We start from the raw sequence: 57,671 nt of genomic DNA, 5'->3' as shown, positions 1-57,671 counted from the left end.
CCCTCTCCGACGAGAAGACCCGCCGGATCCTTGCTGCGCCGACTGGGGGATGCCTGCACGGAAGCTCCACCGACACTCGGCGTCGGTGTTCCGGGCGCTACCCCAGAACGTCGGCGATCGGTGCTCCCGCGGCGATCTTCGAACGCGCCTTCATGACCTTGCCCGGCATCCCGCCCCCGACGACGCCGACCACAGCGCCGTCGCGCTCGTAGTACGCCAGGAACTTGCGACCGTCGTCCTCGACGATGTGCACGGTATCGGTGGCCTCGGGCTCACCCAGACATTGGATCTTGACGTCGTACTGGTCGCTCCAGAAGTACGGGACCGACACGGCGGCGGGCGCATCCTGCCCGAGCAGGGCAGGCACCAGCGCCCGGGCCTGGTCGGCGACATTACTCCAATGTTCTACGCGCACTTGGCCTCCCACGGTGTCACGCCAGGACGCGACGTCCCCGATGGCCCAGACGTGGGGGGCACTCGCGCGGCCCGCGTCGTCACAGACCACGCCGTTGTCGACCGCGATCCCGCTGCCGTCGAGCCACTCGGTCGCCGGCCGGGAACCGATGCCGACGACCACGAGGTCGGCATCGAGTTCGGTGTTGTCTCCGAGGGTGACTTTCTGCACCCGACCCTCACCGGAGACCTCGGTGACACCCACGCCGCAGCGCACATCCACGCCCTCGGCCTGGTGCAGCCGGGTGACCAGGCCGCCGATCTGCTCGCCCAGCACCGACGCCAGTGGCGCCGGCTGCGGCTCTACCAGCACCACGTCCACTCCGAGGCCGCGCATGCTGGCGGCCACCTCGCAACCGATGAAACCCGCGCCGATCACCACCGCGCGGCGGGCCTCCCCCGCAGCCCGACGCAGTGCGAGGCTCTCGTCCATCGAACGCAAAACGAAGATGCCCTCGAGATCCGGAAACGACGAAATGCGTTTGGGCACCAGACCCGTCGCGATGATCAACTCGTCGTAGCCCAGCTCGCTGCCGTCGGCAAGGGTCAGGGTCTGGGCCGCGGTGTCCAGCGACCTGGCCCCGTTACCGAGCAACACCGTGATGTCTTTTTCGGTGTAGAACTCGGCCGGCTTCAGGGTGACGTCGTCGGTCTCCGAGCGCAGCACCTCTTTCGACAGCGGCGGCCGATCGTAGGGCAGATGCTCCTCATCGCTGACGATCGTGATGGCTCCGGCGTACTCGGAACGACGCAGTTGCTCGGCCGTGCGGGCAGCGGCCAGCCCACCGCCGACGATCACGATGCCTCCAGATGTGGTCACTTGGGTGTTCTACACGATCGAGTCGCACCGGTGTGCGCCACCCCACAGGTTCGGCGTCGTGGAACGGCCGTCAGCCAGGTGCCCGGTCGATGAGGTTGGACAGCACCACGATGCTCTCGCTGCGCTCGATGTCGGCGGAAGCGCGGATCCGTTCGAGGGCCTCCTCGAGGTGACGCATGTCGCGGGCGAGCACATGCAGCACCGCGTCAGACGTTCCGGTCACCGTGGCCGCACTCACCACCTCCGGGATGTCCTGCCACGCCGCACGCAGCTCATCAGGCGCGATCGTGCCGTGGCAGTACACCTGGACATAAGCCTCGGTCGTCCAGCCCAGCGCATTGCGATCGATGACGGTGGTGAATCCCCGGATCACGCCGCTGTCGAGCATCCTGTCCACCCGCCGCTTGACTGCTGGTGCCGACAGATTCACCCGCTGCCCGATCTCGGCGAACGTCGCCCGCGCATGCTCGGCCAATTCGGTCAGAATGCGCTCGTCGATCTCGTCCAGACGGTCCACGGTTCCTCCTGCGCAACAAACATACACAATCCGCTCTCTGGCACAATGAACAGTGGCTAGACACGCAATAGGTGTTGATTGATTGCGTCAAGAGCCATCCATATCGTTGATTCATGACACCAACCGATGTCGCGGCAGTCGTCAGGGCGCCCGTCACCGAGTCCGCCCACCGCCGGACGGCCCGACCGCGCCGGTACCTGATGACCCCGCCGGAGTACTTCACCGTCGAATACTCGATCAACCCGTGGATGGACACCTCCGCGCCGGTGGACACGGGGCGTGCGATGGATCAGTGGCGGGCGCTGCGTCGGACCTACACCGAGCTCGGCCACAGCGTTGACCTCGTGGATCCCGTGCCGGGGTTACCGGACATGGTCTATGCAGCCAACGGCGGGTTGATCGTCAACGGCAAAGCCGTGGTGGCCCGCTTCACCCACGCCGAGCGCCGCGGAGAATCCGTCGCGTACGCCGAGTGGATGGCGGGCCACGGTTACCCGGCCGCCGAGACCCGCCACGTCAACGAGGGCCAGGGGGATCTTCTGGTGGTCGGCCCGGTCATTCTGGCCGGCTACGGTTTTCGCACCGACCGGCGAGCCCACGAGGAGATCGCCGAACACGTCGGGATGCCGGTCGTCGGACTGGAACTCGTCGACCCACGCTTCTACCACCTCGACACCGCGCTGGCCGTCCTGGACGACAACACCATCGCCTACTACCCGCCGGCGTTCACCGAGCATTCCCGCGCGACGCTGTCCCGGCTGTTCCCCGACGCCATCGAAGTCGCCAGCGGCGACGCCTACGTTCTGGGCCTCAACGTCGTCTCCGACGGCCTCAACGTCGTATTACCTTCTGCTGCAACGGGCTTCGCCGAACAACTGCGGCAAGCGGGCTTCCGCCCCGTGGGGGTCGACCTGTCCGAGCTGCTCAAGGGCGGCGGATCGGTCAAATGCTGCACACTGGAGGTACACCCATGACGATCGCCGTCGCGGGCCGCGACAGTTCTACCGTGGAGACCATGACCACGGACGCCACCGACGCCACCATCGACCTGGACCACCGCCACGTCGCGCACAACTACTCGCCGCTGCCCGTGGTCGCCGCCGGCGCCGAGGGCGCCTGGATCACCGACCTGGAGGGACGTCGCTATCTCGATTGTCTGGCCGCGTACTCGGCGGTGAACTTCGGCCACCGCAACCCGGAGGTGACGGCGACCGCGCATGCACAACTCGACACCGTCACGCTGGTGAGCCGCGCATTCCACTCCGACCGGCTCGCGCCGTTCTGCGCCGCCCTGGCCGAATTGTGCGGCAAAGACATGGTGCTGCCGATGAACAGCGGCGCCGAGGCGGTGGAGAGCGGGATCAAGGTCGCCCGCAAGTGGGGCGTCGATGTCAAAGGCGTGAACACCGCCAACATTGTGGTGGCACGCAACAACTTCCACGGCCGCACTACCACGATCATCAGCTTCTCCGACGACGAGACGGCGCGCCGCGGCTTCGGCCCGTACGCCCCCGGGTTCCGTACCGTGCCGTTCGGCCCGGACGATCCGTACGCCGAGGCGATGGCCGCGGCGATCGACGACGACACCGTCGCCGTGCTGATCGAACCCATCCAGGGAGAAGCAGGCATCATCGTCCCACCCGATGACTACCTGCCGCGGGTACGCACCTTGTGCACGCAGCGCAACGTATTGCTGATCGCCGACGAGATCCAGTCCGGGCTGGCACGCACCGGGCGGACGTTCGCCTGCGACCACTGGGGCGTGGTGCCCGATGTGTACCTTCTGGGCAAGGCGCTCGGTGGGGGCGTCGTCCCACTGTCCGCAGTGGTTGCCGATCGAGACGTCCTCGGAGTGCTGCATCCCGGCGAGCACGGTTCGACGTTCGGCGGCAACCCGTTGGCAGCCGCGATCGGCAGCACCGTGGTCGACATGCTGCGCCGCGGCGAATTCCAAACCCGATCAACCGAACTCGGCGCTCACCTGCACGCCAGACTCCGCGGGCTGATCGGTCAGGGCGTGGTCGGGGTGCGCGGCAAGGGACTGTGGGCCGGCGTCGACATCGATCCGGTGCACGGCAGCGGCAAACAGATCAGCCTCAGGCTCGCCGACCGCGGAATCCTTGTGAAGGACACCCACGGATCGACGCTGCGGTTCGCGCCGCCACTGGTGATCACCGCAGACGAGATCGACTGGGCCGTCGGTCAGCTGGGCGAAATTCTCGCCGAAACCGCCTAGTACTTGGCGGTTCCGCGGTCGACGGCGATCTGGGAACCCGAGATGGTCGCCGACCCGTCACCGGCCAGCCAGGACACCACGTCCGAAACCTCTTCGGGCGTCATGAATTCCTTGAGGCCTTTCTTGCCCTGGTGATGCACGGGCTGATACGGCATCGGGGAGAAGCTGTGCAAGAAAGCCGGGTACTTCCCGAAGATCTCCATCATGGCGTCCGGCTCGACCATCGGCGTGTCGATCGAGTACGGGTGGATCGAATTGACCCGGATCCCGAACTCGCCCACCTCGATCGCCAACGCATTGGTGATCGCCACCAGACCGTGCTTGGAGGCCGAGTAGTGTCCGTTGCCCGGAGTGGCCTTGGTGCCCGCCGACGAACTGACGATGATGATGGAGCCACCGTTGCCCGCCTCGATCATCGCCGGAACCGCTGCCCGGATGGTGCGCCAGGTTCCGTTGAGGTTGACGTCGATGACGCTGTCCCACTGCTCCTCGGACATCTCGAACATCCGGCCCCAGCTGAGAATGCCGGCGTTCGCGACGACGATGTCCAGACGGCCGAACTGTTCGACGCCGTCGGCGACCACCTGCTGCAATGCGGCCAGGTCGCGGATGTCGACCTCGCGGGCGAGCACCTTGCGGCCGGTGGCTTCGACCAATCGCACCGTCTCGGCCAGATCCTCGGAGGTGGGCATCGGGTAGGTGACCGTCGGCGACACCGGACCACACACGTCGATCGCGATGATGTCGGCGCCGTCGTTGGCCAGCCGGACGGCATGCGCGCGTCCCTGACCACGCGCCGCTCCGGTGATGAAGGCGACGCGACCTTCCAGGGCTGCACCAGCTGACACGACCGCTCCCTTCGTTGCCCACGAGGCAGCATCAGGCTAACAGCAGAACTAGAACGCGTTCTACTAGAGTTCCGAGATGATCTCCCGGCGTTTGGCGGTGTACTCGTCCTCGGTGATCGCGCCGGTGGCCCGCAGCGTCTCGAGCTGCTCGAGGCGCTGGGACGGCGTGGCGTCTTCCGGCGCACTGTAGGAAGCACCGGTCGGCACCGGCGGAGGCGGCAGCGTCTGTTGCGCCGCCGCGTGCCGCACGATGGCTTGCACCTGTTGTCGCGCTGCCGGATTCGACCGTAGGTCGATCATCTGGTCCATACTGATGCCGTTCGCCTTGAGGACCTGCAGGATCTGCATCAGCGGCTCGGTCTGGCCGGTCAGATCGTAGGTCCGGCCGTCCAGCCCGTCCTGCTGCGAGACGCTGAACGTCGCCGGCATCAGCCCGGCCACCAAAGCGCTCCGCTGCCAATCGATCTGGTATTCGCTGGTGGCCGGATCCACCAGCGCGACCAATTTGCGGCTGGTGATCATCGGCAGTCGCGACACCGACGCGATCACCTGGTCCTGGGTGGCAAACGGCGTGATGCCGGGTCCGGAGATCTGCAGGTCGAGCTTGACCAGAGGCCGGTCGTTGATCCGGGTGTTGGTCTCGTGGATGCCGGTGACCTGAGCCAATGCCAGCACCCCGGACGCCTCCAGCTGCTGGGTCTTGGCAGCCGACCTGGAGCCGAACCCGGTGATCGCCAGCGCGATCAACACGTCGACGGCGGTGATCAGCAACCCTGTCCAGAACATCCACTCGAGCATCGGGTCGGCGCCCGCGACGAAATAGATGACCAGAAAGATCGGGCCGACGATGCCGCACAACAGGACCAGCAGCTGCACCCGGACATAGCGCCAGAATGTGGACATGCCCAGATTATCGCCAGAGACGGCGGCCCCAGCGAGCTAACCGGGCATCAACCGGCGGCGACCACCCGGGGATTGGCGATCTGGTTGTCGGTCGGCGCCGGACCGAGCAGCTGGTACAACGGCCGGGTCCACGAGGTGCCGGACGACGAGCGGGCGTAGCTGGTGTGCACATTCACCGCCGCGGACGGGACGTCTTCGGCGTCGGGATCGTAGTCGCAGACGGCGTCGCCGACGTCGCAGACGCTGATCGTGCGGCTGCCGATCGAGACGGGCAGCGGGGCCGGAGCGCGGGCCAGGATCGGCCAGTCCTGAGCGACGCCCTTACCGGCACCGGGGACTGCGGTGACCGTACCCAGGTTCAGGGTGGGATCCTGCGGCAGCCGGTCACCGTCGGCGATCAGCAACGCCGCGGCCAGGTTCGGGCTGGCGTCGAGCGCGTGCAGGTTGCGGTGCACCACCATCGCGCCCTGCGAGTAGCCGGCGAGCACCACCTTGGTGGTGGGGCACTGCGCGACGAACGCCGCGTACTGCTGGCCGAGCGCGGCAGCGCCGGTGTCGACGCTGCCCATGAAGCCGGCCCAGTCAAGGATGCCGCCGTCCAGCGGCACCGCGGTGGCCGGGTACTCGACGGCCTCGGCGGTGATCGTGCGACCGTCACGCGCCAGCAGCGTCTGCAGATCGTTGAAGGACTTGTGGACCACCCGGCCCATCCCGGCATCAGCCGCGAGAAGCGCACCGTCACGCTCACCGGAACCGGCGGCGCCGATCAGGTGGACGTCGGGGCAGGCGGGCTGCGCCTGCGCGGTGGCCATGGTCAGGGAAGCGAAGGCAGCGCCACCGATGACGGCGGCGCTGACCAACGATGCGAAACGACGAACCAAAATACCCTCGATCAATCGGCGGCCGACCCCTCTGCGGCCGTTGACCGGTACATCGGCGGACCGGTCGCGGCCGTTACAGCGTGTCGGCCGCACACGAAAGTGGCGCCCACCCTGTCGGGTGAGCGCCACTGTTCGTTGGCAGAGCCTAGATCACTTGATGATCTTGGTGACCCGGCCGGCGCCGACGGTACGGCCGCCCTCGCGAATCGCGAAGCGCAGACCCTCGTCCATGGCGACGGGCTGGATCAGCTTGACGGAGATGTCGGTGTTGTCACCCGGCATCACCATCTCGGTGCCCTCCGGCAGCGTCACCACACCGGTCACGTCGGTGGTGCGGAAGTAGAACTGCGGACGGTAGTTGTTGAAGAACGGCGTGTGACGGCCGCCCTCGTCCTTGGACAGGATGTAGACCTGGCCCTCGAACTCGGTGTGCGGGGTGGTGGTGCCCGGCTTGATGACGACCTGGCCGCGCTCCACGTCCTCGCGCTTGATGCCACGCAGCAGCAGCCCGACGTTGTCGCCGGCCTGGCCCTGGTCGAGCAGCTTGCGGAACATCTCCACACCAGTGACCGTGGTCTTGGTGCTGGTGGTCTTGATGCCGACGATCTCGACTTCCTCGTTCACGTTGACCACGCCGCGCTCGACACGACCGGTGACCACGGTGCCGCGGCCGGTGATCGTGAAGACGTCCTCGACGGGCATCAGGAACGGCTTCTCGGTGTCGCGGACCGGGTCCGGGATCGACGCGTCGACGGCCTCCATGAGCTCCTCGACCGACTTGACCCACTCCGGGTCGCCTTCGAGGGCCTTGAGCGCCGAGACGCGCACGACCGGGGCCTCCTCGTCGAAGTCCTGGGCGGCCAGCAGTTCGCGGACCTCCAGCTCGACGAGCTCGATGAGCTCCTCATCGTCGACGGCGTCGGCCTTGTTCAGCGCGACCAGGATGTAGGGCACGCCGACCTGACGCGCCAGCAGCACGTGCTCGCGGGTCTGGGGCATCGGACCGTCAGTGGCGGCGACCACCAGGATCGCTCCGTCCATCTGGGCGGCACCGGTGATCATGTTCTTGATGTAGTCAGCGTGACCGGGGGCGTCGACGTGCGCGTAGTGACGCTTGTCGGTCTGGTACTCCACGTGGGAGATGTTGATCGTGATGCCGCGCTGACGCTCTTCGGGCGCATTGTCGATCTGGTCGAATGCGCGCGACTCGTTCAACTCGGGGAACTTGTCGTGCAGAACCTTGGTGATTGCTGCAGTCAGCGTGGTCTTGCCGTGGTCAACGTGACCGATGGTCCCGATGTTGACGTGCGGCTTCGTCCGCTCGAACTTCGCCTTCGCCACTGTGGTGTCCTCCTGGACTGTGTTGGTGCTTCTTCTAAAGCAGTGTTGATTTTTTCAGTTGTGTGGTCCCGTCGGGCGACGGGGTCCGGTTTTACTGACCCGTCGCCTTCGCGATGATCTCCTTCGACACGTTCGCCGGAACTTCGGCGTACGAGTCGAACACCATGGAGTAGTTCGCCCGGCCCTGGGTCTTCGACCTGAGGTCTCCGACGTAGCCGAACATCTCCGACAGCGGCACATGCGCCTTGACGACGCGGGCACCACTGCGCTCCTCCATGGCCTGGATCTGACCACGGCGGGAGTTCAGGTCGCCGATCACTTCACCCATGTAGTCCTCGGGTGTGGTGACCTCGACAGCCATGATCGGCTCGAGGATGACGGGCTGCGCTTGCTGCGCAGCCTTTTTCAGTACCTGCGAGCCGGCCACCTTGAACGCCATCTCCGACGAGTCGACCTCGTGGAAAGCACCGTCGAGCAGCGTGACCTTGATGTTCACCAGCGGGTAGCCGGCCAGCACGCCGTACTGCATGGCGTCCTGAGCACCGGCGTCGACCGACGGGATGTACTCGCGCGGGACGCGGCCACCGGTGACCTTGTTCTCGAACTCGTAGGTCGCACCGTCCTCGCCGGTGAAGGGCTCGAGGGAGATCAGCACCTTGGCGAACTGGCCGGAGCCACCCGTCTGCTTCTTGTGGGTGAACTCGACCTTGTCGACCTTGCGCTTGATGGTCTCGCGGTAGGCGACCTGCGGCTTGCCGACGTTGGCCTCGACCTTGAACTCGCGGCGCATCCGGTCCACCAGGATATCCAGGTGCAGCTCGCCCATACCGCCGATGACGGTCTGGCCGGTGTCCTGGTCCAGGTGCACCTTGAAGGTCGGATCCTCCTCGGCCAGCTTCTGGATCGACAGGCTCAGCTTCTCCTGGTCACTCTTGGTCTTCGGCTCGATCGCCACCTCGATGACCGGATCCGGGAACGTCATCGACTCGAGGACGACCTGATCGTTCGCGTCGGACAGCGTGTCGCCGGTCGTGGTGTCCTTCAGGCCGATCACCGCGTAGATGTGACCCGCCGCTGCGGTCTCCACCGGGTTCTCTTTGTTGGAGTGCATCTGGAACAGCTTGCCCAGTCGCTCCTTCTTGCCCTTGGTGGCGTTGACCACCTGCGAGCCGGAGTCGACCTTGCCCGAGTACACCCGGACGTAGGTGAGCTTGCCGAAGAACGGGTGGGTGGCGACCTTGAACGCCAGCGCCGAGAACGGCTCGTCGGTCGACGGGTTACGGATGACCTCGACGTCCTCCTTGTTCGGCGCATGGCCGACCGCGGGCGGCACGTCCAGCGGCGAGGGCAGGTAGTCGATCACCGCGTCGAGCATGGGCTGCACACCCTTGTTCTTGAACGCGCTGCCGCACAGCACCAGATACGCCTCGGAGTTGATGGTGAGCTTGCGCAGCGCACCCTTGATCTCCTCGGTGGACAGCTGCTCGCCGCCGAAGTACTTCTCCAGCAGCGACTCGTCGGTCTCGGCGACCGCTTCGAGCAGCTTGGTGCGGTACTCGTCGGCCTTGTCCTGCAGATCGGCCGGAATGTCGACGACGTCGTACTTCTCGCCCAGCTTGGCCTCGGCGCTCCACACCTTGGCCTTCATCTCGACCAGGTCGACGACGCCGGCGAAATCGCCCTCGGCACCGATCGGCAGCTGGATCGGGATGACGTTGGCGCCGAGGCGCTCTTCCATGGTGCGCACCGAGAAGTAGAAGTCGGCGCCGATCTTGTCCATCTTGTTGACGAAACAAATGCGCGGGACGTCGTACTTGTCGGCTTGGCGCCAGACCTGCTCGGACTGCGGCTCGACACCTTCCTTGCCGTCGAAGACGGCCACGGCACCGTCGAGCACGCGCAGCGAACGCTCCACCTCGACGGTGAAGTCGACGTGACCAGGCGTGTCGATGATGTTGATCTGGTTGTCGTTCCAGAAGCAGGTCGTGGCGGCGGAGGTGATGGTGATCCCCCGCTCCTGTTCCTGCTCCATCCAGTCCATCGTGGCGGCGCCGTCGTGTACCTCACCGATCTTGTAGCTGATACCGGTGTAGTAGAGGATGCGCTCGGTCGTCGTCGTCTTACCGGCATCGATGTGCGCCATGATGCCGATGTTGCGGACCTTCGTGAGGTCGGTCAGCACGTCCTGTGCCACGGCTAAATTCCCACTCTTTCGCTTGCTAGATAGGTGTTCTGTGTGCTGCCCCGAGGGGCCGTGATCACCAGCGGTAGTGCGCGAAGGCCCGGTTCGCCTCGGCCATCTTGTGGGTGTCCTCGCGTCGCTTGACGGCGGCACCCAGGCCATTGCTGGCGTCCAGGATCTCGTTGGCGAGCCGCTCGACCATGGTCTTCTCGCGACGGTTCTTGGAGAAGGTGACCAGCCAGCGCAGCGCCAGCGTGGTCGACCGCTCCGGGCGGACCTCGACGGGCACCTGGTAGGTCGCGCCGCCGACACGGCGACTACGCACCTCGAGGGCGGGCTTGACGTTGTCCAACGCGCGCTTGAGGGTGACGACCGGATCGGTGCCGGTCTTGTCACGAGCCTGTTCGAGCGCACCGTAAACAATGCGTTCGGCCAGCGATTTCTTCCCGTCCAGCAGCACCTTGTTCACCAGCTGGGTGACCAGCTGGGACCCGTAGACCGGGTCGTTCACCAGCGGACGCTTCGGCGCGGGCCCTTTGCGCGGCATCAGCTCTTCTCCTTCTTCGCGCCGTAGCGGCTGCGGGCTTGCTTGCGGTTCTTCACGCCCTGCGTGTCGAGCGAGCCGCGGATGATCTTGTAGCGCACACCGGGAAGGTCCTTCACACGACCGCCGCGCACCAGCACCATCGAGTGCTCCTGGAGGTTGTGACCCTCACCGGGGATGTAGGCGGTGACCTCGACCTGGCTGGTCAGCTTCACACGGGCGACCTTGCGGAGCGCCGAGTTCGGCTTCTTCGGAGTCGTCGTGTACACGCGAGTGCACACGCCACGGCGCTGCGGGCTGCCCTTGAGGGCCGCCGTCTTCACCTTGGCGATCTTGTCGCGGCGACCCTTGCGGACCAGCTGGTTGATGGTTGGCATGTACCGGCTTCCTGTGTAGCTCGTCGTTGTGACGTGTCGTTCTTCGTACTTCTGAAGTTCTGTGTCCTGCAGTTTTGCCCCTCCCCGTTACCCCGGGGCCGGGCGTGTCGCACGCGGCCGCCGAGGAAAAGGTCGAGGCGGTGCCTGCATTTCCAAAGCATGGCGGACATGCGAAGTTGCCCGGCGTGCAGGCATGCTCGTGAATCGTAAAAGACACAAGCGCCCTATTTGCCAGGCACGATCGTCCACAATACCAGGGCAGACCGCACCGATCCAAACCCGCCGAGGAGCGCTACGCAGCGCCGTTCACGCAGGTCAGGGCCACCGTCGATGCTACAGGGAATTACTCATCGACTTCGCATGCCGGCCGCCAGCCTCATCACCATGTCCGTGAACACCGCGTCGGTGTCGATGCCGACCATCACCCCGGTCATCTCCAGGAGCACGAACCCGTGCATCGCCGACCAGAACTCCAGCGCGGCGAAGAACGCCGCCTCGGTGTCCAGTCCGTAGGCGGCCAGCACGGAAATCACCGGCGCCGCCGCGGCCCTGGTGACCTCGGTGAACTCCGGGTCGTCGCCGCCCAGCGGCATCCGGGTGAACGCCGAGTACCGGCCCGGATGGTGGTGGGCGTAGCTGCGGTACGCGCTGGCCATCACCATCACCGCGTCGTCGGGGCTGCGGCCCTGACCGACAGTGCTGAGCATGTCGATGATGTCGCCGACGACCCGCATCCGCACCGTCCGGCGCAGATCGTCGAGGCTGTGCACGTGGTTGTAGAGCGACGGGCCCTTGGTCCCCAGTTGGTTGGCCAGCGCGTTGATCGTCAACGCGTCCCAGCCCTCACGGTCGAGGAACGTCAGTGCGGCGTTGACGATGGAGTCACGGCTCAGCCTCGCTGAACGCAGCGGCCGAGCTGCCATCTCGCGGTTCCCCCTCAGGTCGTCCATGACCCTGTCGCAGGATGGGCCGGGTCAGCGAAACTCTAGTTCACCCGGTCCTGGCTCAGGCGAGCCAACCGCTCGACGATCGTGCACAGATCAGGCAGCGTGGCCGAGTTCAGCGTCTGGATCGACCACGTGATCACGTCGGCGCCCTTGGCGACGTAGATGCTGCAGGCGGTGTCGTCGTGGGCCTTGAAACCCTGGTTCCCGTCGATCGACAGTTCGGTCAGCGTGCGCCCGGCCAGCTCTTCGAGCTCGCGCTCGGTGTCCATGTCGCTGCCGCGGTACCACCACGTGGAGATGCCCATACCGGCGCCGAGGCTGCCGAGCCCCATCTGTTCCTGCCAGAAGCACCCGGCGTCACTGACCACCGCCGCCGCGAACAGCTCTGATCCAGCCGCTGCGTCGACGTCGGCATCGGTGACGCCGTTGCAGTCCACGCTGCGGAATCCGGCGCCGGTCGCTCCCGTACCCGGAGCCGAATCGTCGGGGGATCCGGTGTTTGCGCACCCGACCAGCAACGCGGCCGACAGTGCGACGCCCGCCCGGGCCAGGATCATTGTCGTGGCCACGTCACATGTCCGAACGCAGCGTCGCCGACAGCAGCTTCTCGGCCTCGGCGCACGGGTCGCCGGTGCTCACCCCGCGGAACTGCACCCACCAACTCAACACGCCGGTGCCTGCCGCGGCGGTGGCCGAGCATGCGGCCCCGGTGATGTCCCGGCGCGCCGAGAACACGTCGTGGCGCTCCAGGACGACCTCGTTGACCACCGCCCCGCGCGCCTCCGCCAGTTCGCGTTCCCGGTCGAGGCTGCCGGTGTCGAACCAGGAGAACGTGACGTCGACGATCTGTGACCCCGCCCCCGAGGGCCGCGACAAGATGTACTGGCACACCGCGCCGCTGTAGGGCCTGGTGATCTCGTCGGCCTGGAGGATGTCCTGCACCGAGCCGTCGTCGAGCAGACCACAGCGGTCGTCGACGTAGCCGTAGCTCCGCTCGGGGTCCGGAACCTCGGACTCTGCTCGTTGCGCCGTCCCACCGACCGAATGGGTGCATCCTGCAACCGTCGCCGTCGTTGTGACCGCCACGATGAGAAGTTGTCCGAAACGTCCCGAACTCCGGAGCATCGCCGCTCACGCTACCGAGCACGCCTGGCCAAAGCGACCCGTGGCGAACAGGCGAAGGCCGACGACGCGACCGGCAGACGTCGTAGGCTTGGCGCTGGCTGTGCGACGCGAAGGGAATCATGGTGACTTCATCAGCGGTGGGACGGGTAGCGGCCGCGAGCGCGCTCGGCGTCGCGGCGGTGCTGGCGGCGGTGGCCCCGGTGGCGCACGCCGAGAACGGAGACACCCACATCACCGGTCAAGGTGTCGTCCAGACCGTGGACTGCAACAACGCAACGCTGATCGTGGTGGGCACCGGCAACCAGATCAACGCGCTCGGCACCTGCTGGGCGGTGTCGGTGCAGGGATCGTCGAACGTGGTCATCGCGGACAACGTCATCAACGACATCACCGTCTACGGCTGGGACCAGACGGTGTTCTACAAGAACGGCGCGCCCGTCGTCTGGGACCGGGGCCGCGAACTGGGGATGACGAACCGCATCGGCCAGGTGCCGACGTGACCGCCTTGATGCGACTGGCCGGCTGGGTGGGCGTCGCGACACTGTCGGCGACCTTCGGGTTGACCGCGTGCGGCTCCGACAGTTCGGACTCCTCCGACCCGACGGCGACGGCCGGTTCCTCCGGTGCCCAGGTCGAGATCGGCAACACGATCAACTACGGCTCGTTCGGCACCACCACCGACATCGACTGCGCCGACGGCAAGTCACTCAACGTCGGTGGTTCCAACAACACGCTGACCGTGACCGGCACGTGCGCCAGCGTCAACATCGGTGGTGCGGACAACAAGATCACCTTCGACCGCGTCGACAACGAACTCTCGGTCGTCGGGCTGAACAACACGGTCACCTACCTCGAAGGCGATCCGAACATCACCGACACCGGCAGCAACAACAACATCACCAAGGGCTGATCAGCGCGGGGCACCGTGACGGCCCGCGCCGGCGGCGAACTGCGCTGCGCCCTCCAGCGATTCGGCCGCCACCCGGGACATGCTGCCAAACTCGAAATCCATCGCGTCGGCCTCGGACTGACCCCACTGCGTCAGCGCCGAACGACGGTCGGCACGCAGACACTGCTGGGGCAACGAAGCGAGCTCGGCCGCCAGCTCTTCGGCGTGTTGCCGGGATTGACCTGACGGCACCACACGATTGGCCAGGCCGATCGCCAGGGCCTCGTCGGCAGCCACGCTGCGGCCGGTCAGGATCAGATCCATCGCGCGACTGTGCCCGATCAGCCGCGGCAGTCGGACCGTGCCCCCGTCGATCAGCGGCACCCCCCAACGGCGGCAGAACACCCCCATGATCGCGTCCTGCTCGACGACCCGCAGGTCACACCACAGCGCCAGCTCCAACCCGCCGGCGACGGCATGGCCACCGATCGCGGCGATGACCGGTTTGGACAGCGTCATTCGGCTCGGACCCATCGGAGCCGGTCCGGTGCGGTGCACGGGGTTGGCCTCCGGAGTGCCGATGGCTTTGAGATCCGCTCCGGCGCAGAAGGTTCCGTTGTCGCCCCAGAGCACCGCCACCGACGACGAGTCGTCACGATCGAACTCCTCGAACGCCGCGAACAACTCCGCGGCGGCGGCGCCGTTGACAGCGTTGCGGGCCGCGGGGCGGTTCATGATCACCGTCGTCACCGGCCCGGTGCGCTCCACCCGTACTCCACCTGACTCGCTCATCGAACCTCCGCTAGTTCCACACCGTCTCGTCGCGCCACCAGTTCGGCGGCGAAGTCCTCGTAGGCTTTCCGTAACGCGGCACCCGGCCAGTCTTCGGGAAGCAGCTCATCGGGCAGCACCGGGTCGGTCAGCAGGTGGCGGACCATCGCGGCGGCGACGGTGAATCGGCCCGGGATGTCCGGCGCGGCCGCCATCGCGGTCAACATGTCCCGGCCGGCATCCGCCCAATCGGACAGGTCCCACAGTTGCGCGGCCAATTCGTCCGGCGCCTCGTCGTGGGCACGCAGCACCCGCACCCGCTCGCGGACATCCGCACCGAGATCGACCTCGACATTGTCGGGCCTGATCCACACACCTTCGCGCAGCTCGGCGAACCGCTTGTCCTGCAGTCTGTTCCGCAACGCCGCGCGGGCCCGGGCCTCGGTGCCGACGGTGGTGATCACCAGCAACGTCCAGGTGCCGTCCCACGCCCGTCTACGCGGGTTGAGCGCGTCGTCCTGGCGACGCTGGCGGGCGAGGAGCCGGTCGGAAAGCCGGTAGCCGTCCTCGGAACGCACCAGATCACCGGCGCCGACCATCCGCGTCAAAGCCACCCGCACCGTCGACTCCCGGATCCCGAAATCGCCGGTGAGCAACAGCAGTTGCGCGGCGGTCGCCCAGGCCGGGTGCGCGCCGAGAAGCACACTGAGCACCACCGAGCGGGCCGTCATCCGCGAGACCGGCTGCGCCACCGTCAGACTCCGGAGGTGGCACGGCCGTGGTCGCCGAACGGTTCGTCGCGCCGACGCACCGCGTCCCGAAAACCGTGCTCGCGCGCGTCGGCGACGAAGGCGTGCCCCTCGGGGGTGTGGCGAGCGACGCCGTCGAACACCGTCGAGACCATCGCGCTGTTGGCCACGCCCTGTTGGTACAGCACGCTGTTCATCGCCAGCTTCACCATCATCAGCTGGTTGATCGGCATGGCGGCGATCCGCTGTACCAGACGCTCGGTGCGCTCGTCGAGGTCGGCGGGGTCGGGGGCCTCCACCGCCAGCCCCCATTCGGCGGCCTGCGCCCCGGTGATGCAATCACCGGTCAGCAGGAGACGTTTCGCGCGTTGATCACCGAGGCGGTGTGCCCACAGCCCGGCGGCGGGAACACCCCACACCCGGGTGGGTGGGTAGCCGATCTTGGCGTCGGACGCGGTGATGACCTGATCGGCGTGCAGTGCGATGTCGGTGCCGCCGGCCACGCAGTAGCCGTGGATCTTGACCACGGTCGGCTTGTCGGCGTGCATCAGGCTGGCGAACCCGCGAACGAAGCGGCTCATCATCTGGTAGTCGATCATCGGATCCCACGGCTGATCCGGCAGGTGGTTGACCGCCTGCGTCTTACCGGAGAGCACGGTGTCGCGGTAGGGGCTGCCACCCCCGGCCGACGAGGACCCCTCGGCGTAGGCGGACAGGTCGAAACCCGCGCAGAAGCCGGCGCCCCGCCCGGACACCAGGATCACGTGCACGTTGGGGTCGAGGTCGGCGCGCTCGACGAGCGCCGAGAGTTCCAGCGGGGTGTCGGCGACGATCGCGTTGCCCTTCTCCGGGCGGTTGAACGTGATCCGGGCGACCCGGTCGGTGACCTCGTAGGTCATCGTCTTCAGGTTGTCGAAGTCGACCGGCCTGATCGCATGGGTCACGCTTTGATCTCCGCCCGCTCGATGATCGGCGCCAGATCCAGGCCGGCCGGAAGCGTGCCGAACGCACCCCCCCACTGCCCGCCGAGCCGGCTGGCCAGGAACGCCTCGGCCACGGCGGGATGCCCGTAACGCACCAGCAGCGAACCCTGCAGCGCCAGCGAGATGTCCTCGGCGATCTTGCGGGCGCGGTACTGGACGGTTGCGAGGTCTTCGCCCAGCGCGTCGCGCAGACCGCTGACATGGGCGTCCAGTCGCCGATCGTGGCCGGTGGTGGCGTCGAGTTCGTCGAACAGCACGTCGATGCATTCGGGCCGGGTCGCGATGGCGCGCAACGTGTCGAGCGCGCTGACATTGCCCGACCCCTCCCAGATGCCCATCAGCGGGGCCTCGCGGTACAGCCGCGGCATCCCCGAGTCCTCCACGTAGCCGTTGCCGCCGAGACATTCCATCGCTTCAGCCGCGTGTGGCGTCGCCCGCTTGCACACCCAGTACTTTGCGGCGGCCAGCCCGATCCGTCGCAGCAGGGTTTCGCGGTCATCCCCGCGTATCGCCCGGTCGGTGGCACCGGCCATCCGCATCGCCAGCGTGGTCGCAGCCTCGGCTTCGACAGCGAGGTCGGCGAGCACGTTGCGCATCAGCGGCTGGTCGATCAGGTAGGCGCCGAACGCTTGACGGTGTTGCGCGTGGTGGACTGCGCGCATCAGGCCGGTGCGCATGCTGGTCGCGCTACCCAGGGTGCAGTCCAGCCGGGTCAGGTTGACCATCTCGATGATCGTCTTGACGCCCCGGCCTTCCTCCCCGACCAGCCACGCCGTCGCGCCGTCGTACTCGACCTCACTCGAGGCGTTGGCGTGATTTCCCAGCTTGTCCTTCAGCCGCTGCAGAAACATCCGGTTGCGGGTGCCGTCGGGCAGGATGCGTGGCAGGAAGAAGCAGCTCAGGCCGTTCTTGGCCTGCGCAAGCACCAGGAAGATGTCGCACATCGGGGCCGAGGTGAACCACTTGTGCCCGGTGAGCCGGTAGGTGCCGTCGCCGTTGGGGGTGGCCTCGGTGGTGCCGGCGCGGACGTCGGAGCCGCCCTGTTTCTCGGTCATCGACATCCCGGCTGTGATGCCCGGCTTGGTCGTGGGCACCGCGAGCGCGGGGTCGTAGACCCGGCTGGTCAGCAACGGTTCGTAGAGTGCGGCCAGCTCCGGGTTGTGACGCAGCGCGGGCACCACGGCATAGGTCATCGAGATGGGGCAGATGTGGCCGGGTTCCGGCGTCCACACCGAGGTCTTGGCTGCGCGCACGACATGCGCGCCGGGTCTGTCGTCGTCCCACGGCGCGGCGTGCAGACCGTGCGACACCGCCACCGTCATCAGCTCGTGGTAAGCCGGGTCGTACTCCACCTCGTCGACCCGGCGTCCGTAGCGGTCGTGGGTGTGCAGAATCGGCCGGTGTCGGTCGGCCAGCTCACCCCACCGCTGGGCGCGCGGGCTGCCCGCCAGCGTGCCGAGTTCGGCGACCTCGTCGGCGCCCCATCCCCCGCCCTCCCGGACCAGCGCCTCGGCCAGCATCGGTGAAACGGCCGGGTTGAAGTTCTCCAGCGGCGGGACCTGGTTGGTGACGACATGCGTTTCCGGCATGCAGACACTGTTACATCATTTCGACAACTGCACAAGAACCTGTAATAGCCGGGGGTCAGGACGTCGACACCGGCTCCACGCCCTGGTTCTCGGTCAGCCGTCGCCGTCGCCGGTCGAACCATGCGAGTCCGGCGATCACCACCGCCGCCAGTGCCCATCCGAGCAGCAGGTCGATCACATAGTGCTCGGCCGTGTAGACCAGCGTGAACGCCATCACCAGCGGGTAGGCCACCAACAGCGGACGCCATGCGCGATGCACCCGATGCCACAGGAACGCCGCAAGCGCGGCCGACATCCCGGCGTGCAGCGACGGGATCGCCGCCACCAGGTTGACGCTGGCCTGCCCCTGGTCGAGGAGCGCGCTGGCCGAGTGCAGGTTCAGGTTGCTCCAGCCGCGGCCGACGATGCGTTCGATCCACTCGTTGGCGCCGTCCTGCGAGGACTGCATCGCCCCGAGAACGCTGCCGTCCTCGACACCCCGCGCGGACCGGAACATGCACCGCGGACCCGACGGCCCCCCTTCGACGTCGTCCGCGGTGCACCTGGCCGCGGCCCACGGCGGGGCGGCCGGCAGCAGCACATAGATGGCCAGTGCGATCAGGTTCATGCCGACGAACAGCCGGACAAACGCCTTCCACTCCTCGCGGTCGCGCAGCCACAGGATGCCGGCGATCACATACGGGAGGATGAAAAACGACATGTAGACGCTGCTGATCACCACCTCCCACCAGGGGGGTTCCGACTGTTTCAGCTGCTCCTGCAGCCACACCGTGGGCATGACCCCGAAGAACATCATCCGGTCCATGTCGGCCTGCCAGTGCCACAGCGTGGGCCGCCCGACCATGGTCGCCGCGCCCCTGCTCAGGTCGTAGGCGATCAAGATGAGGGCGAACGGCAACCAGTCGCGGACGACATACAGCACCCGCCGGCCCTGACCGATGCTGGCGGCGGCAAGACCGGTGCAGATGTACACCAGCAGCAGTTCGCGGTTGAACGCAAAGCCGTCGGTGACCGTCCGCCAGACCACTACGGTCGCCCACACGACGATGGCCATCCACCGCACGATGCGCAGCCATCGGTGGCGCCGGGTCGGTAGCGGGGTCTCGGTGTCCTCGACGTGCGTCAGCGCAATCGACGACTGGTCAATTGCGGACACATCGGCCTTTCGACGCGGGGACCACAGTTGTTCCCGGCGTAAGCCTAATTAACCGCGAAGCCACCCGCCGTTCAAGGTCGGTTCAGCTATCGAAGTGTGATCAACGGGCCTTCGTCAGTTGATGTGCTCCCGCAGGAACGCGATGTCGTCTTTGCGGCCCTCGTCGGACGTTTCGCAGATGACCGGGGCGTCAGCCGCCTTGACCACCGCCGCCAGCAGCTGTGGATCGATCTGGCCGGCGCCGAAGTTGGCGTGCCGATCTGCACCCGATCCCGCGGCGTCCCGCGAGTCGTTGCAGTGCACCAGGTCGATCCGGCCGGTGATCGCCTTGATCCGCTCCACGGCGTCGACAAGTGCTTCTCCGGCTGCCCAGGCGTGGCAGGTGTCCAGACAGAACCCGATGCCCTTGTCCCCGATGTGGTCCCACAACCGGGCGATCGTGTCGAAGTGCCGGGCCATCGCGTGGTCGCCACCGGCGGTGTTCTCGAGGTAGACGGGCACGTCGGTCTTCAGGCTTGCCAGCGCCTTGACCCAGCGCTCGAAGCCGGCATCCATGTCGTTGTCGTCGGCGTGGCCGCCGTGCACGATGACGGCGGTGGCGTTGATCTCCGATGCCGCGTCGCAGGTGTCCTGCAGGATCTTGCGGGACGGAATCCGGACCCGGTTGTTCGCCGAGGCGACGTTGATCAGGTACGGCGCGTGCACGTAGATCGGCATCGGAGAGGCCTTCAGGACCTCGGCGTCCTCACGCGGTGGCGGCTTCTTCCAGCTCTGCGGGTTGCCGAGGAAGAACTGCACCACGTCGGCGCCGTCAGCCTGCGCTGCGGCCAGGGGATCATCACCGTGAACGTGGGAACCAATGAGCACGGAGTCGAGTCTAGTGGTGCGGGCCGACGACAGCTTCCTGCGCGAGCAGACGCAAATGTCCCCGACACGCCGAGCACAGCGGGACCTTCACGTCTGCTCGCGCAGAAAGGGTGGGGTCTGCTCAGCCGGCGAGGCGGGCGGCATCGAGATGTCGTTGCACGCGTGAGACGAGGTCTGTGGGATGGCGCCGAACATCGTCGACGACGACGGGCACCACCGTCCAACCGCATTCGCCCAAGCGCGTGTACTTCACGCGGTCGCGTTTCCACGCCGTTGGGTTGGCATGCCATTCCATGCTGTCGTACTCGGCGACGACACCGGCCCACGGCCAGGCGAAATCGACCCGCCAGAGTTTCCCGCATCGGTCGATGATTTCGTATTGCAGCTCGGGTTTGGGCAGACCGCCGTCGATGAACACCAACCGAGTCTCACTTTCCATCGCCGACTCCGCTCGCTCGTCGGCGTGCACCACCAGTTCCCTGACGTTCACGATGCCGCGCCGGCCCTTCTGCTCGCGGATGGCGGCCTCGATCTCACCCCGAGTGCAGGCACCGGAGCGCAGCGCCGCGTCCAAAGTCGCCAGCGCCCGGGGCCGTCGCAGTGCGCGGGCAGTCTCCACCGAGGTCCACGCCGGCGCTGTCACCAGGCGAGAACCGACACGCCGGAGCGGCGCGCCGAGCCGTTGGTGGACCATCAACCCGGAGTTGGGCCGCATCCGCACGCCGGGGTCGAGGATGTGGATTCGCGGGTCAGCCTCGGTGGCGAACCCGTAAATGGTCGCCGCAGTGTGCATGCAGGCGACGATCCTCTTGCCTGTCATCAGATCCAGCCCAGCCAGCCGCATGTCGAGATCGGGTGGCCGCTGCGCATACACCCCGTGCCACACCCGTTCCAGGGCGCCGGCCTCTAAGTGCGCGGCGAGCGTCTTGCGGCTCAGCACCGACAGCAACTGTTCCCGGGTGGCCAGGCCGGAAGGCTCGAACACGTCGTCCAGGATCACGGGTAGAGCCTGCCGCCCCGCAACGCCACCGCCAGGGAGTTGAGGTATCACCTGTGGACAAAGCCCGGGCTGTGGAATGCCCAGCAGACGCAAAAGTCCCCGACACGCCGAGCGTGCGGGGACCTTTACGTCTGCTCGCGCAGAGAGGGTGACTAGCGGTAGTCGCTGTAGCCGTAGTCGTCCAGCGGCACCGCAGCACCGGTCGCCTGGCCGAAGTCCGGGCTGTAGTACTGATCCTCGTAGGACGGGATCGTGTACGCCGCAGCGCGGGCTTCTTCGGTCGGCTGCACCTGGATGTTGCGGTAGCGGCTGATGCCGGTACCGGCCGGGATCAGCTTGCCGATGATCACGTTCTCCTTCAGACCATTGAGCCTGTCGCTGCGGCAGTTGATCGCCGCATCGGTCAGCACCCGAGTGGTCTCCTGGAACGACGCCGCCGACAGCCACGAATCGGTGGCCAGCGACGCCTTGGTGATGCCCATCAGCACCGGACGACCTGCCGCGGGCTCGTTGCCCTCGGCGACCACCCGACGGTTCTCGGCCTCGAACTCGCCGCGCTCGGTCAGCGAGCCGGGCAGGAACTCCGTCGCACCCGAATCGATGATCGTGACGCGCCGCAGCATCTGCCGGACGATGACCTCGATGTGCTTGTCGTGGATCGACACACCCTGGGCGCGGTAGACCTCCTGGACCTCCTTGACGAGGTGGATCTGCACCTCGCGGGGGCCCTGGACGCGGAGCACCTCGTGCGGGTCGGCGGAGCCTTCCAGCAACTGCTGGCCGACCTCGACGTGGTCGCCGTCGGTCAACAGACGCTCGGAGCCGTCGTCGTGCTTGAACACCTTCAGCCGCTGGCGGCGAGTGAGCTTGTCGTACACGACCTCCTCGCCCCCGTCATCGGGAACGATGGTGATCTTGTAGAACTTGTCGCTCTCCTCCAGGCGGATCCGTCCGGAGACGTCGGCGATCGGGGCACGGTTACGCGGAACGCGGGCCTCGAACAGCTCCTGAACCCGAGGCAGACCACCGACGATGTCCTGGCCACCGGTGACACCACCCTGGTGGAAGGTACGCATCGTCAGCTGCGTGCCGGGCTCACCGATGGACTGCGCGGCCACGATGCCGACAGCCTCGCCGATGTCGACCAGCTTGCCGGTCGCCATCGAACGGCCGTAGCACATCGCGCACACGCCGGTGCCGGTGGCGCAGGTCAGCACGGAGCGGACCTTGACCTCGGTGATGCCGGCCGCCAACAGCGCGTCGATCGCCGGGTCACCCAGGTCGTGACCACGCTCGACGACGACGTTGCCGTCGGTGTCGACCGCGTCGGTGGCCAGCGTCCGCGCGTAGGCGGAGGTCTCGATGTGCTGATCGCGGACCAGCGGCCCGCCCTCCTGCAGCTCGGCCAGCGTGACGTTGATGCCGCGCTCGGTCTCGCAGTCGGTCTCGCGCACGATGACGTCCTGCGAGACGTCGACCAGACGACGGGTCAGGTAACCCGAGTCGGCGGTACGCAGCGCGGTGTCGGCCAGACCCTTACGAGCACCGTGGGTGTTGATGAAGTACTCCAGCACCGTCAGGCCCTCGCGGAACGACGACTTGATCGGCCGCGGGATGAACTCGCCCTTCGGGTTGGTCACCAGACCTTTCATGCCGGCCAGGGTGCGGGTCTGGGTGAGGTTGCCCGTCGCGCCGGACTTCACGATCGTGATGATCGGGTTGTCCTCGGGGTAGTACTCCTCCAGAGCCTTACCGACCTCTTCGGTGGCGTCCTGCCAGATCTTCACCAGTGCCTCGTTGCGCTCCGTCTTGTTCAGCGCGCCACGCTGGTACTTCTTCTCGATTGCGTCCGCTTCCTTCTCGTAGCGGTCCAGGATCTCCTGCTTCTGCGGCGGCACCAACACGTCGGCCATCGAGACCGTGACCCCGCTTCGGGTCGCCCAGTAGAAGCCGGCGTCCTTGAGCTTGTCGACGGTCTGTGCGACGACGATCATCGGGTAGCGCTCGGCCAGATCGTTGATGATCCGGGCCTGCACCTTCTTGTGCATCTGCTCGTTGACGAACGGATAGCCCCGCGGCATCAGCTCGTTGAACAGCACCCGGCCCAGCGTCGTGTCGGCGATCCACGGATCGCCCAGCTTCCAGCCGTCGGGGAACTGCTCGGCCTCGATCTCGGCCGGCGGACGCAACTGCGTCAGCCGCACCCGGATCTTGGCGCGCACCGACAGCCCACCGCGGTCCATCGCCATGATGGCCTCGGCCGGGGAGCTGAACACGCCGGACTCCGGCTCGTCCTTGGCCCCAGGCACGTACTGGCCGATATCACCGTCGATCTCGGTGGTCAGGAAGTACAGGCCGGTCACCATGTCCAGACGCGGCATGGCCAACGGGCGGCCGGACGCGGGCGACAGGATGTTATTCGACGACAGCATCAGGATGCGCGCCTCGGCCTGCGCCTCCGCGGACAGCGGAAGGTGCACAGCCATCTGGTCACCGTCGAAGTCGGCGTTGAACGCCTCACACACCAGCGGGTGCAGCTGGATGGCCTTGCCCTCGACCAGCTGCGGCTCGAAGGCCTGGATTCCCAGACGGTGCAGTGTCGGTGCCCTATTCAGCAGCACCGGGTGCTCGGCGATGACCTCTTCGAGGACATCCCACACCTGGGGACGCTGACGTTCGACCATGCGCTTGGCGCTCTTGATGTTCTGCGCGTGGTTCAGGTCGACGAGACGCTTCATCACGAACGGCTTGAACAGCTCGAGTGCCATCAGCTTGGGCAGACCGCACTGGTGCAGCTTGAGCTGCGGACCGACGACAATGACCGAGCGGCCCGAGTAGTCCACACGCTTGCCGAGCAGGTTCTGACGGAACCGGCCCTGCTTGCCCTTGAGCAGATCGGACAGCGACTTCAGCGGACGGTTACCGGGCCCGGTGACGGGCCGGCCGCGACGGCCGTTGTCGAACAGCGCGTCCACCGACTCCTGCAGCATCCGCTTCTCGTTGTTGACGATGATCTCGGGCGCACCGAGGTCGATCAGTCGCTTGAGGCGGTTGTTGCGGTTGATCACGCGGCGGTACAGGTCGTTGAGGTCGGAGGTCGCGAAGCGGCCACCGTCGAGCTGCACCATCGGGCGCAGCTCCGGCGGGATCACCGGAACCGCGTCGAGCACCATCCCCATCGGGGAGTTGCGGTTACTCTGGAACGCCGCGACCACCTTGAGCCGCTTGAGCGCACGCAGCTTCTTCTGTCCCTTGCCGTTCTTGATGGTGTCGCGCAGCGAGTCGGCCTCGGCGTCGATGTCGAAGTTCTCGATGAGCTTCTTGATCGACTCCGCGCCCATGGCGCCCTCGAAGTACTCGCCGTAGCGGTCCTGCAGCTCGCGGTAGAGCAGTTCGTCGACGATCAGCTGCTTGGGTGCCAGCTTGGTGAACGTCGTCCAGATCTCCTCGAGCCGGTCCAGCTCACGCTGGGTCCGGTCACGGAGCTGGCGCATCTCACGCTCGCCGCCGTCGCGCACCTTGCGCTTGACGTCGGACTTGGCACCCTCTTCCTCGAGTTCCTTCATGTCGGCCTCGAGCTTCTGGGCCCGGGCCTCCAGGTCGGCGTCGCGCTGATCCTCGACGGCCTTGCGCTCGACGGCCATCTCGGCCTCGAGGGTGGACAGCTCGTTGTGCCGCATCTCGGTGTCGACCGCGGTGATCACGTACGCGGCGAAGTAGATGATCTTCTCGAGATCCTTGGGCGCCAGATCCAGCAGGTAGCCCAAGCGCGACGGGACGCCCTTGAAGTACCAGATGTGGGTGACCGGGGCGGCCAGCTCGATGTGGCCCATCCGCTCACGCCGCACCTTGGCCCGGGTGACCTCGACGCCGCAGCGCTCACAGATGATGCCCTTGAAGCGCACCCGCTTGTACTTGCCGCAGTAGCACTCCCAGTCGCGAGTCGGTCCGAAGATCTTCTCGCAGAACAAGCCGTCCTTCTCGGGCTTGAGAGTGCGGTAGTTGATGGTCTCGGGCTTCTTGACCTCGCCGTAGGACCAGTTACGGATGTCGTCCGCGGTGGCCAGACCGATGCGGAGTTCATCGAAGAAGTTGACGTCTAGCACGTAACTCCCTTTCCCCTTGCGGGACTAGATAACTATCAATCACAAAGAAGGAGACGCTGTTAAGCGAGATCCTCAACAGATGCGGATTCGTTGCGGGACAGGTTGATCCCGAGGTTGGCAGCAGCGCGCTCCAGATCCTCGTCGTCACCGTCACGCATCTCGATCGCGGCGCCGTCCGACGACAGCACCTCGACGTTGAGGCACAGCGACTGCAGTTCCTTGAGAAGCACCTTGAACGACTCCGGGATACCGGGTTCGGGGATGTTCTCACCCTTGACGATGGCCTCGTACACCTTGACGCGTCCGACGGTGTCGTCGGACTTGATGGTCAGCAGTTCCTGCAGCGTGTAGGCGGCGCCGTAGGCCTGCATGGCCCAGCACTCCATCTCGCCGAAGCGCTGACCACCGAACTGCGCCTTACCACCGAGCGGCTGCTGGGTGATCATCGAGTACGGACCGGTCGAGCGGGCGTGGATCTTGTCGTCGACCAGGTGGTGCAGCTTCAGGATGTACATGTAGCCCACCGTCACCGGGTACGGGAACGGTTCACCACTGCGGCCGTCGAACAACTGCGACTTGCCCTCGGCGTTGACCATCACGTCACCGTCGCGGTTGGGCAGCGTCGAACCCAGCAGGCCCTCCAACTCACCCTCGCGGGCGCCGTCGAAGACCGGCGTGGCCACGATGCTGTCCGGTTCTGCGGAACGCAGTTCCTCGGGCAGCTTCGACGCCCAGTCCGGGACTCCCTCAGCCACGTTGATGTTCCAGCCGGCTTTCGCCACCCAGCCGAGGTGTGTCTCGAGGATCTGGCCGATGTTCATCCGTCGCGGCACACCGTGGGTGTTCAGGATGATGTCGACCGGGGTGCCGTCCGGAAGGAACGGCATGTCCTCGACCGCCAGGATCTTGCCGATGACGCCCTTGTTGCCGTGGCGTCCGGCGAGCTTGTCGCCGTCGGAGATCTTGCGCTTCTGGGCCACGTAGACGCGGACCAGTTCGTTGACGCCGGCGGGCAGCTCGTCGTCGTCCTCGCGAGAGAACACGCGGATGCCGATGACCTTGCCGGACTCACCGTGCGGCACCTTCAGAGAGGTGTCGCGGACCTCGCGGGCCTTCTCACCGAAGATGGCACGCAGCAGGCGCTCCTCGGGGGTCAGCTCGGTCTCACCCTTGGGCGTGACCTTGCCGACCAGGATGTCGCCGTCGCGGACCTCGGCGCCGATGCGGACGATGCCGCGCTCGTCGAGATCGGCCAGCACCTCATCGGAGACGTTCGGGATGTCCCGGGTGATCTCCTCGGCGCCGAGCTTGGTGTCGCGGGCGTCGATCTCGTGCTCCTCGATGTGGATCGAGGTGAGCACGTCCTCTTCGACCAGACGGTTCGACAGGATGATCGCGTCTTCGTAGTTGTGACCCTCCCACGGCATGATCGCCACGAGCAGGTTCTTGCCCAGCGCCATCTCACCGTTCTCGGTGCACGGCCCGTCGGCGAGGACCTGCCCCGACTCGACACGCTGCCCGGCGTCCACGATCGGACGCTGGTTGGCGCAGGTGCCGTGGTTGGAGCGGGCGAACTTGCGCATCCGGTAGGTGTGCCGGGTGCCGTCGTCGGCCATCACGGTGACGTAGTCGGCCGAGACCTCCTCGATGACGCCCGCCTTGTCGGCGACGACGACGTCGCCGGCGTCGATCGCGGCACGCAGCTCCATACCGGTGCCGACCAGCGGTGCCTCACTACGCACCAGCGGAACCGCCTGACGCTGCATGTTGGCACCCATCAGGGCACGGTTGGCGTCGTCGTGCTCGAGGAACGGGATCATGGCCGTGGCCACCGACACCATCTGGCGCGGGGAGACGTCCATGTAGTCGACCTCGGAGCTGGAGACATTCTCCACCTCGCCGCCCTTACGGCGGACCAGGATGCGGTCCTCGACAAATCGGCCGTTCTCGTCGATCGGCGAGTTGGCCTGCGCCACGACGTGGCGGTCCTCCTCGTCGGCCGTCAGGTACTCGACGTCATCGGTGACAACCCCGTCGACCACCTTGCGGTACGGGGTCTCGATGAAGCCGAACGGGTTCACCCGCGCGTACACCGACAGCGATCCGATCAGACCGATGTTCGGCCCCTCGGGGGTCTCGATCGGGCACATCCGGCCGTAGTGGCTGGAGTGCACGTCGCGCACCTCGAGTCCGGCACGCTCACGGGACAGACCGCCGGGGCCCAGCGCCGACAGGCGGCGCTTGTGGGTCAGACCCGACAGCGGGTTGTTCTGGTCCATGAACTGTGACAGCTGGCTGGTGCCGAAGAACTCCTTGATCGCCGCCACCACGGGACGGATGTTGATCAGGGTCTGCGGCGTGATCGCCTCGACGTCCTGGGTGGTCATCCGCTCGCGGACGACACGCTCCATCCGGGACAGGCCGACGCGGATCTGGTTCTGGATCAGCTCGCCGACCGTGCGCAGGCGCCGGTTACCGAAGTGGTCGATGTCGTCGGTCTCGACGGGCACCTCTGCCCCGCCGGGCGCGGTCATCGTCTTGTCGCCCTGCTGCAACCGCACCAGGTACTCGATGGTCGCGACGACGTCCTCTTCGGTCAGCGTCGAGCTGGTGATCGGCTCACCGACGTTCAGCCCGAGCTTCTTGTTGACCTTGTAGCGGCCCACCCGTGCCAGGTCGTAGCGCTTCTCCTTGAAGAACAGGTTCTCCAGCAGGGTCTGCGCGGACTCCTTGGTCGGCGGCTCGCCCGGGCGCAGCTTGCGGTAGATGTCCAGCAGCGCCTCGTCGGTGCCTGCGGTGTTGTCCTTCTCCAGCGTGCCCATCATGATCTCGGAGAAGCCGAAGCGCTCCACGATCTGCTCGTTGGTCCAGCCCAGCGCCTTGAGCAGCACGGTGACCGGCTGGCGGCGCTTGCGGTCGATGCGGACGCCGACGGTGTCGCGCTTGTCGACGTCGAACTCCAGCCACGCACCACGGCCCGGGATCACCTTGACGCTGTGCAGCGTCTTCTCGGTGGACTTGTCGATCGACTCGTCGAAGTACACCCCGGGCGAACGGACGAGCTGGCTCACCACGACACGCTCGGTGCCGTTGATGATGAAGGTGCCCTTCTCGGTCATCATCGGGAAGTCGCCCATGAAGACCGTCTGGCTCTTGATCTCGCCGGTGTTGTTGTTGATGAACTCGGCCGTGACGAACAGCGGCGCCGCGTACGTCATGTCCTTGTCTTTGCACTCGTCGACCGGGGCCTTGACCTCGTCGAAGCGCGGATCGGAGAAAGACAGCGACATCGAGCCGGAGAAGTCCTCGATCGGGGACAGCTCGGTGAGGACCTCTTCGAGGCCACCGACCGGGCTCACCAGACCGCGACCCGCGGCATTGGCGCGCCACCGCTCGGAACCGATCAGCCACTCGAACGAGTCGGTCTGAACGTCGAGCAGCCCCGGAACCTCGAGAGGCTCGCGGAGCTTGGCGAAGGAAATTCTATTGGGTGCTCCGGGAACGGAGTTATTGGTGGAACCTACTACGGAATTTGTTGCCTCGATCTGGCGGGACCCTGCCAAGATGCATCCTTCCAGCACCTCATGCGACTATCAGGAACCGGATAGGACCGGACCATTTGCCGCGATATCTGCGTCGGTTCGGCTGGCCGATCAGGACCGCAACTCTGACGCACGGCACGCAACTAGATCACTGAGCAAAGGGCTCAGGCGTAGTCCACGATGTCGTAGGCGGGTGAGGTGGGCAGGATGCAGCCAGCGCAACGTCCAACAGTACCGCAGGACGGCCTATTCCTCAAACGCCGCCGGCGTTCTGCACGCCCGAGACGGTGGGGCGCTGGCTGGCGTCCCTGGTCACTCTCATCCCTGCATGCATCGCTGGGCAATAGATTGGCCCGGTTTTGCCCCTTCGTCAAGAGATAACGCCGTGTTGGGTGCAGAAAGAGGGCCGTTTTCTGCCGAGGGCACGACGCAGGTCTCGAAGTTGATCCCGAACACGAGGTTCGAGAAGAACTGGAACACCCTGTCGATCAGGGTCAGCCGCTGGGGCGGACCGGGCATCACGTACGCGGTGGCGGTGCCCCGCGGTGTGTCGATCTCCAGTAGGTCACCGGCGGCACCGTAGTAGCGCGACCCCGGCGTCGGCGCCCCGGCGAACATGTCGTTGATCCAGGCCGCGCTGAGGACCTCGGCGGCCTTGACGTTCTCGACCCTCGACCAGCCGGTGACCAGGTTCAGGCCGGCCTGGACCAGCGGGTTGCCGCCCAGCATCGTGTCCGAGTGCAGGCCCCCGACCAGTCGCACGCCGGTGAACTCGCCGGGGCGCGCTTCCTCGAGCGCGATGCCCGAGGATCCGTTCATGTTCCAGAAGTAGGCCTTGCCGGCGAGGTTGTAGATCGGCACCTCGTCGGGCAGCTTGGTCAGGGCCTCGGGCACCACGTCGCCGAAGCCGACGCCGTCGAGCATCACCACGCCGGCCAGCCGGTCGATCGTGCCGTTATCGGCCATATATCCCCCGGCTCCTGCGGCCAGCCCGCCTCCGGCGGAGTGTCCGATGAGGACAACATCGTGCACCCCGTTCAGCAGCGCCGGGCTGTAGCCGGCCGCGTGCGCGCTGTCGGCGAGGGCGGTGTTGCCGTCGACGAACAGGTCCGCCACCGCGCGGTGCATCGGCGAGCCGCCGACCCAGCATCCGTCACAGGCCAGGAAGTTCGAGGTCAGGGTCGTCGTGACGACGATGCTGCCGGTGGCCTCGGCCAGCCGGGTGGCGGTGTAGCTGTAGAACGGCCCAGCGGCCAGGAACCCGTGCTGCAGATAGATCAGCCGGGTCGGGGCCGGACCTTCAGGGACATACCAGTTGGCCGGTACCTCGTAGCCGTCACCGCAGTCGATAGCCAACCGGGAGGTACGCACCGTGGTTGTGCTGCCCCAGGGGAGCAGCGGTGGGCCGCCGAACACCCTGACGGCGAACGAGTACAGGTTGAAGACGATCGTCCCGACGATGCTGAGCAGTGTCTGTCGCGGGGCGGCGGCTTGCGCCGAGGGCTCGTCGATCGTGGTGGTCACCATGGCGAGCCGGGTCTCTGCGGGGGTGGGTTTCGCCGTGGCGTCGTCCGCCGGGGACGCCTTCCTGAGTGCGACGGCCGTGTCGGCCGACCCGCCCGGCTGCTCGGTTTCCCCGGTGACGGGCTCTGCGACGTCGGCGACGGGCTCGTCGACTTCGGCCGTCGTCGTATCCGCTTCGTCGACCGCGGTGTCGTCGATCTCTGCACTCGAGTCCACGTCGACGACGTCAGGCTCCTGCGCGACATCGGCCGCGGTGTCTGGATCGACCTCGATGTCTGGGTCGGCCTCAGTGTCTGCATCGACCTCGATGTCTGGGGCGGCCTCAGTATCTGGATCGACCTCGATGTCTGGGTCGGCCTCAGTGTCTGGATCGACCTCGATGTCTGGGTCGGCCTCAGTATCTGGGTCGGCCTCAGTATCCGGGTCGGCCTCAGTATCCGGGTCGGCCTCAGTGTCGACATCGGCGTCGGTGTCGGCGTCATCCCGGCTGCGGTCCCGGGTCTTGGGAGGAGGCGTACCGGAGTCGTCCGGCTCGCTGCGTGCGCCGCCCGGATCCGAGGTGTCCGACGTCGACGACTCGCTGCCGGCGCCGGTCTCGCTGTCAGCCATTGCCACTCCGGCGCCGGACAGCATGGCTGCCAAGACACCGGCGGTGACCACGCCCGCACCCACCATCATCGACATCCGGTCGAACATCGTTGCCCCCGTCCAAATCTGGCAAACAGTATCGCGGTGGGGCGGCTCACGGCGTGAGTTTCGGCGATCAGGCCGCGAAAGTCTCCGAACGCCGCGCCGCAGTGCTGTCCGCCGCTGTCGACTCCCAGAACGGCAGGTAGCCGCAGTTCGGGGTGGTCGGGTTGAGCAGGCATGCGTACACCGTGTCGACGAAGCTGAGCTCGACGGGTTTGCCCGGCACTACCTGCGCTGATGTCGTCCACCAGCCGACGACGACGCTCAGTGTGGAGCCCGAGGAGCCGTACAGGCCGGTGGTGTGGGCACCGCGGAACATATCGTTGATCCAGCCGGAGGCGAGGATCTGGTTGGCCGTGATGTTCAGCGGGGACGAAAAGCCGGTGGCCATGTATGCAGCAAACTGAATGACCGGGTTGCTGCTCTGCATCGAGTCGGAGTGCTTGCCGCCGTCGACCACCACCCCGGTGAACATTCCCGGCCGTTCCTGCGCAAGTCGCATGTTGGCGTCCCCGAAAGTGTTCCAGCTGTACGGTTCGGCAGCCAGGTTGTAGACCGGAATCGAATGCGGGATCTTGGCCAGATCAGAGCTCATGTGGTCGAGGTGCCCGGCTCCGTCCAACATCACCACACCGGCCAGGTCGTCGGCGGTCCCGAACTCGGCCATATATCCGGCGGTGCCGGCGACCAGGCCGCCGCCTGCCGAATGACCCGCCAGCACCACCCTCGTGGGCAATGTCCCGGAAAACCCCGCGGCCTGCGCGCTGGCATTGAGTGCGGCCCGGTCGCCGCCGAACAGGTCGGCGATCGCGCGATGGGTCTCCGGCAGCATCAACGGGTAGTTCGCTGTGTCGAAGATGTTCCACGTCAGGGTCGGTGCGACGACGATGCTGTTCGTTTTGTCCGCCAGGTACGCCGCCGTCGCGTTGTAGAACGACGCGGTGGCGAGGAATCCGTGCTGGAAGTAGATCAACCCGGTCGGCGGCTCGTCGTTGTCGGGGAAGTACCAATCCGCGGAAACGTCGACGTCGTTGCCGATCGTCAACGACGACCTCTCGACGCGCACGTTGCTGCCGAAAGGGGCACGCGCCGGACCTGCGAGGAACTGCACGGCGCTGGTGTAGAAGTTGTAGACGAGCGAGCCCACGTTGTTCAGCAACGCCAGCAACTCCGACGGGGTGGAGTCCAGCCCGGGCACGCTCTGCGCGGCCGCCCGCATCACCGCGGCGCCGTCGTCGCTGGTGATGTCAGCCTCGATGCTCGAGACGAAATTGCTCGGCGCTTCGGCAGGGGCGGCAGGGTCGACGGCTGGTTCGGACTCTTTCTCATCGACCGGTGCGGCGGCGACGTCATCGGCAGGAGGTTCGGGATCGACGTCGGCGGTTTCGGGCTCGATGTCGGGTGCCCGGTGCTTCCCACCGGTGTCCGTCGGAACGTCTGGGCTACGCCCCGGCGTCTCCTGCTCGACGTCTGTGGATCCGGACCCAGCCTCGTCGTCAGTGACGTCGGTGACGTCGGTGTCGTCGGTGTCGTCGGTGTCGTCGGTGTCGTCGGTGTCGTCGGTGTCTAGGTCGTCGGCCTCGTCGGTGTCTAGGTCGTCGGTGTCGTCCGAGACCGAGTCGTCGCCTACGTCGATGCCGCGCTTGTCACGGTCGTCGCCGCCGGTCGAGGTGTCCGAGTCATCGGCAGAATCCTTCGCGGAGTCCGCGCGAGACGTCCGGTCGGGCTTCTTGTCAGCCCCGCCTGAGTCGCTGGAATCGTTCGAATCCTTGGATCCCGAGGACCGCGTGGTATCCGAACGTGATGCCGATCCGTCGTCTGCCGTAGCCACGCCGGCCCCTGCCAACATGGCTGCGGAAACACCCCCCGCCAGTACGCCTGCCCCCAGCCAGACCCGATAGCGGTCGACCATGCTCCTCCTGTTCGACAATCGCGGAGTGCTGGCGCGGAAACTCTCGACTAGGGAGTTTCAACACGAAAGCGCGATTCTGGCAAACTGTATAGGCGATCACAACAACTTAGCAATACCCCTTGCCGAAAAAATTGACGGCCGTAGAGAAACATGCGAGATCTGCGGTTTGTCCGGCACTCTCGAGTAGAGGTCGACAGTTTGTCCGCTACCCAGTGCGCGGTACAGACTTGTTTCTGTCGAATTTCCGCTGAATTAGCAACGGTAGGCGCCTCGTCACCGAAGATCGGCACACGCGAGCGCGCAAAGCTGCTGGTGCCGGTGGTGGCCGTAGCCAGCTCAGACAGGCAGTGCCCAAACATGAGCGCGCCCGCCCGGCATTGCCGGACGGGCGCTTACCCGGTGAGTGTGTCAGTCAGCGATCGCCAGCCACCGGGATGCGGCCGGTGGGGGCGTCGTCGTCGACGGCGCGGTGGTGGACGGCGGGCTCGCCCCCGAATTCGTGGGCGGCGTACTTGTGGGTGCCTTCGAGGTCGTCGCGGATGGCTTCCTGCGCGGCGGGCGGCAGCGTGTGCATGATCTCGCGGACCCGGGCCTGACGGCGACCGACCGCCTGGCGCTCCGGCATGCCCGGTGTCGCCTGGATCTGCGGCGGCACACCCTCGATCTCCTCGACACCACCGTCATGGTGTCCGGCATCGGCCATGGCCTGCTCTTCGGCCATCGTGCCTTCGTCCTTCTCCTCGGACATCCCGATCGGGCCGAGGCGCCGACCGTTGAGGAACTGCTTGACCACGGGCTCGTCGCTGGTCAGCAGCACCTCGCGGGGCCCGAACATCACCAGCTTCTTGCGGAACAGCATGCCCATGTTGTCGGGGACGGTGCGGGCGATGTTGATGTTGTGCGTCACGATCAGGATCGTGCAGTCGATCTGGGCGTTGATGTCGATCAGCAACTGCGACAGGTAGGCAGTACGGACCGGGTCCAGACCGGAGTCCGGCTCGTCGCAGAGGATGATCTGCGGATCCAGCACCAGGGAACGGGCCAGGCCCGCGCGCTTGCGCATACCGCCGGAGATCTCACCGGGGAACTTGGTCTCGTCACCGCCGAGGCCCACCAGGTCCAGCTTCTCCATCACGATCTGACGGATCTCGGATTCCTTCTTCTTGGTGTGCTCACGCAACGGGAACGCGGTGTTGTCGTAGAGGCTCATCGAGCCGAACAGTGCGCCGTCCTGGAACATCACGCCGAACAGCGTGCGGATCTCGTAGAGCTCCTTGGCCGAGCACTCGATGATGTTGGTGCCGTCGACGATGATCTTGCCGCGCTCCGGGCGCAGCAGGCCGATCAGCGACTTGAGGAACACCGACTTACCGGTACCGGACGGGCCGAGCAGAACGCTGACCTCACCCGCGGGGAGGTCAAACGTCACGTCCTCCCAGATTCGCTGGGGACCGAAGGACTTCGTCAATCCTTCAACCTGAATGCCAATGCCCACGCGAATTCCTCTCGCCAGTACCAGACGCCACGCCACATGTTCCCCGCCTGTGGCTTGAGTCACTGTAACCTACGGCCCCGCGCGACAACACTCGGTCGGTACAACCGCCCAAAACGACTGTAGGGCCGGTCTGTTTGCCAGACCAGCCCTACAGGTGACGTGACTACTACTTGACGGTGACCGAAGCGCCGGCAGCCTCGAGCTTGCCCTTGGCCTCGTCAGCGGCTTCCTTGGAGACCTTCTCGAGCAGCGGCTTGGGGGCGCCGTCGACCAGATCCTTGGCCTCCTTGAGGCCCAGACCGGAAACGATCTCGCGGACGACCTTGATGACGCCGATCTTCTTGTCACCGGCACCCTCGAGGATGACGTCGAACTCGGACTGCTCCTCGGCGGCCTCGGCGGGCGCGGCCGCAGCGGCGGGCCCGGCGACGGCGACCGGCGCGGCGGCGGTGACGTCGAAGGTTTCCTCGAACTTCTTGATGAACTCCGAGAGCTCCAGCAGCGTCAGTTCCTTGAACGCGTCGAGCAGGTCGTCAGTGGACAGCTTGGCCATGATGTGGTCCTTCCTGGGTTTTACTTCTTGGCTGGTGGTTGTGGTGAGTTACGCGGTGTCCGGGTCGTCGCTTCCGGCCTTCTTCTCCTGCAGCGCGGCTGCCAATCTGGCCACCTGCGACGCCGGAGCGTTGAACAGGCCGGCCGCCTTGGACAGATTCGCCTTCATCGCGCCGGCCATCTTGGCCAGCAGCACCTCGCGCGACTCGAGGTCCGCAATGCGGTTGACCTCGTCCACGGACAGCGCACGGCCGTCCATGTAGCCGCCCTTGATGACCAGCGACTTGTTCTCCTTGGCGAAGGTCTTGATCGCCTTGGCGGCGTCGACGGCCTCACCCTTGACGAACGCGATCGCGGTCGGTCCGACGAACATCTCGTCGAGACCCTCGATGCCCGCCTCTGCCGCGGCACGCTTGACCAGCGTGTTCTTGGCAACGCGGTAGCTGGCGGTGTCGCCGAGCGACCGCCGCAGCTCGGCCAGGTTGGTCACCGAGAGTCCTCGGTACTCGGTGACGACCGTCGCCGTCGACGAGTTGAACCGTTCGACGATGTCGGCAACCGCGGCGGCCTTGTCATCCTTGGCCATGCATGCCTCCTCGTTGGTGTGTGCAACCGCCGGGGGCAGGGCCGGAAAAGACGAACGCCCCGACGCAGACAGGTCGGGGCGCGCACAGGCTTACCTCGTCCTCCTACGTGGGCCGTTCGGATAATCCGAACCTTCAACCGATTTTTCGAGAACTTGCTCATCGGTGACCGACGGTCTTCGGTGGAACCGGGCCAGAGTACCGCGCCCCAACCCGATCAGCCAAAACGCGGACCACCCTGCCCCGCGAACGCGCGGGTCTGCACGCCACCGCGCCGCAATTGCCGGCAGTGCGCGCGCGCTCGCGGCCGGCGAGCGCGCGGGTCTAACGCACCCCGTCGCGCACCAATGCCGCCGCGCCGATCAGGCCGGCGTCCCCGCCGAGGGCGGCGGGCAGCACCCGCAGCCCACGGATGAAGTCCAGCCCCGCGTACGTACCCAGCGCTTCGGTGAGCGGGTCGAACAGCAGCGGGCCGGCCTTGGCCACGCCGCCCCCGACGACGACGAGGTCCAGGTCGCAGACGGCGGCCACCGACGCGATCGTCACCGCAAGGGCCCGGGCACCGCGACGGAACGCCTGGATGGCGACGGGTTCTCCGCCCGCGGCAGCCGCCGCCAGCGCTTTGGCATCGCCGTCGGCGGGCGCCTGCCAGCCGTGTGCCCGGGCCCACGACACCAGATGTGGGCCCGACGCAACCGTTTCCACGCAGCCGCGGCCGCCACACGTACACGGCGCACCGTCGGGTTCGACGACGACGTGCCCCACGTGACCGGCGTTGCCGGAGCGCCCGAGATAGGGTGCGCCGCCGAGCACCAGCCCACCTCCGATGCCGGTCGACACGACCATCCCGAGCATGAAGTCCGCGCCGCGTCCGGCCCCGCACCACGACTCCCCCAGAGCCATGCACAGCCCGTCACCGCCGAGGCGAACCGGCAGGCCGGTGAGCTCCGCGACACGCTCGACGATCGGGAACCGCCGCCACCCGGTGATGTTGATCGGGCTGACCGTCCCGCCCGGGGTGTCGACCGGCCCTGCCGAGCCGACGCCGACGGCCGTCACCGATCCGTCGGCCTCGGCCCGCATCTCGACGAGCAGCGACTCGGCGACCGACCAGATCACCTCGGCCCCGCCGTTGGGCGTGGGTCGCTGCCTGCTGCGCACCAGGGTGCCGTCGGCGTCGACCAGACCCGCGGCGATCTTGGTGCCGCCCACGTCGAGTGCCAGGATTCGGTCGGTCATCAGTGCTGGTGGGTGTTGTCGGGCTGGCGGGGGTCGCCAGGGTGTTCATAGCCCTGCGCGAGCACCGCGACGTCGGCACATCGCGCGTCCAACCACCGGCGGTACTCCCGGCGCCGGGCTGCCGCCACCAGGTGGGCGGCGATGACGGGCCGGACATCGTCGAAATCGGCGGCGACGGGCCGGCTCCGCCATCCGCTTCGCGGCGCCGCGTCCCCCGCGAAGCGGACGGGATTGCGGCGGTGGTAGTCCCGCACGTCAGCCTCGTCGACCCGGACGGCGGCGGTGACGCAGGCGAAAACCGCGCATCCCAGAGGCCCGGAGAGCGTGGCCGCGGCCACACTGCCGATCTCCAGTCGGGCCACCTCGTCGGGGAGCAGGTCGCGTTCGGTCGGCACCGGCCCACTCGATGCACCGAGCGCTCTGGCTTCGGCCGCAACGACCTGTTCGGCGACGAGGACCTGGGTGATCCACCGACGCAACTGCCGCGCTTCGCCCGTCCCCGACCTCGGAAGCGCGTGCGCCGCCCCGCCGGCGCGCAGCGCGCGTTCTCTGGCGTCCACGTCGGCGACGGTCACGACCTCGGCTCCCACCGTGGCCGCGACGGCGGCGCCGTTCACCGCACCACCACCGGGACTGCAGGTGTGTAGACGAGCTCCCCCGCGCATGCGACCCGGATCAACGCCCACCACCGGCCCGGCTCCGTCCACGCCGGGGGCGCGACGTCGAACACCAGCTCGACCGTGCCCCGCGCCGGCAGCACGCCTCCGGTGATGTTGGGATTGAGCCAATCCCAGGTTCCCCAGGGTGATATCAGGTGCGCTTCCACTGCGAGATCGGCGTACGCATCGGTGCCGACGGTGACCGACAGTTCAGCGGTGTCGCCCGCTGCGACGTCGACACCGCGGGGTTCGGAGACCAGGCGCAGCACCCGGTCGTCGTGGCGTCCCACCGACAACACGCAGACGTCCTCGACCGTCTGGTGCCACGACGCGGGGATGGCTGCCCCGGTCGCGGCCAGCTCGGCGCGCACCGGGTACAGGCCGGGCGCCGCACCGTCCGGCACGCTCACTTCGACCGTCGACTCCAGATACTCACCGGGTGGCAGGACGAAGGGCAGCTCGGCGATCCCGGCCTGCCAGCCCGGCGGGGGAACCAGGCGCACTCTTCCGTGCAGCGCGGTGTCGGTCGCGTCGCTGGCCGCGGTGAGCCTGAGCGTGACCCGGTCGGATTCGATGTCGAGCCGGTGCGGATGCAGATGCGCGACCGCCGGCAGCCCGCCGAGGGGCGCGGGCCCCCGGTTGTGCAACCAGTATCGGGCGTAGAGCGGCTGGGCCGGCTCGGCGTCGGGCGCCAGGTTCACCTGATCGGCGCTCAGGACCCGCGGCAGATTGAGTTGTGTTCGCAGCGTGGCGATCTCGTAGCCGTGCAGCCTGACTTCATCGGACTGGCCCTCACGGGGCTGCTCGATCAGATCGAGGCGTCGCGGGGACGCGATGCTGCGCAGCCCCGACTGCACGGTGACCTCGACGCTGCGGCCCATCGTCTCGACGAGGCGAACCACGATGCCCTCTGCCGGGTCGGCGTGGCGGGCACTGCCACCGGCTGTCGGGTTGCCCAGAGGCTTGAGCGCACCGATGCTCACGGCGCGTGCCGGCTCCACCTCGAGTAGCGACCCCCACGCCGGCAGGCCGCCGAAGGTCGGGTCGTGATGGGCGACGGCGGCCTGCAGCGGCTGACCGAATTCGGCGCTGCGCGAAGGCATGTCGATGTCGCGCCAATCACCGGCGCCGGATACGACGGCATAGTCGAAAGTGTGCGTCCAGTGCTGCTGCTGGAAGGTGGATCCGTCGGGCGTGGTGCGTCGCGGCGGGTCGATCCAGGTGCCCGACGGCCACCCCGTGCAGGACCGCAGCAGCGACGCGTGCAGGGTTCCGTCGGTGTCGACGGCGAAGCCGGGCACCCCGCGATTGAGCACCGCGACGGTGTGCGATTCGAACCCCACACCACCCCGCACGTCCTGGTCGACGACGATCTCGGCGTCGTCGAGGTCGTCGACCAGCGCCGCCACCGCCGCGACGGCATCCCCGCACGCCCCGACCACGAGGACGGGGAGCGCGTCGGGCGCTCTCAGGTCGGCGCCGGGCACCCAGACGTCACGAAGCGGCTTGACAGCTGGCATCCAGGCCGGTGAAGGTCCGGTAGAGGCACCGAGAACCGTTGCGGTGAAGGCATTGTCGTCGGGAGCACCGATTGCGATCCGCACGTCGGGCAGGTTCGAGTCGACGGCGAGGTCGCCGTACCGGGGCGACTCGGCGGCGGTGCACGTGGCGGTGACTCCAGCCCGGGCCAGCGCTGTCATCAGGCGGCGGATCGCAGCGTCGGTCGCCGCGTCGGTATGTGTCGGGGTGACCACCTCGGCGACCGAGACGGCACGCACGTCGCCACCCCGGAAACGCACCCGAACCGCAGACGACAGACCGAACCAGCCGTACGCCGGGTTGTCCAGCGTGTAGGGGAAGACCGCGGTGTCCACCGATTCGGTGGATCCCGGTGCGTGCAGCAGCCCGAAACCACGCCCGATCACGGCGTTCCCGACCTCACTGACCGGCATCGCCCCCGGAACGGGGCACGGCCATCGCAACCGCAGCAGACGATCCGCGCCGCTGAAGTCGTCGATCGTGGTGCGGCAGTCGAGTCGATCGACGCCATGCCACAGGGTCAGGGTCTGCGTGTAGCGCAACAGCCCGGGTATCTCGCCGGTGACGATCAGCCTCTCCCCCAGCCGGCTTCGAAAGCCTTGCACCGAAAGTGCCTTCGCCTGGGTCGATGTGGTGACCGGCCCCCTGGGCAGCAGGTGCCAGGGCCCTTCGCCGGCGGTGGGGTGTGCGGGGTATTCGTCGTAGACGGCGAGTTCGTTGCCGAGTCGGCCGTCGGCGATCAGTTCACGGCCTCCGGCGACCAGCGAGCTCACCGCTCCGCCGCGGGCCCCGTCGACCCGAAGATAGTAGTGATCGTTGGCGATCTCGTGGCCTTCCAGCGGCTCCCATTCGTGGGCGGGTCGGCCGGCCACCAATTTGTAGGAACGCCAGCCCAGCGACGGGACATCGTGGGCCAACCAGGTGAGCGAATGCCCGCCGTGCTCGGCCAGCACTGGAACCTCGTTGCCGCCATCGTCGACGACATGACCGTCGAAGGGCTCGTCCAGACGGAGGGTGATGATATCGGTGCGACTGTGCGCCAACGGATTCCACACCACGACCGAACCGTCGACGGCGGTGGACAGTAACGCCAGCGCCCGGTCCCTCGCGTCACTTCCCAGCTGCCACGCATCGCGCCACCCGGTGAGCAGGTCGAGGTAGACCTGGTCGGATTCCGAGCCGGTGATGGCGTCGTGGTGCGCACCGTAGGCCAATTGCACCCAGGCTTTGGCCAGGGCGGCCTCGGGATAGGTGGCGCCGCTCAGCAATCCGGCGAACACCGCGAAGCGCTCGGCCTGCAGCACGGCGTTCTCGGCGGCGCGGTTGGCCTGCTTGGTGTCGATGTAGGACACGTCTTTGCCGGTGTAGATCGGATTCATGTCGCGGGTCTGCGGCGACGGTGTCTTCCCGCGCGCCGCGAGCTCGTCGCGAACCGCACTGAAGAACTCGCGCGGCAGCGCGCACACGAAACGCGGCCAGGTGTAGCGGGAGTTCCAGTCGCGGTGGATATCGGTGACCCATTTGTTGGGTGGGGTGTAGTCGGTGCCGACGGGCAGCAGCACGTTGCGGGTCAGCGCGACCTTCTTCATCTTGGTGAACAGGTCGTAGGTGGCGGCTTCGGCCTCCTGCAGCGACGCCGCCGAGTCCATCCACCACCCCGCGGCGTAGTGCGCCGGCATGTAATGGGTGAGCAGACCGCGCCCCGACGGCGCCATCCATTCGAATTCGCTGGCGAACTGCATGCGCTCGGGGTCGCCGTCACGTCCGTTCTCGGATGCCATCGGCCCCCACTGGTGATGTGGTCCGCGGGCCCACGAACTCGACGTCAGACCCGCGTCGGCAGCCATGCCCGGGAACTGCGGGTCGTGTCCGAACACGTCCAGCTGCCACGCCGTCGCCGGGTCGGCACCCATCACGTCACGCTGAAAACCGATGCCGTGCACAAAATTCCGGATGGCGGTCTCGGGACTGGTGAGGTTCGTGTTGGGCTCGTTGTAGGTTCCGCCCATGATCTCGACGCGGCCCTCGGCGATCAGACGGCGCAGGTCCGCGCGCTCCTCGGGATGGGTGTCCCAGAACGGTTTGAGGTAGTCGACCTCGGCGAGCACGAACTTGTACTCCGGTTCCCGCCGCGCCATCTCGAGGTGGGCACGGACCAGTTCGAACCCGTTGGTCTGCCGGCTACGGCCCGGCGGATCCTCGGTCCACACACTGGTGTAGGCCGCCTGGGTGTTCCACCACACCGGGTCGTAGTGGAAGTGGCTGACCATGAACATCGTCCACCCGGGCTCGGCGGTGGTGAAGTGGAAGTCGACGGCACCGTCGCCGGCGACGGCGCGCGCCGGCCGCCGCTGCCCGACCACCGGATCGGTGACGTGGACCGCGACCTCGACCGGCGCGCCGTCCGGTTCAGCGACGGCGTCGCCGACGGTCTGCAACCCCGGTCCTTCGACACGCACCGGCGTCGGAGCCGAGCCGCCGCGGTGGGTCACCCGAACAAGCTGCAACGGTTGGTCAGGGGCCCCGGTGAACAACTCCGTCGACTCCGCCGCGAGCACCTCGATGAGCATTCCCCGATCTCGAGTCCGCGCGTGCGCGGGTTTGCGCACGCGAACCTCTGGTGGCTACCGGACGGCGCGCGCGATCCGTTCGGCCACCACACGAACCGCCGCGACGACCTCGGGCGGCCCCAGAACCTCGAAGTCGCAACCCGGTAGGGCCAGCCACGGCACCATGCGTTCGGGGTCGTCGGCTCCGGTCGTGACGATACAGGCGTCGGGGCCATCGGCCTCGATTTCCACCGATGCCGCCGAAAATGTCTGCGCCACAACGTGTTGAGGTGCCAGATAGCGGACCCGCGCGATATACGGGTACGGGGCCGAGGAGATCGCCCGGCGCACGTAGGAGGCCGCGTCCGGGGCGTCGCGGGGAACGAAGGTGCTGCCCTTGGCCCTGACGTCGGCCATCCGGTCCAGGCGCAGGCTCCGCCAGTCGGTGCGGTCGCGGTCGTAGCACAGCAGATACCAGCGCCGGCCGGTGGTCACCAACTGGTAGGGCTCCAGCCGGCGCTGGGTGGCACGGCCGCGGAGGTCGACGTACCCGGCGGCGACATGCTCGTGGTCTCGGCTGGCCCGGGCCAGGGTCATCAACACATCGGGGTCGACGGGGGTGTCGGTGGCCGCACCCAGCGTCACCGTCGCGTCGTGCACGGCGGACACCTGCGAACGCATCCGCGCAGGCATCACCTGGTCGAGCTTGCTCAGGGCTCGCAGCGCCGACTCCCCGATGCCCGCGACGCTGCCACCCGCGGCGACCCGCAGGCACACCGCCATCGCGACCGCCTCGTCGGGGTCGAGCAACAGGGGCGGGAGAGCGGCGCCGGCACCGAGTTGGTAACCCCCGCCGGGTCCGGTGCTGGCGTGCACCGGGTAGCCGAGTTCCCGCAGCCGTTCAACGTCCCGTCGCACGCTGCGGGTTGTCACCTCGAGCCGCTCCGCCAGTTCCTCGCCGCTCCACACCCGGCGGGATTGCAGCAGGCCGAGCAGTTGCAGCACCCGGCCGGTGGTGGTGGCCGGGGCGGACGCAGCAGCGGGCACAGCGTCAGCTTGTCAGATACTGCGGACAGTTTCGGTCCGCTGATCCAGCTGGTCCTGCAGAGACCGGGCGCCGCGTCGGTGCAGCAGCCACCCACCGCCGAGCAGAACGACCCCGGAGATCAGAAACCCGATGTCCCACGACAGGGGCGCACCCAGGTCGTCGCGGACGTGGTGGATCCCGAGCAGTTGGTGGTTGATCAACCCTTCGACCAGGTTGAACACCCCCCAACCGGCCAGCAGCAGGCCGAGGTGGAAGGACCAGTTCGGCGCCAGCCGTCCCCGGCGCCATTCGGTCACGGTCAGGATCGATCCGGCCATCACCAGCAGCCAGGTGCCGACGTGGAAGAACCCGTCCGCCAGCACATTGAGTTCGAGACCGGCCACAGTGTCGGTCGGCTCGGAGCCGCTGATCATGTGGTGCCACTGAAGGATTTCGTGCAGGACGATGCCGTCGATGAAGCCTCCGAAGCCAAGCCCGAGGAGCAGCCCGGGCAACGGGCTCGGTGACCGTGTTCGCGTCATCCCTGAGCCCTACCCGCCTGACCGCGTTCCAACCGGCCGGTCTTTTAGGACCGTTCCTGTCCTAGGATGGTGCGAAGCTAGCGCCATGAGTTCGACAAGCCTGGCCACGCAGTTGGCCGACCAGCTGGATTTCCACTGGACCCAACAACTACGACCGCGCCTCGCGGGCCTGACCGACGACGAATACTTCTGGCAGCCGGTGCCGGGGTGGACGGTTCATCGTGACGGCGGTATCGACTTCGACTATCCACCTCCGCAGCCCGAACCCCTCACGACGATCGCCTGGCGAATGGCCCACGTCATCGTCGGCGTGTTCGCCGTGCGCAGCCATTCCCATTTCGGTGGACCCCCCGCCGACTATTCGTCGTGGCAGTACGCCACCGATGCCGCGACGGCGCTGCGGCAGTGGGACGACGAGTACGCCCGCTGGATGTCCGGGGTTCGCGGCCTCGATGACGCCGCCCTCGCCATGCCGTGCGGACCGGCCGAAGGGCCATACGCCGACGAACCGATGACCACACTCGTGCTCCACATCAACCGCGAAGTGATCCACCACGGAGCTGAGATCTCGCTGCTCCGTGATCTCTACACCCACACCCACACCCACACCCACAAGGAGAAGTGACCGATGCCCGCCATGCCCCCTCCCATCGCCGATGAGCGTGCCGGCCTCAAGGAGTACGTCGCCGCGCAGCAGTACGCCTTCCACGCGATCGTGTTCGGGCTCACCGACGAGCAGGCCCGATCGGCGCCCTCGGTCAGCGCGCTGTCCATCGGCGGGCTGATCAAGCACGTCACGAAATGCCAGCGCGGCTGGATGGAGCGGGTTGCGGCGGCCCCGGAGCTCGCCGCGAGCGACCAGCGGCCGATGGCCGAGCAGGCCGCGGAATACGGAGACGAGTTCGTCGCGCGTGAGGACGAGACGCTGGCCGGCATCCTCGAGGAATTCGACAAACAGAACGCCGAGACGATCCGGTTGATCGAGACCGCCGACCTGGGCGCGGCGGTGCCGATCCCGCAGGATGTGCCGTGGTTCCCCAAGGACGTGTCCGCCTGGTCGGTGCGCTGGGTGATCTTCCACATGATCGAGGAGCTGGCACGGCACGCCGGCCATGGCGACATCATCCGCGAGTCCATCGACGGCGCAACGCTTTACGAACTCCTGGGCGCTGTCGAGGGATGGCCGGAAACCGACTGGCTCAAGCCGTGGACGCCGGCCGGCGCGTAGACGCAAGAAGGGGCGCCCCAGGCGGGGCGCCCCTTGGTGCTCGGTGTGCTCACTTGACGTCGACGAGGTAGACGTTGCCGGTGGTCTCGAGGACCTTGCGGTCGCCCTGGGCGTCCCAGACGTACTCCCGGATCGGCTGGCCCTGGCGGACCGAGACGACCTCGGCGTTGTCGAGTGCGGTAGATCCCTGACGATTGACGATCACGCGATTGCCGTCGGCTTCCAGCGAGCTGATGGTGTCCGCGGCGCTGTTGCCGGAGGGCGCGGCCTTCGGGGGCCAGGGTCCGGCGGCGGCGGAGCCGGCCAACCCGAGGAAGGCGGCAGCGAATCCGGCGGCGGTGATCGCGGTGATGGCGGTGGTGGCGGTGGTGTTCTTCATTGTTCTGCTCTTCCCTTTGTGTCGGGTCGGAGCCGTGGAGCGAATCACGCGGTTTCGACTTCTCGGTGGTGCCTTCTTGTGGTTCTGGTGGCTTAAACCAGCAGGTCAGGGTATTAATTCCGGTGGCAGGAATTGCACGATCGCTGGCAGAAACCCGACGGTCCACTCCTCGCCGGAACGGTATTCCAGGTGCGAAAAATCGAGAGACGCCCTGCTGGAATACCGTTCCGGCGGGGACTAGCGCAGGACGAATTGCAGTGCGTAGTCCACGACCGTGTCGAGGTCGTCGCCGAGATGCCCGGCCAGCCACTGCTGGGCGAGCTCCGCCATCGCACCGGTGTACATCGCTGCCCCTACCATCGCGACGACGGGGTCGGTGTCGGGTTGTAGCCGCCAGCCCTCGGTGAGCACACCTTCGCGCAGCAGATCCTGCGTCGCTGCCCGTCGCGCCGCCAACACCCGGTTGGCCCGAGCGTCGGTGAACAGCACCCGGCCGCGTCGAGGGTCGGCCGAGCTGAAGTGCAGCACCGCGGCGATACCGGCACGGGTACGGGCTCGCAAGCTGTCGCCGGCCTTGGCCATCGCGTCTTCAACCGCCACCGCGAGCTCGGAGCTGACCCGGTCATACACCGCGCCCAAAAGGTCATCGGTGTCGGCGAAGCTCTCGTAGAAGTAGCGGGTGTTGAGCCCGCATTCGCGGGACACCGAACGCACCGACAGCGCGGCCTCGCCACCGTCACCGAACAGCCGCAGCGCCGCGTCGACCAGCAGTGCCCGGCGTTCTGCCCGGCGGTCGGTCAGCGGGACGCCAGCCCACCTGGTCGGGTTGGCCGCCGAATTGGCCGACGAATTGGCCCCAGGGCTGGACACGGCTACAGCCTAGATTGCTGGCCGCCGTTCTGGTCACAACCGTATCCAAACGCTATTCTGGCTACAGCCGTGACCATTATTGGAGGTACCGATGTTCATGCCGCATCAGATCGTCGGACAGGAACTGAACAAGCGGTTCGACCATGACGTGCGTCGGCACTTCTTCCGCGGCATGGAGTTCGCCGGCCCACTCGGCGACCCCGGCTGGTTCGGACCCGGCAGCGCGGTGTGGCATGTCCACTCCCACATGCACTCGCTGGTGTTCGGTCTGCAGTGCGCTGCCTACATTGAGCGTCTCGACCCGTCGATCTACTGGATGGGAGTGCACCACTCGAGACTGGTCAAGAAAGACACCAGGGATGCCGCGATGCCCCAGATCGACCCGAAGGGCGCCGCGGTACGACTGGGGCACTCGGTGGCGTTCTTCATCGGCACCGCCTACGGGTCGACGCCCACTGCCGAACGCCTCGCGACGGCGGTCCGGTCGATGCACCACACCGTCAAGGGGACACGACCAGACGGTGCGCGCTACGACGCCGACGACCCCGAGTGGCTGCGCTGGAACTATGCAACGGTGGTGTGGGGCATCGCGACCGCACACCAGCTGTATCACCCACAACCGTTGCGAGGCAAGGACATCGACCGCTACTACGGCGAGTTCGTCCGTGTCGGGCACGCCCTCGGCGGAACCGACCTGCCGAGCACCAAACAACAGACCCTGGACTGCCTGGAGTCCTATTTGCCCAGGTTGGCCGTCACCTACGGCACCGCCATGGCGACCGGGCCGAACCTGCCGTTGCCACAGAGCGCGCTCAACTGGGCCATCCGCGACACCATGCCTCCGTGGGCCAAGGGCCTGATCCAGCACCGCGACCCCAACGTCATCGAGCAGACCGCCCGGCGCGCGCTGGTGTGGTCGATCATCAACGGAATCGCCGTCGCCTCCGGTCCGGTGCCGGAGTTCGAGCAGGCCAGAGCCCGGGTAGCCAACGGCATCGATCCGGACCTCGCTCCGCACACGCTGCCGACTCATCGGCCGGGCAGTGATCCGGTGCGGACCCGCGCCGAGCTCGAGGATGCCTTCGCCTGACCCCCGCGAGCCCGCGACGCCCCTCCGGAGACGCCGGAACTGTGTTCCGGTCGCCGAAAGTCGAGTGAGGACCTACTGGAATACCGTTCCGGCGGGCGGCCGGACTGTGACCTGGTGCACAGCTTTTTTCACTGACCAGCAGATTTTGAGACACTGCAACCCATGAGCACCACGCGAATGACCAAGCAGACACAGCACCGCGAGGTCGCCAAGCTTGACCGGGTGCCCTTGCCAGTCGAGGCGGCGCGCGTCGGGGTGACGGGATGGCAGGTGACGCGTACCGGGGCCCGCGTCGTCGGCAAGCTCGCCGGACGAGGCTCGCTGCAGCAGAAGATCGTCCAGCAGATCCCCCAGGCCTTCGCCGACCTGGGACCCACCTACGTCAAGTTCGGCCAGATCATCGCGTCCAGCCCGGGCGCCTTCGGCGAGCCGCTGAGCCGCGAGTTCCGCAGCCTGCTCGACCGCGTGCCCGCCGCGGACTCCGACGCCATCCACAAACTGTTCCGCGAGGACCTCGGCGACGAGCCGGCGAACCTGTTCAAGTCCTTCGACGAGAAGCCCTTCGCTTCGGCTTCCATCGCCCAGGTGCACTACGCGACCCTGCACAGCGGCGAGGAGGTCGTGGTCAAGATCCAGCGGCCCGGCATCCGTCGCCGAGTGGCCGCCGACCTGCAGATCCTCAAGCGGGGCGCCCGCCTGGTCGAGTTCGCGAAGCTGGGCCAGCGCCTGTCGGCCCAGGACGTGGTCGCCGACTTCGCCGACAACCTGGCCGAGGAGCTCGACTTCCGGCTGGAGGCCCAGTCGATGGACGCGTGGGTCGCGCACATGCACGCCTCCCCGCTGGGTAAGAACATCCGTGTCCCGCAGGTGTACTGGGATCTGACCAGCGAGCGGGTGCTGACGATGGAGCGGGTCACCGGCGTGCGGATCGACGACGTCGCCGCGATCCGGAAGAAGGGCTTCGACGGCACCGAACTGGTCAAGGCGCTGCTGTTCAGCCTGTTCGAGGGCGGGCTGCGCCACGGCCTGTTCCACGGCGACCTGCACGCGGGCAACCTGTACGTCGACGACGACGGCAAGATCGTGTTCTTCGACTTCGGCATCATGGGCCGCATCGACCCGCGCACCCGCTGGCTGCTGCGCGAACTGGTACACGCACTGCTGGTCAAGAAAGATCACGCGACCGCAGGCAAGATCGTCGTGATGATGGGCGCGGTGGGCACCGTCAAACCCGAGGCGCAGGCCGCCAAGGACCTGGAGAAGTTCGCCACGCCGCTGACGATGACGTCGCTGGGCGACCTGAGCTACGCCGAGATCGGCAAGCAGCTCTCCACGTTGGCCGAGGCCTATGACGTCAAACTGCCCCGCGAGTTGGTCCTGATCGGCAAGCAGTTCCTCTATGTCGAGCGCTACATGAAACTGCTGGCGCCGCGCTGGCAGATGATGAGCGACCCGCAGCTCACCGGCTACTTCGCCAACTTCATGGTCGAGATCAGCCGCGAGCACAACAACGCCGACGAGCGCTTGCGCGAGGAGCCTCCTGAAGACGAGCGCTTGCGCGAGGAGCCTCCTGAAGACGAGCGCTTGCGCGAGGAGCCGACTGAAGACCTGGAGGTCTGACGTCAAGGTGGAGATTCGAGAAGGCAAGGCGCCGTCGGGTGATGTGAAGATCCACTACGAGGACATGGGCGCTCCCGGCGACCCAGCCGTCCTGCTGATCATGGGCCTCGGTGCGCAGCTGCTGTTCTGGCATGACGACTTCTGCCGCAAGCTCGTCGACCGGGGCCTGCGGGTGATCCGATACGACAACCGCGACGTCGGACTGTCGACCTATTTCGAGGGACAGCGCACCAGGGGTTCGCAGATCGGCAACATGGCCCGATCAGTGCTCGGCAGCCGCAGCCCGGCGGTCTACACGCTCGAGGACATGGCCGACGACGCGGCGGCGCTGCTCGACCACCTCGACATCGACCGCGCGCATGTGGTCGGCGCATCGATGGGCGGGATGATCGCGCAGATCGTCGCGGCGCGGCACGCCGAGCGCACCAAGACCCTCGGCGTGATCTTCTCGTCGAACAACCAGGCGCTGCTCCCGCCTCCGGGGCCGCGGCATCTGCTCGCCGTCGTCACCGGGCCGGCGCCCGACTCGCCGCGTGAGGTGATCATCGAGAACTCGGTCCGGGTCAGCCGCATCATCGGCAGCCCCGACTATCCGAAGCCGGTGGAGATGCTGCGCGCCGACGCCATGGCGTTCTACGACCGCGCGTTCAATCCCTACGGCATCGCGCGGCAGTTCAATGCGATCACCGGCAGTGGCAGCCTCCGCAAGTACAACAAGCAGACCACCGCGCCGGCCGTCGTCATCCACGGCAAGGCCGACAAGCTGATGCGGCCCTCCGGCGGTCGCGCGGTCGCCCGGGCGATCCCGGGCGCGCGACTGGTGCTCTTCGACGGCATGGGACACGAGCTGCCGGAGCCGCTGTGGGACGACATCCTCAATGAATTGACGACCACGTTCGCGCAAGCCGTGTGACCTTCACGTCAATTCGCACAGCTCAGAAAGCACGTAGCATTCCCATCGGGCACATGACCGCCGTTTCAGAAGACCCTCTTCGGGCAGTGCCCAAGGAAGACCAACCGCCCATGGCCTCCTCCAAGCGCAAACTGAAACCACACTTCGAAGACGTCCAGGCCCACTACGACCTGTCCGACGAATTCTTCAGGTTGTTCCTGGACCCGTCTCAGACCTACAGCTGCGCATACTTCGAACGCGATGACATGACCCTCGAAGAGGCCCAGCTGGCGAAAGTCGACCTGGCGCTGGGCAAGCTCGGCCTCCAGCCGGGGATGACGCTGCTCGACATCGGCTGTGGCTGGGGCTCCACCATGATGCGGGCCGTCGAGCGCTATGACGTCAACGTGATCGGCCTGACCCTGAGCGAGAACCAGAAGGCGCACGTAGAGAACGTCTTCGCCGCGTCGGACGAGATGGGTAACACCCGCTCCAAGCAGGTGCTGTTGCAGGGCTGGGAGCAGTTCGACCAGCCCGTCGACCGCATCGTCTCGATCGGGGCGTTCGAACACTTCGGCCGGGACCGCTGGGACGACTTCTTCGCGATGGCCTACAGAGCGCTTCCCGACGACGGTGTGATGCTGCTGCACACCATCACCGCGCTGACACTGCCGCAGATGACCGAGCGCGGTATGCCGCTGACCATCTCGGTGGCCAAGTTCGTCAAGTTCATCCTCACCGAGATCTTCCCGGGCGGATACCTGCCGACGATCGAGCTGGTCGGCGAGCACGCCGCCAAGCCTGGCTTCGAGCTGACCCGCACGCAGTCGCTGCAACCGCACTATGCCCGCACGCTGGACCTGTGGGCCGCGGCACTGGAGGCCCACAAGGACGAGGCGATCGCCGTGCAGTCCGAAGAGGTCTACGAGCGGTACATGCACTACCTCACCGGTTGCGCCGAGGGGTTCCGGGTCGGCTACATCGACGTCAACCAGTTCACCCTCGCCAAGTAGTACGGCCCCGGGACGGATTGGATCGGCGCACCGCCCGAACGCTAGGGTTGACGCTTCAGAGCGCGTGTTTGCAGAAAGTCGAGCCGTGCTTTCGGTACGGTCACTCCACATCGTCGGCTAGCGGAGCAAGGAAAACATGTCTGATCAATCCACCGGCACCAAGGATATGACGCCTCACTTCGAGGACATCCAGGCTCACTACGACCTGTCCGACGACTTCTTCGGCGTCTTCCAGGATCCGACCCGTAAGTACAGCTGCGCCTTCTTCACCGGCCCCAATGCGACGCTGTCGGAGGCGCAGGTCGCCAACGTCGACCAGCATCTCGACCGGTTGGACCTCAAGCCCGGGATGACGTTGCTGGAGGTCGGCTGCGGCTGGGGCCTGACGATGCAGCGCGCCATGGAGAAATACGACGTCAACGTCATCGGCCTGACCCTGAGCAAGAACCAGCAGGCCTACTGCAACCAACTGCTGAGCAAGGTCGACTCCGAGCGCACCTTCGACGTGCGACTGGAGGGTTGGGAGCAGTTCCACAGCCCCGTCGACCGGATCGTGTCGATCGAGGCGTTCGAGCACTTCGGCAAGGACCGCTGGGACGACTTCTTCAAGACGTGTTTCGAGATCCTGCCGGAGGACGGCCGGATGACGATCCAGAGCAGCGTCGGCTATCACCCGTACGACCTCGCCGAGCGCGGCAAGAAGCTGACCTTCGAGTTGGCCCGATTCGTCAAGTTCATGATCACCGAGATCTTCCCCGGCGGCCGGGTGCCGACCACGCAGATGATGGTCGAGCACGGCGAGAAGGCCGGCTTCGTGGTGCCCGAGACCATGTCCCTGCGTAACCACTACATCAAGACGTTGGGCATCTGGGCGAGCCGACTCGAGGCCGCCAAGGACGAGGCGATCGCGGCCACCGACGAGGAGAACTACCACCGCTACATGAAGTACCTGACCGGCTGCCAGTATTACTTCATCGACGAGAGCATCGACGTCAGCCTCGTCACCTACCTGAAGCCCGGCCTCGCCGCCTGACGTTCCCTTCCGGCCCCCGCAGCTCAGATTGCCGGATCACGACGTCGCGACGCGACAGCCGAGGAAATACACTGGCGACGGCTCGGAAAGTGTTTGCTATCGGTAGCAACTCGGCTGCGGGAAGGCACCCGGCAACCGGAATTGACCACACCGGGCGGACGACGAAACCGCAGCAACAGCCGGCGACGCAGTAATTTCACCGACGATAATCATCGTTGGCGTCACCAACTGACCCCCAAAATGTTATGTTGCTGCAGGGGTGCTTCTCGGCCACCACGCATCGGGTTCAGATGGGGGATACGAGCGTCGATCCTCTGACCTGATGCTGAACCACTGTTCGTGGGGGGCGGTGGGATCAGCGGGGCCGGAGATATGCGGCGACCGAGAAGCACTCCCGACAACCGCAGCAAAGAGAAACCCCGCACCGTGGGTGCGGGGTTTCTCTATTGCCTGGCTCCGGCTGGCGCCTACGCCTCCGCGAAATTCCGGGTCACCGCCGGGTCCACCGGGATGCCCGGTCCGGTGGTGGTCGAGACGACGACCTTCTTCAGGTAGCGCCCCTTCGACGACGACGGCTTGGCACGCAGGATCTCGTCGAGCGCCGCGCCGTAGTTCTCGACCAGCGACTTCTCGTCGAACGAGGCCTTGCCGATCACGAAGTGCAGGTTGGCCTGCTTGTCGACGCGGAAGTTGATCTTGCCGCCCTTGATGTCCGACACGGCCTTGGCCACATCGGGGGTGACGGTGCCGGTCTTCGGGTTCGGCATCAGCCCGCGGGGGCCGAGGATACGGGCGATCCGTCCGACCTTGGCCATCTGGTCCGGCGTCGCGATCGCGGCGTCGAAGTCCAGGAACCCGCCCTGGATCTTCTCGATCAGGTCGTCGCTGCCGACGATGTCAGCACCCGCGGCTTCGGCGGCCTCGGCCTTGTCACCGACAGCAAACACCGCGACGCGGGCGGTCTTGCCGGTGCCGTGCGGAAGGTTCACGGTGCCGCGCACCATCTGGTCGGCCTTACGCGGATCGACACCGAGCCGGATCGCGACCTCGACGGTGGCGTCCTGCTTCTTCGACGATGTCTCTTTGGCCAGCTTCGCGGCCTCCAGCGGCGTGTACAGCCGGTCCTTGTCGACCTTCTCCTCCGCTTCGCGGAATGCCTTGCTGTTCTTGCTCATCATTGTCTCCTGGTTAGAAGTTGTGGTTGACGGGCCGGAGCTGGCCCTCCCACGGGATCATTGAGTTGAGACTGCGCTCACGACAGTCCACACTCGGACTTTGTGGCCCTCAGTGCAGTCTCAACGGAGATCACCGACTATTCGACGGTGATCCCCATCGACCGGGCGGTGCCGGCGATGATCTTGGCCGCCTGATCGATGTCGTTGGCGTTGAGGTCTTCCTTCTTGGTCTCGGCGATCTCGCGCACCTGATCCCAGGTCACCTTCGCGACCTTGGTCTTGTGCGGCTCACCGGACCCCTTCTGCACACCGGCCGCCTTGAGCAGCAGCTTCGCGGCGGGCGGGGTCTTCAACGCGAACGTGAAGCTGCGGTCCTCGTAGACGGTGATCTCCACGGGGATGACGTTGCCGCGCTGCGACTCGGTCGCGGCGTTGTACGCCTTGCAGAACTCCATGATGTTGACACCGTGCTGGCCGAGCGCAGGACCTACCGGCGGGGCGGGGTTGGCCTGCCCGGCCTGGATCTGCAGCTTGATCAGCCCGGTGACCTTCTTCTTCGGGGCCATGCTCTGTGGTGTTCCTTTTCTGTTCTCGGGTTCTGGAGAAGGGCGCTGTGGCCCGACTAGATCTTGGCGACCTGGGTGAAGGTCAGTTCGACGGGTGTCTCGCGGCCGAAGATGGACACCAGCACCTTGAGCTTCTGCTGTTCGGCGTTGACCTCGCTGATCGATGCCGGCAACGTCGCGAACGGACCGTCCATGACGGTGACCGATTCGCCGACCTCGAAGTCGACCTCGATGGCCGGACGCTCGTCTGCGCCGATCTCGGCGGCGGCCGCGGAGGTCGACGAGACCTTTCCGGGCTTCTTCGCCGCTGCCGGCGGGAGCAGGAATTTCACCACGTCGTCGAGCGACAGCGGCGACGGCCGCGAGGTGGCACCGACGAAGCCCGTCACACCGGGGGTGTTGCGCACCGCGCCCCACGATTCGTCGTTGAGTTCCATGCGGACCAGGATGTAGCCCGGCAGCACCTTGCGGTTGACCTGCTTACGCTGCCCGTTCTTGATCTCGGTGACCTCTTCGGTGGGCACCTCCACCTGGAAGATGTAATCCCCGACGTCGAGGTTCTGCACGCGGGTCTCGAGGTTGGCCTTCACCTTGTTCTCGTAGCCGGCGTAGGAGTGGATGACATACCACTCACCCGGCTTGAGGCGCAGCTCCTTCTTCAGGGCGACGGCCGGGTCCTCGTCCTCCTCCGGGGCCGGAGCCGCGTCGGCGGGCGCGCTCTCGTCGCCGGCACCCTCGGCCCCCGAATCGGGCTCGGCGTCGGCCCCAACGTTGGCCTCGTCGACCTCGATGGTGTCGACGGTGTCACCCGAAGGCGTTTCGCCGTCGAAGCTAGTCACGTGTAGTCCTCTCTCAATTTCACTGTCAGTGCTCGCCGACCCGTCAGGGTCAGCCGAACACCATCATCACGAGCCTGGCCAGCCCCAAGTCGGTGAATCCGATCAGCGCCACCATGAACGCAAGGAACAGCAGCACGACCGTGGTGTAGGTGACCATCTGCTTGCGGTTCGGCCAGATGACCTTGCGCAGCTCGCCGATGACTTCCTGCAGGTAGTTCAGGACGAAGGCGAAGGGGTTGCGTGACGGCCCGTCCTTGGGCCTCCTGGCGGTCTTCTTGGGGCCACCACCCTTGCTGCCACCGTCGTCGCCGCCGCCCGAGCTGTCCGTCTCCGGAGCCTCGTCGGAGTCGGCTTCCTGGGATTCGGTAACCGCACCGCGCCGCGACCGCTTGCCGGTGGGCCGCGGCGGCCGCGTCACGACCGCCGTATGCCCGCTGTCAGGCTCGGCGCCGGTGTCTGCGGAGCCGGCACCTTCGCGCTCGTCGCTCACCGCATGCTTCCTTTTCTGCTCGTGTGGTCTCGTGTGCTCACCTTCCAGTGTGCACTTGTCGACTATTCAGTTGCAGGGGCGACAGGACTTGAACCTGCAACCTGCGGTTTTGGAGACCGCTGCTCTGCCAGTTGAGCTACGCCCCTTCATAGCGGGTCAGGGGCCCACACAATTCGCGCGCTCCCCGTTCGGTCGATCTAGGCCGACGGACAGCGCGCTGGACTGGGAAAACCCCGAGGACCGAGTGTAGCGTGCCCCCGGTCTGAGTTACTAATCCGGTCCAGGCCTGTTTCTGCCCGGCTGGTCCGTTACTCGCCGGCGGCCTTGCGCACGACCTGACCGGTCTCAGGATCCCACTTCACCGAGATCGAGTTGTCGCCTTCGTGGCCCATCAGCGTCGTGTAGGACTCCATCACGACCTCGCCGTCCGGCCGCGCGACGACGTTGCGGGTGGTGACGATGTCGGCGCCGAAGCGTTCGTCCACCGTCTCGATGTACATCGTCCCGGTGAGTTCGTCGCCGGCCTTGATCGGCTGGTGGAACAGGAACTTCTGGTCGACCTGCACGATCTGCATCGTTTCCAGGCCGACGTCGACGTTCTGGAAGAAGTGGTTCTGGATCATCACCGCGAAGATCGACATGAAGGTCGGCGACGCGACGATTCCGTCGTGGCCGAGCGCGGCGGCCGCGTCCTCGTCATGGGATGCCGGGTCGTTGGCCTTGACGGCTTTCGCGTACTGCCGGACCTGTTCACGGCCGACGACGTAGGTGTCGGGGTATTTCCAGACCATTCCCCGGATATCGGTCTTCAGAGCCATGTCGGTACCCGCTCAGGCCAGCTTGGCGTTGGCGATCGCGCGGCCGAAGATCTTCTTGCCGCCGGATGTCGCGCTGATCGCGATCACGATCGTCTTCGTCTCGGGATCAGCGGACTTCACCCGTCCGTTGAAGACGATCTCGGCACCGGTGCCGTCGTTGGGCACCGGCACCACCGCCGTGAAGCGCACGTTGTACTCGGTGACCGCGCCGGGGTCACCGACCCATGACGTGACATAGCCGCCGCCGAGGCCCATCGTGAGCATGCCGTGGGCGATGGCGGTGTCCAGGCCGACCTGCTTGGCGATCTCGTCATCCCAGTGGATCGGGTTGAGGTCACCGGACACTCCTGCATAGTTGACCAGGTCGCCCCTGGTCAACGGGATGATCTTCTCGGGCAGCTGATCGCCGACCTTGACCGAACTGAACTCACGCAGTGCCATCTTTGAAGCCACTCTTTCCGTCTTCTTCGCTACGTCCCGCCAGGGTGGTGTAACTCTCCTGCACGATGTCGCCGTCGGCGTTGCTGATGATGTTCTTGGTGGTGATGATGTCGGTGCCGTGGGCTTTGCGGATCGAATCGATGTACACGTCGCAATACAGCTTGTCGCCGGCCTTGATCGGCTTGAGGTACTTGAGTATCTGGTCGACCTGCACGATCTGGGCGTCGGTGATGCCGATGTTGGCGGCGGCGAACATCGCCGACTGCGCCTGGTACCCGAACACCGAGATGAACGTCAACGGGGCGAGCAGCGCGTCGTAACCGAGCTCTGCGGCGGCCTTCTCGTCGAAAAACGCGGGGTCGTCGTTCTTGACCGCCACGGCGTACTCGCGGATCTTCTCGCGGCCGACGACGTAATGGTCGGGAAAGCGGAAATGCAACCCGACGTAGTCGTCCAGGAAAGACACGAGATGAACCTACCTAGTCGAGCTCAGCGACCGTGAATCGACGGCGGCGAGGCCCGGTGGTCCCGCTCAGCGCGACTCTTTGTGGGCCTGGTGCTTGCCGCAGTTCGGGCAGAACTTCTTGATCTCGAGTCGATCGGGATCGTTGCGACGGTTCTTCTTCGTGATGTAGTTGCGGTGCTTGCACACCTCGCACGCCAAAGTGATCTTCGGCCGTACGTCTGTACTGGACGCCACGTCAGGTGCCTCTTTCTCAAAACTCGGTCGATCTCGTACTGCGTGTAGCGGTGGGGGGGCTCGATCCCCCGACCTCACGATTATGAGTCGTGCGCTCTAACCAGCTGAGCTACACCGCCCCGATGGGCACGGAATCGGCGCACCGCTGGGAGCTTGTCTCCCGTCGCTTCGCTCGCCCGCTGTCCACCGAGCCCCCTAACGGAATCGAACCGTTGACCTTTTCCTTACCATGGAAACGCTCTACCGACTGAGCTAAGGGGGCATTGCTGCCTTGCTTGGTTACTGAAGCTCACCGCCGAGCGATGGGCCTTAAAGAGGGTACATTCTCACCGTTTGCCACGCCAAACCGCTGGTCATCCCCCGCCCACGACGTAGCCTGGGCGCGCAGACGCCCCTGAGCGCCGGACCGACGCCGCCGGGTGCATACGCTGGTCGTCATGGCTGACTCGGACCGCCTCTATTTCAGGCAACTGCTGTCGGGCCGCGATTTCGCGGCCGAAGACATGATCGCCCAGCAGATGCGCAACTTCGCCTACCTGATCGGCGACCGGCAGACCGGCGACACCGTGGTGGTGGATCCCGCCTACGCCGCGCAGGAACTGGTGGACGCGCTGGAGTCGGACGGTATGCACCTGTCGGGCGTGCTGGTCACCCATCACCACCCCGACCACGTCGGGGGGTCGATGATGGGTTTTGAGTTCAAGGGACTCGCTGAGCTGCTGGAACGCGTCAGCGTCCCGGTCCACGTCAACGCGCACGAAGCGGAGTGGGTCTCGCGGATCACCGGGATCGCGCTGAGCGAGCTGACGTCACACCAGCACGGCGACAAGGTCAGCGTCGGCGACATCGACATCGAGCTGCTGCACACGCCGGGCCACACCCCCGGCAGCCAGTGTTTCCTGCTCGNCGGCCGGCTCGTCGCCGGCGACACGCTGTTCCTGGAGGGCTGCGGCCGCACCGACTTCCCCGGCGGCGACGCCGACGAGATGTTCCGCAGCCTGCAGGCGCTCGCGCAGCTGCCCGGCGATCCCACCGTCTTCCCCGGGCACTGGTACTCCGCGGAGCCGAGCGCACAGCTCTCCGAGGTCCGAAGCACCAACTACGTCTACCGGGCGAGCAATCTGGATCAGTGGCGCATGCTGATGGGCGGCTGACCCGTCGCTGCCCTCCCCGGGCTTTTATGAAACCCGGCCGACATCCTGGTGCTGCGATATCCTCCCGATGCTCGGCACCGGCCGGTGCGTGACGGGAGGACGCCCGCGATGACCACGCCGCAAACGCCGCCTGGCTGGTACTCCGATCCGGACGGGTCGGGTGGGCAGCGGTACTGGGACGGCAACGCCTGGACCGAACACCGGACCGATGCACCGCCCCCACCC

At 66.5% G+C, this 57,671-nt stretch carries 54 protein-coding genes and 3 tRNA genes; 13 read left to right on the top strand and 44 right to left on the bottom strand.

From position 1 onward, the window contains the following. Positions 1-97: 97 nt before the first annotated feature. Both BEMPMBAN_RS23440 and BEMPMBAN_RS23435 read right to left on the bottom strand, forming a co-directional pair. Positions 98-1,273: an NAD(P)/FAD-dependent oxidoreductase gene (locus tag BEMPMBAN_RS23440; protein WP_159233653.1), complete on the bottom strand. Its 1,176-nt coding sequence runs from the start codon at positions 1,271-1,273 to the stop codon at positions 98-100. A 70-nt stretch (positions 1,274-1,343) separates the two neighbouring features. Further along, complete coding sequence (locus tag BEMPMBAN_RS23435) at positions 1,344-1,790, bottom strand: Rv2324 family transcriptional regulator (RefSeq protein ID WP_159233652.1); 447 nt, start codon at positions 1,788-1,790, stop codon at positions 1,344-1,346. Positions 1,791-1,903: 113 nt separating this feature from the next. Here BEMPMBAN_RS23435 and ddaH point away from each other — a divergent pair, with 113 nt between their 5' ends. Then, on the top strand, positions 1,904-2,764 hold the full coding sequence (ddaH, locus tag BEMPMBAN_RS23430) for a dimethylargininase (RefSeq protein WP_159233651.1): 861 nt from the start codon (positions 1,904-1,906) through the stop codon (positions 2,762-2,764). 41 nt (positions 2,765-2,805) lie between these two features. Continuing rightward, positions 2,806-4,026 (top strand): ornithine--oxo-acid transaminase, encoded by a 1,221-nt coding sequence (rocD, locus tag BEMPMBAN_RS23425; RefSeq protein WP_159233662.1) that lies wholly within the window; start codon positions 2,806-2,808, stop codon positions 4,024-4,026. Here rocD and BEMPMBAN_RS23420 read toward each other — a convergent pair. From BEMPMBAN_RS23420 to BEMPMBAN_RS23375, 10 genes are all read right to left on the bottom strand, one after another. Next, the gene (locus tag BEMPMBAN_RS23420) at positions 4,023-4,856 is read right to left on the bottom strand and encodes a mycofactocin-coupled SDR family oxidoreductase (protein ID WP_159233661.1); all 834 of its coding nucleotides are present in this window, start codon (positions 4,854-4,856) and stop codon (positions 4,023-4,025) included. The two genes, rocD and BEMPMBAN_RS23420, sit on opposite strands and share 4 nt — an antisense overlap. An 81-nt stretch (positions 4,857-4,937) precedes the next feature. After that, positions 4,938-5,777 carry an SHOCT domain-containing protein gene (locus BEMPMBAN_RS23415; protein WP_159233650.1) on the bottom strand — a complete coding sequence of 280 codons (840 nt, stop codon included), beginning with the start codon at positions 5,775-5,777 and terminating at the stop codon, positions 4,938-4,940. Positions 5,778-5,824: 47 nt separating this feature from the next. After that, complete coding sequence (locus tag BEMPMBAN_RS23410) at positions 5,825-6,589, bottom strand: cutinase family protein (protein ID WP_159233660.1); 765 nt, start codon at positions 6,587-6,589, stop codon at positions 5,825-5,827. Positions 6,590-6,808: 219 nt separating this feature from the next. Next, positions 6,809-7,999, bottom strand: a complete 1,191-nt coding sequence (gene tuf / locus BEMPMBAN_RS23405; RefSeq protein WP_159233649.1) for an elongation factor Tu — start codon at positions 7,997-7,999, stop codon at positions 6,809-6,811. A gap of 91 nt (positions 8,000-8,090) precedes the next feature. Beyond that, complete coding sequence (gene fusA, locus BEMPMBAN_RS23400) at positions 8,091-10,193, bottom strand: elongation factor G (protein WP_159233648.1); 2,103 nt, start codon at positions 10,191-10,193, stop codon at positions 8,091-8,093. Between the two features lie 64 nt (positions 10,194-10,257). After that, entirely contained in the window at positions 10,258-10,728 is a 471-nt protein-coding gene (rpsG, locus tag BEMPMBAN_RS23395) for a 30S ribosomal protein S7 (RefSeq protein ID WP_159233647.1), read from the bottom strand. Beyond that, positions 10,728-11,102 (bottom strand): 30S ribosomal protein S12, encoded by a 375-nt coding sequence (gene rpsL, locus BEMPMBAN_RS23390; protein ID WP_011558401.1) that lies wholly within the window; start codon positions 11,100-11,102, stop codon positions 10,728-10,730. The genes rpsG and rpsL overlap by 1 nt, the downstream gene beginning before the upstream one ends. 347 nt (positions 11,103-11,449) lie before the next feature. Continuing rightward, positions 11,450-12,025: a TetR/AcrR family transcriptional regulator gene (locus tag BEMPMBAN_RS23385; RefSeq protein WP_159233646.1), complete on the bottom strand. Its 576-nt coding sequence runs from the start codon at positions 12,023-12,025 to the stop codon at positions 11,450-11,452. A gap of 62 nt (positions 12,026-12,087) precedes the next feature. Then, positions 12,088-12,606, bottom strand: coding sequence for a DUF3558 domain-containing protein (locus BEMPMBAN_RS23380; RefSeq protein WP_159233659.1), 519 nt, complete (start codon positions 12,604-12,606; stop codon positions 12,088-12,090). 13 nt (positions 12,607-12,619) lie between these two features. Then, entirely contained in the window at positions 12,620-13,174 is a 555-nt protein-coding gene (locus BEMPMBAN_RS23375) for a DUF3558 domain-containing protein (RefSeq protein ID WP_159233645.1), read from the bottom strand. Positions 13,175-13,293: 119 nt separating this feature from the next. Between BEMPMBAN_RS23375 and BEMPMBAN_RS23370 the strand changes: the two genes are divergently transcribed. Together BEMPMBAN_RS23370 and BEMPMBAN_RS23365 are read left to right on the top strand one after the other, a co-directional pair. Continuing rightward, the gene (locus tag BEMPMBAN_RS23370; protein WP_159233644.1) at positions 13,294-13,674 is read left to right on the top strand and encodes a DUF3060 domain-containing protein; all 381 of its coding nucleotides are present in this window, start codon (positions 13,294-13,296) and stop codon (positions 13,672-13,674) included. Positions 13,675-13,682: 8 nt separating this feature from the next. Next, a complete protein-coding gene (locus BEMPMBAN_RS23365) occupies positions 13,683-14,084 on the top strand; it encodes a DUF3060 domain-containing protein (protein WP_159233658.1) in 402 nt (133 codons plus the stop codon). On the opposite strand, the gene BEMPMBAN_RS23360 is transcribed toward BEMPMBAN_RS23365, so the two are convergent. The 19 genes from BEMPMBAN_RS23360 to BEMPMBAN_RS23270 all read right to left on the bottom strand — a co-directional run bounded on the left by BEMPMBAN_RS23360 (position 14,085) and on the right by BEMPMBAN_RS23270 (position 43,138). After that, positions 14,085-14,855: a crotonase/enoyl-CoA hydratase family protein gene (locus BEMPMBAN_RS23360; RefSeq protein WP_159233643.1), complete on the bottom strand. Its 771-nt coding sequence runs from the start codon at positions 14,853-14,855 to the stop codon at positions 14,085-14,087. Continuing rightward, positions 14,852-15,565, bottom strand: coding sequence for a PaaX family transcriptional regulator C-terminal domain-containing protein (locus BEMPMBAN_RS23355; protein ID WP_159233657.1), 714 nt, complete (start codon positions 15,563-15,565; stop codon positions 14,852-14,854). The genes BEMPMBAN_RS23360 and BEMPMBAN_RS23355 overlap by 4 nt, the downstream gene beginning before the upstream one ends. Before the next feature lie 23 nt (positions 15,566-15,588). Next, complete coding sequence (locus BEMPMBAN_RS23350) at positions 15,589-16,527, bottom strand: crotonase/enoyl-CoA hydratase family protein (RefSeq protein ID WP_159233642.1); 939 nt, start codon at positions 16,525-16,527, stop codon at positions 15,589-15,591. Next, positions 16,524-18,155 carry an acyl-CoA dehydrogenase family protein gene (locus BEMPMBAN_RS23345; protein WP_159233641.1) on the bottom strand — a complete coding sequence of 544 codons (1,632 nt, stop codon included), beginning with the start codon at positions 18,153-18,155 and terminating at the stop codon, positions 16,524-16,526. Before BEMPMBAN_RS23345 ends, BEMPMBAN_RS23350 begins: the two co-directional genes overlap by 4 nt. Before the next feature lie 55 nt (positions 18,156-18,210). After that, positions 18,211-19,311: a phosphatase PAP2 family protein gene (locus tag BEMPMBAN_RS23340; protein WP_200846095.1), complete on the bottom strand. Its 1,101-nt coding sequence runs from the start codon at positions 19,309-19,311 to the stop codon at positions 18,211-18,213. Between the two features lie 114 nt (positions 19,312-19,425). After that, entirely contained in the window at positions 19,426-20,178 is a 753-nt protein-coding gene (locus BEMPMBAN_RS23335; RefSeq protein ID WP_159233640.1) for a deoxyribonuclease IV, read from the bottom strand. Positions 20,179-20,299: 121 nt separating this feature from the next. Further along, positions 20,300-21,178, bottom strand: coding sequence for a type IV toxin-antitoxin system AbiEi family antitoxin (locus tag BEMPMBAN_RS23330; RefSeq protein WP_159233639.1), 879 nt, complete (start codon positions 21,176-21,178; stop codon positions 20,300-20,302). A gap of 152 nt (positions 21,179-21,330) precedes the next feature. Then, a complete protein-coding gene (locus BEMPMBAN_RS23325; protein WP_159233638.1) occupies positions 21,331-25,284 on the bottom strand; it encodes a DNA-directed RNA polymerase subunit beta' in 3,954 nt (1,317 codons plus the stop codon). Positions 25,285-25,343: 59 nt separating this feature from the next. Next, complete coding sequence (rpoB, locus tag BEMPMBAN_RS23320; protein WP_159233637.1) at positions 25,344-28,865, bottom strand: DNA-directed RNA polymerase subunit beta; 3,522 nt, start codon at positions 28,863-28,865, stop codon at positions 25,344-25,346. A 279-nt stretch (positions 28,866-29,144) separates the two neighbouring features. After that, entirely contained in the window at positions 29,145-31,046 is a 1,902-nt protein-coding gene (locus BEMPMBAN_RS23315; RefSeq protein ID WP_159233636.1) for a hypothetical protein, read from the bottom strand. A 67-nt stretch (positions 31,047-31,113) separates the two neighbouring features. Further along, entirely contained in the window at positions 31,114-32,952 is a 1,839-nt protein-coding gene (locus tag BEMPMBAN_RS23310) for an alpha/beta hydrolase (RefSeq protein ID WP_200846094.1), read from the bottom strand. 412 nt (positions 32,953-33,364) lie between these two features. Further along, positions 33,365-34,447 carry an ABC transporter ATP-binding protein gene (locus tag BEMPMBAN_RS23305; protein WP_159233635.1) on the bottom strand — a complete coding sequence of 361 codons (1,083 nt, stop codon included), beginning with the start codon at positions 34,445-34,447 and terminating at the stop codon, positions 33,365-33,367. 166 nt (positions 34,448-34,613) lie between these two features. Further along, on the bottom strand, positions 34,614-35,000 hold the full coding sequence (gene rplL, locus BEMPMBAN_RS23300; protein WP_159233634.1) for a 50S ribosomal protein L7/L12: 387 nt from the start codon (positions 34,998-35,000) through the stop codon (positions 34,614-34,616). Positions 35,001-35,048: 48 nt separating this feature from the next. Further along, positions 35,049-35,585, bottom strand: a complete 537-nt coding sequence (gene rplJ / locus BEMPMBAN_RS23295) for a 50S ribosomal protein L10 (RefSeq protein WP_159233633.1) — start codon at positions 35,583-35,585, stop codon at positions 35,049-35,051. Positions 35,586-35,907: 322 nt separating this feature from the next. Next, positions 35,908-36,822: an ROK family protein gene (locus BEMPMBAN_RS23290; protein ID WP_159233632.1), complete on the bottom strand. Its 915-nt coding sequence runs from the start codon at positions 36,820-36,822 to the stop codon at positions 35,908-35,910. Continuing rightward, on the bottom strand, positions 36,822-37,487 hold the full coding sequence (locus tag BEMPMBAN_RS23285) for a DUF7158 domain-containing protein (RefSeq protein ID WP_425295006.1): 666 nt from the start codon (positions 37,485-37,487) through the stop codon (positions 36,822-36,824). The genes BEMPMBAN_RS23290 and BEMPMBAN_RS23285 overlap by 1 nt, the downstream gene beginning before the upstream one ends. Continuing rightward, the gene (locus BEMPMBAN_RS23280; RefSeq protein WP_425295005.1) at positions 37,436-41,590 is read right to left on the bottom strand and encodes a glycoside hydrolase family 38 N-terminal domain-containing protein; all 4,155 of its coding nucleotides are present in this window, start codon (positions 41,588-41,590) and stop codon (positions 37,436-37,438) included. Before BEMPMBAN_RS23280 ends, BEMPMBAN_RS23285 begins: the two co-directional genes overlap by 52 nt. Before the next feature lie 54 nt (positions 41,591-41,644). Beyond that, positions 41,645-42,616: a helix-turn-helix transcriptional regulator gene (locus BEMPMBAN_RS23275; protein ID WP_159233630.1), complete on the bottom strand. Its 972-nt coding sequence runs from the start codon at positions 42,614-42,616 to the stop codon at positions 41,645-41,647. Positions 42,617-42,628: 12 nt separating this feature from the next. Then, positions 42,629-43,138, bottom strand: a complete 510-nt coding sequence (locus tag BEMPMBAN_RS23270) for a DUF2243 domain-containing protein (RefSeq protein ID WP_159233629.1) — start codon at positions 43,136-43,138, stop codon at positions 42,629-42,631. Positions 43,139-43,223: 85 nt separating this feature from the next. Between BEMPMBAN_RS23270 and BEMPMBAN_RS23265 the strand changes: the two genes are divergently transcribed. Together BEMPMBAN_RS23265 and BEMPMBAN_RS23260 are read left to right on the top strand one after the other, a co-directional pair. Next, positions 43,224-43,763 carry a DinB family protein gene (locus BEMPMBAN_RS23265; protein ID WP_159233628.1) on the top strand — a complete coding sequence of 180 codons (540 nt, stop codon included), beginning with the start codon at positions 43,224-43,226 and terminating at the stop codon, positions 43,761-43,763. 3 nt (positions 43,764-43,766) lie between these two features. Then, positions 43,767-44,366: a DinB family protein gene (locus BEMPMBAN_RS23260; protein WP_159233627.1), complete on the top strand. Its 600-nt coding sequence runs from the start codon at positions 43,767-43,769 to the stop codon at positions 44,364-44,366. Between the two features lie 49 nt (positions 44,367-44,415). On the opposite strand, the gene BEMPMBAN_RS23255 is transcribed toward BEMPMBAN_RS23260, so the two are convergent. Both BEMPMBAN_RS23255 and BEMPMBAN_RS23250 read right to left on the bottom strand, forming a co-directional pair. After that, entirely contained in the window at positions 44,416-44,745 is a 330-nt protein-coding gene (locus BEMPMBAN_RS23255; protein WP_159233626.1) for a hypothetical protein, read from the bottom strand. A 237-nt stretch (positions 44,746-44,982) separates the two neighbouring features. After that, positions 44,983-45,615, bottom strand: a complete 633-nt coding sequence (locus BEMPMBAN_RS23250) for a TetR/AcrR family transcriptional regulator (RefSeq protein WP_159233625.1) — start codon at positions 45,613-45,615, stop codon at positions 44,983-44,985. Between the two features lie 91 nt (positions 45,616-45,706). Here BEMPMBAN_RS23250 and BEMPMBAN_RS23245 point away from each other — a divergent pair, with 91 nt between their 5' ends. From BEMPMBAN_RS23245 to BEMPMBAN_RS23225, 5 genes are all read left to right on the top strand, one after another. After that, positions 45,707-46,705, top strand: a complete 999-nt coding sequence (locus BEMPMBAN_RS23245; protein WP_159233624.1) for an oxygenase MpaB family protein — start codon at positions 45,707-45,709, stop codon at positions 46,703-46,705. Positions 46,706-46,867: 162 nt separating this feature from the next. Further along, entirely contained in the window at positions 46,868-48,325 is a 1,458-nt protein-coding gene (locus BEMPMBAN_RS23240; RefSeq protein ID WP_234897662.1) for an ABC1 kinase family protein, read from the top strand. A gap of 7 nt (positions 48,326-48,332) precedes the next feature. Continuing rightward, positions 48,333-49,238 (top strand): alpha/beta fold hydrolase, encoded by a 906-nt coding sequence (locus BEMPMBAN_RS23235; protein WP_159233623.1) that lies wholly within the window; start codon positions 48,333-48,335, stop codon positions 49,236-49,238. Between the two features lie 110 nt (positions 49,239-49,348). Then, positions 49,349-50,230: a cyclopropane mycolic acid synthase family methyltransferase gene (locus BEMPMBAN_RS23230; protein WP_159233654.1), complete on the top strand. Its 882-nt coding sequence runs from the start codon at positions 49,349-49,351 to the stop codon at positions 50,228-50,230. A 136-nt stretch (positions 50,231-50,366) separates the two neighbouring features. Continuing rightward, positions 50,367-51,263 carry a cyclopropane mycolic acid synthase family methyltransferase gene (locus BEMPMBAN_RS23225; RefSeq protein WP_159233622.1) on the top strand — a complete coding sequence of 299 codons (897 nt, stop codon included), beginning with the start codon at positions 50,367-50,369 and terminating at the stop codon, positions 51,261-51,263. Between the two features lie 467 nt (positions 51,264-51,730). Here BEMPMBAN_RS23225 and rplA read toward each other — a convergent pair whose 3' ends face one another. The 11 genes from rplA to BEMPMBAN_RS23170 all read right to left on the bottom strand — a co-directional run bounded on the left by rplA (position 51,731) and on the right by BEMPMBAN_RS23170 (position 56,554). Continuing rightward, a complete protein-coding gene (gene rplA, locus BEMPMBAN_RS23220) occupies positions 51,731-52,438 on the bottom strand; it encodes a 50S ribosomal protein L1 (protein WP_159233621.1) in 708 nt (235 codons plus the stop codon). Positions 52,439-52,575: 137 nt separating this feature from the next. After that, positions 52,576-53,004, bottom strand: coding sequence for a 50S ribosomal protein L11 (gene rplK / locus BEMPMBAN_RS23215; protein WP_159233620.1), 429 nt, complete (start codon positions 53,002-53,004; stop codon positions 52,576-52,578). 56 nt (positions 53,005-53,060) lie between these two features. After that, entirely contained in the window at positions 53,061-53,843 is a 783-nt protein-coding gene (gene nusG, locus BEMPMBAN_RS23210) for a transcription termination/antitermination protein NusG (protein ID WP_159233619.1), read from the bottom strand. A gap of 49 nt (positions 53,844-53,892) precedes the next feature. Then, on the bottom strand, positions 53,893-54,333 hold the full coding sequence (gene secE / locus BEMPMBAN_RS23205; RefSeq protein WP_159233618.1) for a preprotein translocase subunit SecE: 441 nt from the start codon (positions 54,331-54,333) through the stop codon (positions 53,893-53,895). 73 nt (positions 54,334-54,406) lie between these two features. Beyond that, positions 54,407-54,479: transfer RNA gene (locus BEMPMBAN_RS23200), tRNA-Trp, on the bottom strand. Positions 54,480-54,641: 162 nt separating this feature from the next. After that, positions 54,642-55,151, bottom strand: a complete 510-nt coding sequence (hadC, locus tag BEMPMBAN_RS23195) for a (3R)-hydroxyacyl-ACP dehydratase subunit HadC (protein WP_159233617.1) — start codon at positions 55,149-55,151, stop codon at positions 54,642-54,644. A 12-nt stretch (positions 55,152-55,163) separates the two neighbouring features. Continuing rightward, positions 55,164-55,592, bottom strand: coding sequence for a (3R)-hydroxyacyl-ACP dehydratase subunit HadB (hadB, locus tag BEMPMBAN_RS23190; protein ID WP_159233616.1), 429 nt, complete (start codon positions 55,590-55,592; stop codon positions 55,164-55,166). Then, a complete protein-coding gene (hadA, locus tag BEMPMBAN_RS23185; RefSeq protein WP_159233615.1) occupies positions 55,579-56,058 on the bottom strand; it encodes a (3R)-hydroxyacyl-ACP dehydratase subunit HadA in 480 nt (159 codons plus the stop codon). The genes hadB and hadA overlap by 14 nt, the downstream gene beginning before the upstream one ends. Before the next feature lie 66 nt (positions 56,059-56,124). Beyond that, on the bottom strand, positions 56,125-56,292 hold the full coding sequence (gene rpmG, locus BEMPMBAN_RS23180) for a 50S ribosomal protein L33 (protein WP_003929651.1): 168 nt from the start codon (positions 56,290-56,292) through the stop codon (positions 56,125-56,127). Positions 56,293-56,337: 45 nt separating this feature from the next. Beyond that, positions 56,338-56,411 (bottom strand) — tRNA-Met (locus tag BEMPMBAN_RS23175). Positions 56,412-56,481: 70 nt separating this feature from the next. Next, positions 56,482-56,554, bottom strand: a tRNA-Thr gene (locus BEMPMBAN_RS23170). A gap of 175 nt (positions 56,555-56,729) precedes the next feature. Between BEMPMBAN_RS23170 and BEMPMBAN_RS23165 the strand changes: the two genes are divergently transcribed. Beyond that, the gene (locus tag BEMPMBAN_RS23165; protein WP_159233614.1) at positions 56,730-57,446 is read left to right on the top strand and encodes an MBL fold metallo-hydrolase; all 717 of its coding nucleotides are present in this window, start codon (positions 56,730-56,732) and stop codon (positions 57,444-57,446) included. Between the two features lie 108 nt (positions 57,447-57,554). After that, positions 57,555-57,671: DUF2510 domain-containing protein (locus tag BEMPMBAN_RS23160; RefSeq protein ID WP_159233613.1), on the top strand; the 117-nt coding region annotated here is incomplete at its 3' end.

It is taken from the genome of Mycolicibacterium austroafricanum (assembly GCF_902705885.1).
GTDB lineage: Bacteria > Actinomycetota > Actinomycetes > Mycobacteriales > Mycobacteriaceae > Mycobacterium > Mycobacterium vanbaalenii_A.
Note: the sequence above shows the minus strand (reverse complement) of the source record. Positions and strands in the feature narration are given on the sequence as shown.

Bases quoted from the DNA above. Each gene is read 5' to 3' on its own strand.
- BEMPMBAN_RS23245 (WP_159233624.1), top strand. From the start codon at position 45,707: ATGTTCATGCCGCATCAGATCGTCGGACAGGAACTGAACAAGCGGTTC.
- rplA (WP_159233621.1), bottom strand. From the start codon at position 52,438: ATGAGCAAGAACAGCAAGGCATTCCGCGAAGCGGAGGAGAAGGTCGAC.
- hadC (WP_159233617.1), bottom strand. From the start codon at position 55,151: ATGGCTCTGAAGACCGATATCCGGGGAATGGTCTGGAAATACCCCGAC.
- BEMPMBAN_RS23225 (WP_159233622.1), top strand. From the start codon at position 50,367: ATGTCTGATCAATCCACCGGCACCAAGGATATGACGCCTCACTTCGAG.
- BEMPMBAN_RS23290 (WP_159233632.1), bottom strand. From the start codon at position 36,822: ATGACCGACCGAATCCTGGCACTCGACGTGGGCGGCACCAAGATCGCC.
- BEMPMBAN_RS23345 (WP_159233641.1), bottom strand. From the start codon at position 18,155: ATGCCGGAAACGCATGTCGTCACCAACCAGGTCCCGCCGCTGGAGAAC.
- rplJ (WP_159233633.1), bottom strand. From the start codon at position 35,585: ATGGCCAAGGATGACAAGGCCGCCGCGGTTGCCGACATCGTCGAACGG.
- BEMPMBAN_RS23355 (WP_159233657.1), bottom strand. From the start codon at position 15,565: ATGACGGCCCGCTCGGTGGTGCTCAGTGTGCTTCTCGGCGCGCACCCG.
- BEMPMBAN_RS23310 (WP_200846094.1), bottom strand. From the start codon at position 32,952: ATGGTCGACCGCTATCGGGTCTGGCTGGGGGCAGGCGTACTGGCGGGG.
- rpsL (WP_011558401.1), bottom strand. From the start codon at position 11,102: ATGCCAACCATCAACCAGCTGGTCCGCAAGGGTCGCCGCGACAAGATC.
- BEMPMBAN_RS23415 (WP_159233650.1), bottom strand. From the start codon at position 5,777: ATGTCCACATTCTGGCGCTATGTCCGGGTGCAGCTGCTGGTCCTGTTG.
- BEMPMBAN_RS23360 (WP_159233643.1), bottom strand. From the start codon at position 14,855: ATGAGCGAGTCAGGTGGAGTACGGGTGGAGCGCACCGGGCCGGTGACG.
- BEMPMBAN_RS23410 (WP_159233660.1), bottom strand. From the start codon at position 6,589: ATGGCCACCGCGCAGGCGCAGCCCGCCTGCCCCGACGTCCACCTGATC.
- rplK (WP_159233620.1), bottom strand. From the start codon at position 53,004: ATGGCCCCGAAGAAGAAGGTCACCGGGCTGATCAAGCTGCAGATCCAG.
- BEMPMBAN_RS23230 (WP_159233654.1), top strand. From the start codon at position 49,349: ATGGCCTCCTCCAAGCGCAAACTGAAACCACACTTCGAAGACGTCCAG.
- BEMPMBAN_RS23380 (WP_159233659.1), bottom strand. From the start codon at position 12,606: ATGATCCTGGCCCGGGCGGGCGTCGCACTGTCGGCCGCGTTGCTGGTC.
- BEMPMBAN_RS23285 (WP_425295006.1), bottom strand. From the start codon at position 37,487: ATGCGCGGGGGAGCTCGTCTACACACCTGCAGTCCCGGTGGTGGTGCG.
- BEMPMBAN_RS23240 (WP_234897662.1), top strand. From the start codon at position 46,868: ATGAGCACCACGCGAATGACCAAGCAGACACAGCACCGCGAGGTCGCC.
- BEMPMBAN_RS23315 (WP_159233636.1), bottom strand. From the start codon at position 31,046: ATGTTCGACCGGATGTCGATGATGGTGGGTGCGGGCGTGGTCACCGCC.
- BEMPMBAN_RS23375 (WP_159233645.1), bottom strand. From the start codon at position 13,174: ATGCTCCGGAGTTCGGGACGTTTCGGACAACTTCTCATCGTGGCGGTC.
- BEMPMBAN_RS23255 (WP_159233626.1), bottom strand. From the start codon at position 44,745: ATGAAGAACACCACCGCCACCACCGCCATCACCGCGATCACCGCCGCC.
- BEMPMBAN_RS23385 (WP_159233646.1), bottom strand. From the start codon at position 12,025: ATGGCAGCTCGGCCGCTGCGTTCAGCGAGGCTGAGCCGTGACTCCATC.
- rpsG (WP_159233647.1), bottom strand. From the start codon at position 10,728: ATGCCGCGCAAAGGGCCCGCGCCGAAGCGTCCGCTGGTGAACGACCCG.
- ddaH (WP_159233651.1), top strand. From the start codon at position 1,904: ATGACACCAACCGATGTCGCGGCAGTCGTCAGGGCGCCCGTCACCGAG.
- BEMPMBAN_RS23270 (WP_159233629.1), bottom strand. From the start codon at position 43,138: ATGACGCGAACACGGTCACCGAGCCCGTTGCCCGGGCTGCTCCTCGGG.
- BEMPMBAN_RS23265 (WP_159233628.1), top strand. From the start codon at position 43,224: ATGAGTTCGACAAGCCTGGCCACGCAGTTGGCCGACCAGCTGGATTTC.
- rocD (WP_159233662.1), top strand. From the start codon at position 2,806: ATGACCACGGACGCCACCGACGCCACCATCGACCTGGACCACCGCCAC.
- BEMPMBAN_RS23370 (WP_159233644.1), top strand. From the start codon at position 13,294: ATGGTGACTTCATCAGCGGTGGGACGGGTAGCGGCCGCGAGCGCGCTC.
- BEMPMBAN_RS23280 (WP_425295005.1), bottom strand. From the start codon at position 41,590: ATGCTCATCGAGGTGCTCGCGGCGGAGTCGACGGAGTTGTTCACCGGG.
- BEMPMBAN_RS23260 (WP_159233627.1), top strand. From the start codon at position 43,767: ATGCCCGCCATGCCCCCTCCCATCGCCGATGAGCGTGCCGGCCTCAAG.
- BEMPMBAN_RS23365 (WP_159233658.1), top strand. From the start codon at position 13,683: ATGCGACTGGCCGGCTGGGTGGGCGTCGCGACACTGTCGGCGACCTTC.
- hadB (WP_159233616.1), bottom strand. From the start codon at position 55,592: ATGGCACTGCGTGAGTTCAGTTCGGTCAAGGTCGGCGATCAGCTGCCC.
- rplL (WP_159233634.1), bottom strand. From the start codon at position 35,000: ATGGCCAAGCTGTCCACTGACGACCTGCTCGACGCGTTCAAGGAACTG.